This is a genomic window from Candidatus Vesicomyosocius sp. SY067_SCS001 (genome assembly GCF_014706615.1).
Classification (GTDB): Bacteria; Pseudomonadota; Gammaproteobacteria; order PS1; family Pseudothioglobaceae; genus Ruthia.
Window position 1 is genome coordinate 807,398 of record NZ_CP054877.1, and the last position, 57,671, is coordinate 865,068.

Annotated in this window: 55 protein-coding genes, 1 tRNA gene and 1 pseudogene (2 of these 57 running past the window's edge); 18 read left to right on the plus strand and 39 right to left on the minus strand. The window is 31.4% G+C overall.

Annotated elements, in window-relative coordinates; genetic code table 11:
• A protein-coding gene (locus HUW60_RS03860; RefSeq protein ID WP_190600223.1) for a 5-(carboxyamino)imidazole ribonucleotide synthase crosses the window boundary here: on the plus strand, positions 1-1,085 show its 3' portion. 4 nt of this gene lie to the left of the window's left edge; 1,085 of the gene's 1,089 nt are visible here — the last part of the coding sequence; the start codon falls outside the window, past its left edge; its stop codon occupies positions 1,083-1,085.
• 7 nt (positions 1,086-1,092) lie between these two features.
• Here HUW60_RS03860 and HUW60_RS03865 read toward each other — a convergent pair whose 3' ends face one another.
• From HUW60_RS03865 to lpxK, 5 genes are read right to left on the minus strand one after another with little or no spacing between them, the layout of a single operon-like run.
• Entirely contained in the window at positions 1,093-1,467 is a 375-nt protein-coding gene (locus HUW60_RS03865; RefSeq protein WP_190600224.1) for a glutaredoxin domain-containing protein, read from the minus strand.
• Positions 1,464-2,297, minus strand: a complete 834-nt coding sequence (gene folD, locus HUW60_RS03870; protein ID WP_190600225.1) for a bifunctional methylenetetrahydrofolate dehydrogenase/methenyltetrahydrofolate cyclohydrolase FolD — start codon at positions 2,295-2,297, stop codon at positions 1,464-1,466. Before folD ends, HUW60_RS03865 begins: the two co-directional genes overlap by 4 nt.
• Positions 2,298-2,299: 2 nt before the next feature.
• Entirely contained in the window at positions 2,300-3,034 is a 735-nt protein-coding gene (gene kdsB, locus HUW60_RS03875) for a 3-deoxy-manno-octulosonate cytidylyltransferase (RefSeq protein WP_190600226.1), read from the minus strand.
• Positions 3,034-3,213, minus strand: a complete 180-nt coding sequence (locus tag HUW60_RS03880) for a Trm112 family protein (protein ID WP_190600227.1) — start codon at positions 3,211-3,213, stop codon at positions 3,034-3,036. Before HUW60_RS03880 ends, kdsB begins: the two co-directional genes overlap by 1 nt.
• A complete protein-coding gene (lpxK, locus tag HUW60_RS03885; protein ID WP_190600228.1) occupies positions 3,210-4,157 on the minus strand; it encodes a tetraacyldisaccharide 4'-kinase in 948 nt (315 codons plus the stop codon). The genes HUW60_RS03880 and lpxK overlap by 4 nt, the downstream gene beginning before the upstream one ends.
• 426 nt (positions 4,158-4,583) lie before the next feature.
• On the opposite strand from lpxK, the gene HUW60_RS03890 reads away from it, so the two are divergent.
• Both HUW60_RS03890 and lolD read left to right on the plus strand, forming a co-directional pair.
• Positions 4,584-5,819 (plus strand): lipoprotein-releasing ABC transporter permease subunit, encoded by a 1,236-nt coding sequence (locus HUW60_RS03890; protein ID WP_190600229.1) that lies wholly within the window; start codon positions 4,584-4,586, stop codon positions 5,817-5,819.
• Positions 5,812-6,483, plus strand: a complete 672-nt coding sequence (gene lolD / locus HUW60_RS03895; RefSeq protein WP_190600230.1) for a lipoprotein-releasing ABC transporter ATP-binding protein LolD — start codon at positions 5,812-5,814, stop codon at positions 6,481-6,483. Before HUW60_RS03890 ends, lolD begins: the two co-directional genes overlap by 8 nt.
• Positions 6,484-7,164: 681 nt before the next feature.
• On the opposite strand, the gene panD is transcribed toward lolD, so the two are convergent.
• From panD to infA, 6 genes are all read right to left on the minus strand, one after another.
• Positions 7,165-7,548, minus strand: a complete 384-nt coding sequence (gene panD / locus HUW60_RS03900) for an aspartate 1-decarboxylase (protein ID WP_190600231.1) — start codon at positions 7,546-7,548, stop codon at positions 7,165-7,167.
• Positions 7,549-7,557: 9 nt separating this feature from the next.
• Positions 7,558-8,688, minus strand: coding sequence for a sodium ion-translocating decarboxylase subunit beta (locus HUW60_RS03905; RefSeq protein ID WP_190600232.1), 1,131 nt, complete (start codon positions 8,686-8,688; stop codon positions 7,558-7,560).
• Between the two features lie 14 nt (positions 8,689-8,702).
• On the minus strand, positions 8,703-10,532 hold the full coding sequence (gene oadA / locus HUW60_RS03910; protein WP_190600233.1) for a sodium-extruding oxaloacetate decarboxylase subunit alpha: 1,830 nt from the start codon (positions 10,530-10,532) through the stop codon (positions 8,703-8,705).
• Positions 10,533-10,537: 5 nt separating this feature from the next.
• A complete protein-coding gene (locus tag HUW60_RS03915) occupies positions 10,538-10,777 on the minus strand; it encodes an OadG family protein (protein WP_190600234.1) in 240 nt (79 codons plus the stop codon).
• A 20-nt stretch (positions 10,778-10,797) separates the two neighbouring features.
• Positions 10,798-10,882: transfer RNA gene (locus tag HUW60_RS03920), tRNA-Leu, on the minus strand.
• Positions 10,883-10,889: 7 nt separating this feature from the next.
• Positions 10,890-11,108, minus strand: a complete 219-nt coding sequence (gene infA / locus HUW60_RS03925; protein WP_011930150.1) for a translation initiation factor IF-1 — start codon at positions 11,106-11,108, stop codon at positions 10,890-10,892.
• A gap of 164 nt (positions 11,109-11,272) precedes the next feature.
• Here infA and metF point away from each other — a divergent pair, with 164 nt between their 5' ends.
• Positions 11,273-12,094: a methylenetetrahydrofolate reductase [NAD(P)H] gene (gene metF, locus HUW60_RS03930; RefSeq protein WP_190600235.1), complete on the plus strand. Its 822-nt coding sequence runs from the start codon at positions 11,273-11,275 to the stop codon at positions 12,092-12,094.
• 12 nt (positions 12,095-12,106) lie between these two features.
• On the opposite strand, the gene HUW60_RS03935 is transcribed toward metF, so the two are convergent.
• Genes HUW60_RS03935 through HUW60_RS03945 form a run of 3 tightly spaced genes read right to left on the minus strand, consistent with a single transcriptional unit; the run spans position 12,107 to position 13,932 of the window.
• Positions 12,107-12,550, minus strand: a complete 444-nt coding sequence (locus HUW60_RS03935) for a hypothetical protein (RefSeq protein WP_238924460.1) — start codon at positions 12,548-12,550, stop codon at positions 12,107-12,109.
• 38 nt (positions 12,551-12,588) lie between these two features.
• A complete protein-coding gene (locus HUW60_RS03940) occupies positions 12,589-13,326 on the minus strand; it encodes a uroporphyrinogen-III synthase (RefSeq protein ID WP_238924462.1) in 738 nt (245 codons plus the stop codon).
• 12 nt (positions 13,327-13,338) lie between these two features.
• Complete coding sequence (locus HUW60_RS03945; protein WP_190600238.1) at positions 13,339-13,932, minus strand: hypothetical protein; 594 nt, start codon at positions 13,930-13,932, stop codon at positions 13,339-13,341.
• A gap of 61 nt (positions 13,933-13,993) precedes the next feature.
• Here HUW60_RS03945 and HUW60_RS03950 point away from each other — a divergent pair, with 61 nt between their 5' ends.
• Positions 13,994-14,947 carry a calcium/sodium antiporter gene (locus HUW60_RS03950; RefSeq protein ID WP_190600239.1) on the plus strand — a complete coding sequence of 318 codons (954 nt, stop codon included), beginning with the start codon at positions 13,994-13,996 and terminating at the stop codon, positions 14,945-14,947.
• Entirely contained in the window at positions 14,944-15,399 is a 456-nt protein-coding gene (tsaE, locus tag HUW60_RS03955) for a tRNA (adenosine(37)-N6)-threonylcarbamoyltransferase complex ATPase subunit type 1 TsaE (RefSeq protein WP_190600240.1), read from the plus strand. Before HUW60_RS03950 ends, tsaE begins: the two co-directional genes overlap by 4 nt.
• Positions 15,400-15,789: 390 nt before the next feature.
• Here tsaE and HUW60_RS03960 read toward each other — a convergent pair whose 3' ends face one another.
• The 15 genes from HUW60_RS03960 to HUW60_RS04030 form a co-directional block, all read right to left on the minus strand.
• The gene (locus tag HUW60_RS03960) at positions 15,790-16,131 is read right to left on the minus strand and encodes a HesB/IscA family protein (RefSeq protein WP_190600241.1); all 342 of its coding nucleotides are present in this window, start codon (positions 16,129-16,131) and stop codon (positions 15,790-15,792) included.
• Entirely contained in the window at positions 16,128-17,504 is a 1,377-nt protein-coding gene (locus tag HUW60_RS03965; RefSeq protein WP_190600242.1) for a cobyrinic acid a,c-diamide synthase CobB, read from the minus strand. Before HUW60_RS03965 ends, HUW60_RS03960 begins: the two co-directional genes overlap by 4 nt.
• 27 nt (positions 17,505-17,531) lie before the next feature.
• Positions 17,532-18,734, minus strand: coding sequence for an NrfD/PsrC family molybdoenzyme membrane anchor subunit (gene nrfD, locus HUW60_RS03970; protein WP_190600243.1), 1,203 nt, complete (start codon positions 18,732-18,734; stop codon positions 17,532-17,534).
• A gap of 25 nt (positions 18,735-18,759) precedes the next feature.
• Positions 18,760-19,491, minus strand: coding sequence for a sulfate reduction electron transfer complex DsrMKJOP subunit DsrO (gene dsrO, locus HUW60_RS03975; protein ID WP_190600244.1), 732 nt, complete (start codon positions 19,489-19,491; stop codon positions 18,760-18,762).
• Complete coding sequence (locus HUW60_RS03980; RefSeq protein ID WP_190600245.1) at positions 19,488-19,871, minus strand: sulfur reduction protein DsrJ; 384 nt, start codon at positions 19,869-19,871, stop codon at positions 19,488-19,490. The genes dsrO and HUW60_RS03980 overlap by 4 nt, the downstream gene beginning before the upstream one ends.
• A 29-nt stretch (positions 19,872-19,900) precedes the next feature.
• A complete protein-coding gene (locus tag HUW60_RS03985; RefSeq protein ID WP_190600246.1) occupies positions 19,901-21,865 on the minus strand; it encodes an NAD(P)-binding protein in 1,965 nt (654 codons plus the stop codon).
• 55 nt (positions 21,866-21,920) lie between these two features.
• Positions 21,921-23,486 (minus strand): sulfate reduction electron transfer complex DsrMKJOP subunit DsrK, encoded by a 1,566-nt coding sequence (gene dsrK, locus HUW60_RS03990; protein ID WP_190600247.1) that lies wholly within the window; start codon positions 23,484-23,486, stop codon positions 21,921-21,923.
• A gap of 1 nt (position 23,487) precedes the next feature.
• Complete coding sequence (locus tag HUW60_RS03995; RefSeq protein WP_190600248.1) at positions 23,488-24,261, minus strand: respiratory nitrate reductase subunit gamma; 774 nt, start codon at positions 24,259-24,261, stop codon at positions 23,488-23,490.
• A gap of 77 nt (positions 24,262-24,338) precedes the next feature.
• Positions 24,339-24,662 carry a TusE/DsrC/DsvC family sulfur relay protein gene (locus HUW60_RS04000; protein ID WP_190600249.1) on the minus strand — a complete coding sequence of 108 codons (324 nt, stop codon included), beginning with the start codon at positions 24,660-24,662 and terminating at the stop codon, positions 24,339-24,341.
• A 29-nt stretch (positions 24,663-24,691) separates the two neighbouring features.
• Positions 24,692-24,988 (minus strand): sulfurtransferase complex subunit TusB, encoded by a 297-nt coding sequence (tusB, locus tag HUW60_RS04005; protein ID WP_190600250.1) that lies wholly within the window; start codon positions 24,986-24,988, stop codon positions 24,692-24,694.
• Positions 24,989-24,999: 11 nt separating this feature from the next.
• Positions 25,000-25,404 carry a sulfurtransferase complex subunit TusC gene (gene tusC, locus HUW60_RS04010; RefSeq protein WP_190600251.1) on the minus strand — a complete coding sequence of 135 codons (405 nt, stop codon included), beginning with the start codon at positions 25,402-25,404 and terminating at the stop codon, positions 25,000-25,002.
• Positions 25,405-25,407: 3 nt separating this feature from the next.
• On the minus strand, positions 25,408-25,809 hold the full coding sequence (tusD, locus tag HUW60_RS04015) for a sulfurtransferase complex subunit TusD (protein WP_190600252.1): 402 nt from the start codon (positions 25,807-25,809) through the stop codon (positions 25,408-25,410).
• Between the two features lie 12 nt (positions 25,810-25,821).
• Positions 25,822-26,895 (minus strand): dissimilatory-type sulfite reductase subunit beta, encoded by a 1,074-nt coding sequence (gene dsrB, locus HUW60_RS04020; RefSeq protein WP_190600253.1) that lies wholly within the window; start codon positions 26,893-26,895, stop codon positions 25,822-25,824.
• Positions 26,896-26,970: 75 nt separating this feature from the next.
• Complete coding sequence (gene dsrA, locus HUW60_RS04025) at positions 26,971-28,272, minus strand: dissimilatory-type sulfite reductase subunit alpha (protein WP_190600254.1); 1,302 nt, start codon at positions 28,270-28,272, stop codon at positions 26,971-26,973.
• A gap of 234 nt (positions 28,273-28,506) precedes the next feature.
• Positions 28,507-29,940, minus strand: coding sequence for a glutamate synthase subunit beta (locus HUW60_RS04030; RefSeq protein WP_190600255.1), 1,434 nt, complete (start codon positions 29,938-29,940; stop codon positions 28,507-28,509).
• A 173-nt stretch (positions 29,941-30,113) separates the two neighbouring features.
• On the opposite strand from HUW60_RS04030, the gene rplS reads away from it, so the two are divergent.
• Positions 30,114-30,467 (plus strand): 50S ribosomal protein L19, encoded by a 354-nt coding sequence (rplS, locus tag HUW60_RS04035; RefSeq protein WP_190600256.1) that lies wholly within the window; start codon positions 30,114-30,116, stop codon positions 30,465-30,467.
• Positions 30,468-31,343: 876 nt separating this feature from the next.
• Here rplS and greA read toward each other — a convergent pair.
• From greA to carA, 4 genes are read right to left on the minus strand one after another with little or no spacing between them, the layout of a single operon-like run.
• Positions 31,344-31,823 carry a transcription elongation factor GreA gene (gene greA / locus HUW60_RS04040; RefSeq protein ID WP_190600257.1) on the minus strand — a complete coding sequence of 160 codons (480 nt, stop codon included), beginning with the start codon at positions 31,821-31,823 and terminating at the stop codon, positions 31,344-31,346.
• A 2-nt stretch (positions 31,824-31,825) separates the two neighbouring features.
• Positions 31,826-35,032, minus strand: coding sequence for a carbamoyl-phosphate synthase large subunit (carB, locus tag HUW60_RS04045; RefSeq protein WP_190600258.1), 3,207 nt, complete (start codon positions 35,030-35,032; stop codon positions 31,826-31,828).
• 22 nt (positions 35,033-35,054) lie between these two features.
• The gene (locus tag HUW60_RS04050; protein WP_190600259.1) at positions 35,055-35,741 is read right to left on the minus strand and encodes an MlaA family lipoprotein; all 687 of its coding nucleotides are present in this window, start codon (positions 35,739-35,741) and stop codon (positions 35,055-35,057) included.
• On the minus strand, positions 35,738-36,859 hold the full coding sequence (gene carA / locus HUW60_RS04055; RefSeq protein ID WP_190600260.1) for a glutamine-hydrolyzing carbamoyl-phosphate synthase small subunit: 1,122 nt from the start codon (positions 36,857-36,859) through the stop codon (positions 35,738-35,740). The genes HUW60_RS04050 and carA overlap by 4 nt, the downstream gene beginning before the upstream one ends.
• 109 nt (positions 36,860-36,968) lie before the next feature.
• Between carA and HUW60_RS04060 the strand changes: the two genes are divergently transcribed.
• Together HUW60_RS04060 and thiS are read left to right on the plus strand one after the other, a co-directional pair.
• Positions 36,969-37,238: a heavy-metal-associated domain-containing protein gene (locus tag HUW60_RS04060; protein WP_190600261.1), complete on the plus strand. Its 270-nt coding sequence runs from the start codon at positions 36,969-36,971 to the stop codon at positions 37,236-37,238.
• Positions 37,235-37,435 carry a sulfur carrier protein ThiS gene (gene thiS, locus HUW60_RS04065; RefSeq protein ID WP_190600262.1) on the plus strand — a complete coding sequence of 67 codons (201 nt, stop codon included), beginning with the start codon at positions 37,235-37,237 and terminating at the stop codon, positions 37,433-37,435. Before HUW60_RS04060 ends, thiS begins: the two co-directional genes overlap by 4 nt.
• Before the next feature lie 473 nt (positions 37,436-37,908).
• On the opposite strand, the gene HUW60_RS04070 is transcribed toward thiS, so the two are convergent.
• Entirely contained in the window at positions 37,909-38,955 is a 1,047-nt protein-coding gene (locus HUW60_RS04070; protein WP_190600263.1) for a tRNA (5-methylaminomethyl-2-thiouridylate)-methyltransferase, read from the minus strand.
• A 341-nt stretch (positions 38,956-39,296) separates the two neighbouring features.
• Between HUW60_RS04070 and HUW60_RS04075 the strand changes: the two genes are divergently transcribed.
• The gene (locus HUW60_RS04075) at positions 39,297-39,587 is read left to right on the plus strand and encodes a TusE/DsrC/DsvC family sulfur relay protein (RefSeq protein ID WP_190600264.1); all 291 of its coding nucleotides are present in this window, start codon (positions 39,297-39,299) and stop codon (positions 39,585-39,587) included.
• Between the two features lie 27 nt (positions 39,588-39,614).
• Here HUW60_RS04075 and alaS read toward each other — a convergent pair whose 3' ends face one another.
• From alaS to HUW60_RS04090, 3 genes and pseudogenes are all read right to left on the minus strand, one after another.
• Positions 39,615-42,212, minus strand: coding sequence for an alanine--tRNA ligase (gene alaS / locus HUW60_RS04080; protein WP_190600265.1), 2,598 nt, complete (start codon positions 42,210-42,212; stop codon positions 39,615-39,617).
• A gap of 48 nt (positions 42,213-42,260) precedes the next feature.
• Positions 42,261-42,877, minus strand: a pseudogene (locus tag HUW60_RS04085) (L-threonylcarbamoyladenylate synthase).
• The gene (locus HUW60_RS04090; RefSeq protein ID WP_190600266.1) at positions 42,871-43,701 is read right to left on the minus strand and encodes a PHP domain-containing protein; all 831 of its coding nucleotides are present in this window, start codon (positions 43,699-43,701) and stop codon (positions 42,871-42,873) included. Before HUW60_RS04090 ends, HUW60_RS04085 begins: the two are co-directional and overlap by 7 nt.
• A 77-nt stretch (positions 43,702-43,778) precedes the next feature.
• Between HUW60_RS04090 and glmS the strand changes: the two genes are divergently transcribed.
• The 8 genes from glmS (at position 43,779) to HUW60_RS04130 (ending at position 55,447) form a co-directional block, all read left to right on the plus strand.
• Complete coding sequence (gene glmS / locus HUW60_RS04095; RefSeq protein ID WP_190600267.1) at positions 43,779-45,626, plus strand: glutamine--fructose-6-phosphate transaminase (isomerizing); 1,848 nt, start codon at positions 43,779-43,781, stop codon at positions 45,624-45,626.
• Between the two features lie 9 nt (positions 45,627-45,635).
• Positions 45,636-46,874 carry a glucose-6-phosphate isomerase gene (locus HUW60_RS04100; protein WP_190600268.1) on the plus strand — a complete coding sequence of 413 codons (1,239 nt, stop codon included), beginning with the start codon at positions 45,636-45,638 and terminating at the stop codon, positions 46,872-46,874.
• The gene (gene galU / locus HUW60_RS04105; RefSeq protein ID WP_190600269.1) at positions 46,871-47,704 is read left to right on the plus strand and encodes a UTP--glucose-1-phosphate uridylyltransferase GalU; all 834 of its coding nucleotides are present in this window, start codon (positions 46,871-46,873) and stop codon (positions 47,702-47,704) included. Before HUW60_RS04100 ends, galU begins: the two co-directional genes overlap by 4 nt.
• Before the next feature lie 1,159 nt (positions 47,705-48,863).
• Positions 48,864-49,592: a glycosyltransferase gene (locus HUW60_RS04110; protein WP_190600270.1), complete on the plus strand. Its 729-nt coding sequence runs from the start codon at positions 48,864-48,866 to the stop codon at positions 49,590-49,592.
• A gap of 619 nt (positions 49,593-50,211) precedes the next feature.
• Positions 50,212-50,952 (plus strand): hypothetical protein, encoded by a 741-nt coding sequence (locus HUW60_RS04115; RefSeq protein ID WP_190600271.1) that lies wholly within the window; start codon positions 50,212-50,214, stop codon positions 50,950-50,952.
• Positions 50,953-51,732 (plus strand): glycosyltransferase family 25 protein, encoded by a 780-nt coding sequence (locus tag HUW60_RS04120; RefSeq protein ID WP_190600272.1) that lies wholly within the window; start codon positions 50,953-50,955, stop codon positions 51,730-51,732.
• A gap of 12 nt (positions 51,733-51,744) precedes the next feature.
• Positions 51,745-52,779 (plus strand): glycosyltransferase, encoded by a 1,035-nt coding sequence (locus tag HUW60_RS04125; RefSeq protein ID WP_190600273.1) that lies wholly within the window; start codon positions 51,745-51,747, stop codon positions 52,777-52,779.
• Between the two features lie 1,006 nt (positions 52,780-53,785).
• Entirely contained in the window at positions 53,786-55,447 is a 1,662-nt protein-coding gene (locus tag HUW60_RS04130; protein WP_190600274.1) for a glutamine--tRNA ligase/YqeY domain fusion protein, read from the plus strand.
• Between the two features lie 523 nt (positions 55,448-55,970).
• Here the strand turns inward: HUW60_RS04130 and surE are convergent.
• Positions 55,971-56,720 carry a 5'/3'-nucleotidase SurE gene (gene surE, locus HUW60_RS04135; protein ID WP_190600275.1) on the minus strand — a complete coding sequence of 250 codons (750 nt, stop codon included), beginning with the start codon at positions 56,718-56,720 and terminating at the stop codon, positions 55,971-55,973.
• Positions 56,721-56,741: 21 nt separating this feature from the next.
• Positions 56,742-57,671, minus strand: partial view of an ATP-dependent Clp protease ATP-binding subunit ClpA gene (gene clpA, locus HUW60_RS04140; RefSeq protein WP_190600879.1) — the final stretch only. The gene runs 1,293 nt beyond the window's last position; the window shows 930 of its 2,223 coding nt (coding positions 1,294-2,223); its start codon lies off the right edge, out of view — the gene reads right to left on this strand; the stop codon is at positions 56,742-56,744.

The window sequence follows — 57,671 nt, forward strand, 5'->3', positions numbered from 1 at the left end:
AAGTTGGTATATTAGGCGCAGGCCAATTGGGTAGAATGCTAGCTATTTCTGGCTATCCATTAAATCACCAATTTGGTTTTTCCGGTAAAACTCATGATGAACCATCCTCTTTATTAGGGCATATGTTTGCACACGAAGATAATATAAATAATATTAACTCTTTAATAGAGTTTTCTGATGTTATTACTTATGAAAGTGAAAATACTAAAGTTGAAATTGTTAAAAAAATTAATAAAAAAGTCCCTGTTCACCCTAATGAAAAATCCTTATTTATTACACAACATCGTGGTCGAGAAAAAGCTTTATTCGATCAGCTAAATATTCCTTGTGCACCCTATCAAATAGTAAATTCTGAATCAGATTTAAAAGCAGCGGTTAAAACTATTGGTTTACCAGCAATTTTAAAAACTGTAACCGATGGTTATGATGGTAAGGGTCAATTCCTCCTCCATAAAGCTAAACAAATTACTAAAGCCTGGGAAAGCATGAATGATGTAGAATCAATTCTAGAAGGGGTTATTAATTTTAAACGTGAGCTTTCTTTAATTGCTGTACGTGGCATTGATAATAGCCATAAATACTACCCAATGGTTGAAAATAAACATCATGAAGGCATTTTAAGATTAACCATTGCACCTGCTCAGAATATTAACGAAAAAATTCAAAAAACAGCACAGCATTACATGCAAACTTTACTCGATGAAATGGATTACATTGGTGTGCTTACTATTGAGTTATTTGAAACTAAAAATGGGTTAATAGTTAATGAAATGGCACCAAGAGTACACAATTCTGGACATTGGAGTATTGAAGGTACTAACACTTCGCAATTTGAAAATCACATCCGTGCAATCACTGGCATGCCACTTGGTGACACAACACCAACACATCCATTTTGTGCAATGATTAATATTATTAGCAAACTTGGAGATATTAATACTGTACTAAAAATGCCAAATACACATTTACATCTATATGATAAACCTGAACGCAAAAATCGAAAACTAGGTCATGCCAATATCACCGCTAATTCTCAAGCTAAGCTAAATGAGAGTATTACAAAATTAAAAAACTTTTTACCTTAATAAAATATTATCCAAAATTCTTATTTAAGTAGATACTAATCTCATTAGATTCAAACATCCACTGAACTTCATTGCCATTAGTAATTTTTAAACAGGGTACTTGAACTTTACCAGTTTCTCGCTGTATTTCATCTCTAAATTTACTGCCAATAGTTTGAGCATTACGCGTAATAATATGTAAATTTAATCGCTTAATTATTCGGCGAGTTTTGATACAAAATGGACAACCAAAAAACTGATACAACTCAATATTAATTGTTTCTTCATCTACTTTGTGTTGTTGTTCGCTAGTACGTTTAACCTTACTAACTGGAACCATCCAACTAATAAAAGCGATAATAGCACCTAAACCATTTCTAAATCCTTTTAATAAAAATCTCATATTCTTGCCTCATATGCGGTTAATGTATTTTTTAATAATGTAGCAATAGTCATTGGTCCAACACCACCTGGCACTGGAGCAATCCAACTAGCAACTTTCCTAACAGATTCAAAATCAACATCTCCAACCAAGCAACCATTGTCCAATCGATTAATACCTACATCAATCACAATAGCACCAGGTTTAATCCAATCACTCTGAATCATCTTAGGAATACCAACTGCAACAACAACGATATCTGCTTGCATTAATTTGCAAGATAGATTTTTAGTTTTGCTATTACAGATAGTAACCGTTGCTTTAGCATTTAATAACTCACACGCCATCGGACGACCAACAATATTAGATGCACCCACTACTACACAATTTTTACCCACCAAATCTACTCCAATAGATTCAAACATCAACATCACTCCTTTTGGCGTACATGGATGTAAGAAAGGTTTATTCTGCATTAATTTACCAATATTTTCACTATGAAACCCATCTACATCCTTTTTAGGAGAAATAGCTTCAATTACTAAATTAACATCTAAATGCTTTGGTAGTGGCAATTGCACTAAAATACCATCAATTTTATCATCATGATTTAAACGATCAATTTCAAATAATAATTCTTCTTGGGAAATATTATCAAATCTATTAATTATTTCTAAATAAAAACCAACTTCTTTACAAGCATTCTCTTTATTACGAATATAAACCTCTGAAGCATCATCATCACCAACTAAAATAACTGCCAACCCTGGCTTTCTATCAAGCATATCAACCTTTAATTTAATACTTGCTTGTAAATTTTGTGCAATTTTTTTACCATTAATAACATTCATATTCAACCTAACTCTTTTCTTACCTCATCCAAATCACGTTGTATATCAACACCGTGTCCAACACTAGCACAAGCCGGTGCTACATGAATATCAAACCCTTCGTTAAGCGCTGTTAACTGTTCTAATTTTTCAACTTTCTCATATGAAGAACTATTCATGGTTAGATATTGTTTAATAACCCCTGCTCTATAAGCATATATACCAATATGCTTATAACAAAATTTTAAATCAAAATCCTTTTCCTCTCTAAAAAAAGGAATAGCAGCACGTGAAAAATATAAAGCCTTTCCAATTTTATTAAAAACTACTTTAACACAATTAGGATCAAAATATTGCACCTTGTCCTTAATTTGTTCACACAAAGTTGCTATTTGCATAGGGTTGGTTGCTAAGTTATTAACTACTTGATCAATCACACTTGGATCTAACATTGGCTCATCACCCTGAACATTAACAATAATTTCATCATCATTAATATCTAACTTTTCCAACACTTGTGCAATCCTTAATGTACCAGAAGTGAAATGTCCGTCAGTCATACAAGTTATTGCACCAAAATCATTAGCAACTACCTCAATACGTTTATCATCGGTTGCAATAATGACACGATTTGCGCCACTATTAACTGCATTTTCATAAGTTAATTGAATCAAAGGCTTTCCATGAACATCTCTAAGTAATTTAGCTGGTAATCTACTTGATGCATACCTAGCAGGGATTATAACAGAAAAATTCATTATTTTTTATCACTGCATTTGTCTAATTCACGCGCTTCTTCAGCTAGTAAGATTGGAATACCGTCTTCAATTGGATAAGCCAAGCCACTCACTTCACAAATAAGCTCATTTCCCACTTGTTTCAGTGGAGCCTTACTTTTAGGGCATACTAATAATTTTAACAAGGCTTCATCAATCATAATTTAGCTTCTAGCTCTTTAAAAAAATTATCGCTCAAATTAGCTTCAACTTGAAGATACCACATTTGATTATTTGCGAATTGAATACATTTTACACAATCTTTAGCAGTCATAAGAATTGGATAATTATCTTCAAATACTAAATCACTTTGTTGATACACATAATGGTCAGCAAATATGTGTGGTTTTAAATTAATACCAAGTCTAATTAATGTATCAAAAAAACGTTGAGGATAACCAATACCAGCAACACCATGACAATATTCACCATTGAAATAATCCAATGGTTTTTCCTCTCCTGTTTTAACATTAACAAAAATTTTTATTATTAGTTTAATGTTAAATTCACCTGCACGAAAACCAGTATTATTTATCACAAAATCAACACTTTTAAGTCTGTCAATTGATTCTCTTAAAGGCCCTGATGGTAAGAAAAATTCATTACCAAAACGTCGAGTACCATCAATAACAGCAATTTCTATATCTCTATCCATTTTGTAATGTTGCAAACCATCATCACTGATGATTAAATTAACTTGACATTCATTGATTAAATCCTCAACCGCCTGTGCTCTGTTCCTATTAATCATCACCGGTAAATCTGTTTGCAAAGCGATAAGCAACGGTTCATCACCTGATAAATAAACATTAGTATTTTTACTCACTAACAAACTACCTTTATGGTGCATACCACCGTATCCACGTAATACCACGCCAACTTGCTTGCCTTTTTGTTTAAAATACTGTGCCAATAAAATCACAATTGGTGTTTTACCAGTACCTCCAACTGTAATATTTCCAACTACAATTACAGGACATTTAAATTTTTTAACCTTAAAAAAGTTAACTCGATAAAGCCATTTTCTAAGTACTGATACTAAATAAAACATACCTGATATTGGCAGTAATAAATAATTAATAATACCTCGAGTATTTAAATCCATTAGTATCTAGTACTTATTTTCAATTTGATATTGTTTCTCATTAAATTTCAATATCACTAAGATAACTAATAATGATTAAAATCAAGGTAATCGTAATAAATAAATTCAACTTATTATTTACCATTAAAAATTTCATGTTACTAACTAAGAAACGAGTAGTAACTATAATGGTAACAACTATTATTATATAAACTTTAGAATAAATGTCCATCATGGCACCTAGTTCTAAATAAATAAAAGCAAAATATTTTTAAGTAATACAAATACTCATGTGTAGTAGAATAAACAATTATTACCCAACCATAAATAATCCTACGATATATATCGCTCTGTTGATCAGTTTGATGTTTTGTTGTTAGATTAACCATATATACATTTTTATTTAACTATTTATAATAGTGCTAATTATGACAAAATATTACCCTAATGAGTATCGAATTTATAATTTCTAATCAATACTTACGCTCCAATCAAAAAAAGGGTTTTATTTCCTTTATTCCTGGAATTTCTATGGTGGGTTTAATTCTATCTGTCGTCACTTTGATTACAGTGTTATCTGTCATGAATGGATTTCACAAAGAACTTAGAGACAGAGTACTAAATACCATTTCTCATTCATATATTACTCAATACAACAACTTAGTTGATAATTGGCAAAATTTACAAACTAAAATTAACAAGCATCCTAATGTTATTAGTACCTCACCTTATATTGAAAAATATGCTTTACTAAGTACACATAATGGTACTCAAGGAATTAATGTACGAGGTATTAGACCTAACTTGGAAATAAAAACTTCTATTCTGTTAGATAAAATTAAGTTTGGTAATGCCAACTTGCTTAAATCAGACATTTTAGTTGGTACAGGATTGGCAACACAGCTAGGTTTAACTATTGGGGATAAAATTACACTACTTACACCTAAATTATCTTCTAATATTATAGGCATTCAGCCAAGGTTTAAACGCTTTACTATTAGCGGGATCTTTGATGCTGGTATTAGCGAATATGATAATAACTTAGCATTTATTAGCTTAGAACAAGCACAAAAGTTGTATATTATGGGAGATAAGGTCTCTGGTATTCGACTTAAGGTTGATGATTTATTCAATGCTAAGAAAATCACTAATGAAATTATTACTAATTTGCTAGACAGTCGATATTATGGCATTGACTGGACTGAACAAAAAGCCAACTTTATTAAAGCATTGAATCTTGAAAAACAGATGATTAGTATTATAATGTCGCTTATTATTGCAGTTGCTGCTTTTAATATTGTTTCTATGATAGTAATGGTGGTAACTGATAGAAAAGCCGATATTGCTATTTTAAGAACACTTGGCATGACACCTAATCGTATTGTAAAAATATTCCTTTATCAAGGATTAACAATTGGTCTAATTGGTATTACCATTGGTAGTATCTTAGGCGTATTACTCTCTCTTAATATTGAAATGATTGTTAGTGGTATTGAGTCTATTTTAGGATTCCAGTTCTTTCCAAAAGATGTATTCTATATCAGTCGATTTCCTTCTGAAATACATATAATAGATATAGTTAAAGTTATCTTAGGCGGTTTTATTTTAATAACAATTGCCTCTATTTATCCAGCCAAACTAGCAGGAAAAATAGATATTGCCGAGGTATTAAATCATGAATAAAATTATTGAATGTAACAATATTAGCTATACTTACCTTAATGGCAAACAAAAAATACCAATACTTAATAACCTCAACTTAAACGTTAAACAAGGTGAGTCAGTTGCAATTTTAGGACAATCAGGTTGTGGTAAATCTACTTTACTTAATCTATTAGGTGGTATTGATAAACCTACTCAAGGAAAAATACTTATCAATGGAATTAATCTAAATAAATTAAACGAGAACGATATCACGTTATTACGCGGTAAATATTTAGGATTTGTATACCAATTTCATCATCTGCTAAATGATTTTAGTATGCTTGATAATGTTGCCATGCCTGAACGAATACAAGGAGTTAATCAACAATCTGCTCAAGCCCATGCTAAAAAATTACTCTCAAAGATAGGGCTTGAACACCGCCTTAATCACTTACCAAGTGAACTCTCTGGTGGTGAACGCCAACGAGTTGCTATTGCAAGAGCCTTAATTACAAATCCCAGCTGTATTTTAGCAGATGAGCCTACTGGAAATTTAGATGCTAAAAATACTAATGAAGTACTCAACCTAATGTTGGAACTCAATCATAATCAGAACTGTGCACTCATTATAGTAACTCACGATGAAAAAATCGCTATAAAAATGGATAAATCTCTTATTTTAAATCACGGGATATTAACCTAAATATCAAACTATTTATGTTTTTGGCTGTCTATCAGAGTTACAGATGAATAAATTTATTTATTTCTTACCTTGCCTATAAATTGATGAGTATTTTTCAATAATTATTGTATTAATAATAAACCATACAGAAAACACTAGAAATACTATAAGTTAAAAACAATAAATACAATATTGAAAAGAATAATTACACTGAATCCTTAACAAAAACAAAATCTATAAGTAAATAAACATACTTATAATACACATCAATATAAATAATAAGAACATAGATTTAATTATCTTTTCAAATAACAAGATAAATCTTAATCAGGGATTGGCGTTCAATCTGTATTAACTCCTTGCTAAAGCATTATCTTTTACTATAAATAGTTAAAAATACAGCTACTATCGAAAATAAAATTAGTTCAATAATAAAAATTATACGAAAAAGCCAGATCCTATCTAACAATCTTTAAACCAATTATAAAACCAAAACTACTCAGATAGATTTTAGATATTAATACATGTATTCATTGCTATTTTCATATAAATATAAGAGGCTTTTAGCCAATATAAATAAAGAGGAAATAGTTCTAAACAGTTTTATGAAGTCTAAAAAAATGAATAAAACCGCTTTACAATTAAAAATTGTATTTTTTTAAAACAAAGAATGACAAGATATTGCAAAATTATCAACCAAAATTAATATATACTTAAAGTTTTACTCCCCGTACTTATCTTAGTTAGAATATTTTGATTATTAACATAACATAGCCTAGGTGAATAAGCTTTAAGCTCTTCTTCAGAGTACACAGCATACGCAGCAATAATTAACATATCACCTACATTCACTTTACGAGCAGCAGCACCATTAACTGAAATAATACCAGAATTATCCTTACCAAGAATTGTATAAGTTGTAAAACGGTTACCATTATTAATATTATATATTTGAATTTGTTCAAATGCACTAATACCTGCTGCATCTAACAACACACCATCAATCTCACAAGAACCTTCATAGTCCAGTTCAACTGCAGTTGTTGTTACCTTGTGCAATTTAGCACTCAAAAAAATTCTTTTCATAAAAATAAACTAACCTAAAAACTGAATCATAATACCTGCTGCAATTGCTGAACCAATCACACCAGCAACATTAGGACCCATTGCATGCATTAATAAAAAATTATGTGGATTAGCTTCTAAACCTACTTTGTTAGAAACACGAGCTGCCATAGGTACTGCAGAAACACCAGCAGAACCAATTAAAGGGTTAATTTTATTTTTACTAAACACATTCATACACTTTGCCATTAACACCCCACAAGCTGTACCAATGGCAAAAGCTACCATACCTAAAAGCAAAATACCTAAAGTATCTAATTGTAAAAACTTTTCTGCCATTAATTTTGAACCTACCGCCAAACCTAAAAAAATAGTCACAATATTAATTAAGGCATTTTGCATTGTATCACTCAAACGATTAACCACGTCAGATTCTTTCATTAGATTGCCAAAGGCAAACATACCCAGTAGTGGTGCTGCATCAGGCAACAATAAAGCCACTAACATTAACAACATAATAGGAAAAATAATCTTTTCAGATTTTGATACTTTACGCAATTGAACCATTTCAATTTGACGTTCCTTCTTAGTTGTTAAAGCACGCATAATTGGCGGTTGAATAAGTGGCACTAAAGCCATATAAGAATAAGAAGCAACTGCAATTGCACCTAATAAATCAGGTGCAAGTTTTGAAGCAACATAAATACTAGTTGGCCCATCAGCACCGCCAATAATGCCAATAGCAGCAGCATCAGTTAAGCTAAAGTCAAAAATTCCTAACACTGTTAAACCAATAGCGCCTAACAAGGTAACAAAAATACCAAATTGTGCTGCTGCACCAAGTAGCAATGTTTTAGGGTTAGCCAATAGCGGACCAAAGTCAGTTAATGCGCCCACACCCATAAAAATAATAAGTGGAAATGCACCAGACTCAATACCAACTACATAGAATATATGCAAAATACCACTACCCTCAGCAATACCTGCGCCTGGAATATTAGCTAAAATTGAACCAAAACCAATAGGTAATAACAACAATGGTTCAAAATTTTTAATGATTGCTAAATATAAAAGCAAAATACCAACCAATAGCATCAAACCTTGTCCCCAAAACATTTGATGAAGGCCTGTGTTAATCCAAAGTGTGTTTAATTGTTCCATATTAAAATCTAAAATTATGCGAGTATTAATAGAGTTTGACCTACGTCGACTGTATCACCTTCCTTAATCTCAATATCAGTCACAACACCACTTCTAGCGGCCTTAATTTCAGTTTCCATTTTCATGGCTTCAAGAATAACCAAAACATCTCCTTGTGCAATTTTTTGATTCACTTCAACTATTATTTTCCAAATAGTCCCTGATAATGGCGCACCAATAACCTCGCCTTTTGTTGTTGGTGCTATACTAAGTATTTCTTTTTCTACTGGGGTTGATATTTTTGTTTGATCATAAGAGGCTTTCATTGACGTAATATCACCCCCCGCTGAAACATCAACAGTATAAGAATTGCCTTTAAACGAAATGGTGTAAGTTTCTTCCTTTTTATTAGATTTTTGACAACTATCAACTACCTGTGACATTGGCTCAAAAAAATCAGGATTATCTCGATTTTGTAAGAATAAAATACCTACTTGTGGGAATAATGCATAAGTCAATAAATCATCAATCTTTTCTTTAGCCAAAACAATTCCTTTCTTGGCAACAATTCTATCAAATTCTTTTTCAAGAATCTGCATCTCTGGTGCAATATTATCAGCAGGCCTGCAAGTAATTGGCTCACCACCATCCAAAACCTTAACTTGTAAAGCTTGATCAACAGGTGCAGGTGTTGCGCCATATTCACCTTTAAGCACCCCAGCAGATTCTTTAGTAATTGTTTTATAGCGTTCACCAGTAAGTACATTAAGAACAGATTGTGTTCCTACAATTTGTGAGGTTGGTGTTACCAATGGTATATATCCTAGGTCCTTACGTACACATGCAATTTCAACTAATACTTCATCCATCTTATCAAGTGCACCTTGCTCACGTAATTGACTTTCCATATTGGTTAACATACCACCTGGCACTTGAGATAATAAAATTCTTGAATCCACTCCTTTAAGCAAACCTTCAAACTGTGTATATTTACAACGCACTGATCTAAAATAAGCATCAATTTCTTCTAGTTTTTTTAAATCTAGGCCTGTCTTTCTTGGACTATTTTCTAAAATAGAAACCACAGAATTAGTCGCACTATGACCATAAGTCATACTCATAGAACCAATAGCCGTATCAACACGATCAATACCAGCTTCAACAGCCTTAACAATGGTGGCAGTAGATAATCCAGTTGTTGCATGAGCATGTAGTTGAATAGGAATATCAACAACCATTTTTAATGCCTTAATCAAATCATAAGCCACATATGGTTGCAATAAACCTGCCATATCTTTAATACAAAGAGAGTGTGTGCCCATATCTTCAATCTCTCTAGCCATATCTAGCCATGTTTGAATGTTATGTACAGGACTAATTGTATAGGATAACGTACCTTGCGCATGTTGACCAATCTTAACCGTTTGGTCAGTTGCTGTTTTAAGGTTACGAATATCATTCATTGCATCAAAAATACGGAAAATACTCACGCCATTTTTTGCGCTTTGATCTACAAATTTACGAACCACATCGTCACTATAATGACGATAACCTAATAAATTTTGTCCTCTAAGCAACATCTGTTGAGGTGTGTTAGGCATTACTTTTTTAATCTCACGAATTCTATCCCAAGGATCTTCTCCTAAATAACGAATACACGAATCAAAAGTTGCCCCACCCCAAGACTCTATTGACCAATAGCCTATTTTATCTAATTTATCTGCAATTGGCAACATATCATCAATACGCATACGTGTTGCAAATAAAGACTGATGCGCATCTCTAAAAACAAGCTCTGTAATTTCCACTTTTTTACCTTGTGAACTATCAGACCTTTTAGTTAATTTTTTAAAAAAATCTAGCATGATCCTTATGTTCCCCTATGCATTTTTATTGCTTGTTCGATGATAAATTTAGTCTCTTCATCCATATCATCCTTAAACTCAGAGTTATGATAATCTTGCTTATCATGAATTTTACTTTGAAATTTTTGGATAATCATAGACATTAACTTAGTAATACCAACTAACAAAGTTAAAAATAAAAATACAAACCCCATACCAAACAAAGTTAAATTAAGCGCTTGAGTTATAAAATCTATTTGTTTCATATTATGATTTTTTATTAATTTGGTACCGATGGACGGAATCGAACCGTCACCCCCGAAGGAACTGGATTTTGAATCCAGCGCGTCTACCAATTCCACCACATCGGCAATATTTTTATTTATGTCTAAAAGTAATTCTTCCTTTAGTTAAGTCATAAGGCGTCATCTCAACGGTTACTTTATCACCTGGAAGGATTCGAATATAATGCTTGCGAATTTTGCCAGAAATATGTGCCAGAATACAATGACCATTTTCTAACTCAACCATAAAAGTTGTATTAGGTAACTTTTCTTTAACAAAACCTTCTAACTCGATGTAATCACTTTTTGACATAAAATCGCTATAAATTTCCAACTAAAACCAAGTTATTTTACCCGATTGTGAGAGGATAGTTAAAAAAATCATAAGCTAGATATCTAACTTTTATAGAAATTGAAAATGCTTTAATCTTAACCAAATCAGTTATAATAATAATATTTTTTATTATAAACATATTAATGAAAATCAGTTTTGAGTTTTTTCCACCCAAAACAGAACAGGGAAAAGAAAAACTAATCCAAGTTAGACAAAGTTTAAGTGTAGTATCGCCTAAATACTTTTCAGCCACTTCTGGTGCTGGTGGTACAACACAAGATACAACCTTAGAAACAGTATTAGATATTCAAAAAAATAATAATATTCCAGCCACACCACATTTATCTTGTATTGGCTTAAAAAAATCTAATATTATTGAATTATTAGACAAATACAAAGATATAAATATCAATCATATTATTGCACTAAGGGGAGATATTCCATCTAATATAAGAAATATAGGTGATTTTCATTATGCTAATGAATTAGTTGAATTTATTCGATCTAAATATAATGACAACTTTAACATTGAAGTAGCAGCCTACCCTGAAATGCATCCACAAGCAAAAAATATAGAAAGTGATTTAACACACTTTGTTAACAAAGTTAAAGCAGGTGCAAATGGAGCAATTACACAATACTTCTATAATGCTGATGCCTATTTTAGATTCCAAGATGACGTGCAAAAACTAGGGATAAACATTCCAATCACACCAGGAATTATGCCTATTACCAATTATACTAAATTGCTTAATTTTTCTAGTATGTGTGGCGCACAAATTCCAAAATGGATTTTAGAACGACTTAAATTTTATGAAAATGATCTAGAATCACTTAATGATTTTGGATTTGATGTTGTTGCTAATTTATGCCAAACACTCAAGAACCAAGGTGTAAATAGCTTCCATTTTTATTCAATGAATCTCGTTGAACCATCTCTTAAATTAGCAAAAAACATAATATAAATTAATATATTCTCAATTTAAATTAGATTGTGTCTTAATCCAATATTGAAGTTTATGCAAAGACACTTTATCTTGAGTATGACAACATTTCTCAAATATATTTAAACGACTATACAATTCTTCAAGCACCATTGCATAGTGTTCATTTCTTAGCTTTTCTTTATATAGTTTAGATTTAAGTGCAGTAACAATATTGATTAATTTTTCTTCATTTTCTTGTTTAGTAAAATCATCTACGCCAGCTTTAAACATAGCATCAGACTTTATTTGTTGCATTTTTTGCATGTATTTATCTTGTTCTGAATGTAAACTTATCTTAGGGTAAGCTAACCTAATACTATCCGTTGTTACATAGCCCTCGTGAGTTTGTAACTTACCCAAATTAATTTGTGTTTGAATATGAGCACGACTTACGCCAAGTTTACGTGCTGCTTGTGAAACGCTTAATTTAATCACACTTTCTCTCCAAAAAACCATTAAAGATAGCTGATAAATTAACTACATTTTACTGGTTTGTCAAGTGTATTAAGATTCATTAATACTGAAATAATACCATTATTACTGGTATTTGGAGTAACTAATACTTTATCAAACTCAATTGAATTGACATAAATTTTGATCCTTTCACTCAAAACGACCAATAAATAGTTTTTCAATTTATCAACATGATTAATTTGATTAACTATTTTTATTAGAGATTTCATATTATCTATACTGGTAATACTAATAACACCTTCTCTACTTAACAAGAATTTATCAAGAGATTGACAATGTAAGTGACTAATATCACAGCAAACACGTTCATATACCTCAACATATTCAACTTGATTTCCTTGCTTAATCAAACCTTGCTTTAAGGTCTCTCTACCACCCCTACCCCTAAAAATTAAAATTGTTTTACCATTCAACTGGGTTACACTATCAAGTTCTAACAGAGCTTCGCTAGAAGCCTTATTTTTAGGAAAATCATTAATAATAATATTATTTTCACTCAACTTTTTAGCAGTAGCACTACCCACTGCTAAAACCTGCTGATAACTAATCTTCTTCAGAATCTTTAATCCATATTCAACAGCATTAGCACTAATAAAAATAATCACATCATAATGATTTTTTTCTGATCTAATATCGATAGGGTGAAGCTTTAAAGTTGGGAAAAAAAGTGGATTATTACCGCTTTTAACCACCATATTTTGTAGTTCTTCTACTTGTAAAGCTGGTCTAGTCAACATTACATTCACTGACTAAAACCCTAATATTTCAGCAATAATTCGTATTTTATTCAATGTTTCACTTTCTGCATACTTACAAATAAGTACAATTTTAGTATTAACTAACGATACATCTTGTAAAAAATTTCTAATTTGTTTTTCATCCAAAATATTAGAAGTATAAAGAATAGGAAATTGAGTAAAATAAAAATATTTATTTGTTATTAGCTTGGTATTTAAATCAAACTTAAGTTTTTTATCAGACTGAAAACATAATTTATAATCACTTAATATTTTCATTACTTCATTACTTGGTTGTTCATCCAGTTCACAAAATAAATTAAATTGAGATCGATATTGATGGATTGGTTGCAGTAGCAATATAAGCAAAGGTATCTCTAATAACTGTGTCTGTTCAATATATACAACTAATTCGAACACCTCATCTGACTCTTTCAATTCTATAAATATCTGTTCAAGATCCTCCTTAGTATCAATTTTTAAAGATAATGCTTTGAATAAGGTTGAATAATAATCAAACCGCCATTCATTAGGTAAATCATCAGGATAAAAATCGTCAAGCAAATCTAAGTCACTACGACCAATTAATAATTCTGTTTTATTCATTTGGTTTTATATGTCTTTATAATAAAATAAAAGTTTTATACAAAGATCTATTTATTAAAAAATGCCAGATATTCTACTACCAATTATTGCCTTGTTATCAGGATTTACACTTTTAATTTGGAGTGCGGATAAATTTACTGAAAATGGGGTAAAAATTGCTAATATTTTTAAAATATCACCCTTTATTATTGGGATAATCATATTAGGATTTGGCACTAGTATACCTGAAATATTAATATCAGCACTTGCCGCTATAAAAGGTAATACAGGACTTAGTATTGGCAATGCAGTTGGTTCTAATATTTTTAATATTTCCCTAATATTAGGTATTAGCGCAATTATTTCCCCAATTAACATACAATGGGATATCTTAAAAAAAGAATGGTTATTTTTAATGATTACTACACTTTGTGCAGGATTTTTGTTATATGATTATCGCCTTGATTTTAAAGATGGTTTGATTTTATCATCTTTATTAGTTTTATTTTTTGCTTATATCTTTAAACAAGCAAAAAATAAAACACATCATAATTTTGATGAATTTAAACATAATATCAATAAGAATCAAATTAAAAAAACTCAGATAATTCTAATTATAAGCTTAACGATTTTGGTCTCTAGCGCAGAACTTATAGCCTGGGGTGGTGTAGAAGTAGCTAAAATATTTGGTATTTCAGATCTTATTATTGGGCTTAGCATTATAGCTCTAGGAACTAGCTTACCAGAACTAGCGGTATCAATCTCAAGCGTTTTGAAAAAACAATATACAATGGTGGTTGGCAATATAATCGGCTCTAACATATTTAACACTATTGCTGTATTAGCTATACCAGGATTAATCCATCCATCAGATGTACCAATTGAAGTTATAAATAGAGACTATCCACTCATGTTATTATTGACTATTTTATTGTTTGTTATTTCTTACAAGTTTAGCAAAAAACATATTATTAATCGTTTTGGAGGGTTTTTTCTTGTTGGTATATTTAGTCTTTATATGTATCAATTATTATGAAATTAACTCTTAACAATGAGTCTGATACTTATCATATTGCACATCAATTAGCTCAGTGTACTCAGTTAGTTGATAGTTGCATTGTTATTTATTTAGAAGGTGATTTAGGAGTTGGAAAGACTACATTTGCTAGAGGTTTTATCCAGTTCTATGGATTTGATCAAGTTAAAAGCCCTACCTATTCTCTTGTAGAAAGCTATATCAATGATAAAATCAATATTCACCACTTTGATTGTTATCGATTAGGCGATGCACAAGAGTTAGAATATATTGGTATTCGAGAATATTTAGCACCTGGGCATATTCAGTTGATTGAATGGGCAGAATTAGGCAAAGGTATAATTGCGCCAACAGATATGATAATTAAAATAACTGATGATTTAGATAAGCATGAACTACAAATAACAACTCATACACAAGTTGGTAATCAACTACTTGCATGCATCAACTGATAGAAACTTTTTCCAATAAAATTTATTTATCTTTGTTACAAACAATAGAAACACATTGTTTATTAAACCAGTACCTGAATAAACTAAAACTACAATTGATATTAAAGATGACTAAAATTTTATAGAATTACCCTAAAAAAATCATGATATCCATAAACAGAAATTAGAATTTTAAGATAAACTGAATAAAAACAACCCTTTACATAAAAACAAAAAAAAAGATTCTATTATTTTAATTATGCCATAAACTTCCTCTATGTTAGCTATAACTACATTTATTATTCATCTTTAAGATGAATAATAACTTAAAATTCAAAAGAACAAGATTAATATTGCTAACGCAATTTATTATTATAGGTATTTTAAATTATTACAAATAAATCTTATAAGCTACTTGTTATTTAACTTATCAGGTGCACATTCCTTTTCTGGTGGTTCATAATTTGGATCGTTTGGGTTCATAAATACAAAATGATAATCGCTATTTTTATCTATCTGGTCAAAATCCACCACCATACCTTCAAGTAATACTTTTTGATCATAAGCAAAAATATACTCAATACCATTAGATTTAAGGTGGATATCGCTGTCATTACGATCATCAAAACCCATAAAATATTGAAAACCATCATCAGTTTTATCGACAAAAAAGCGAATCAAAAGTCCTTTATTTTCTGGATTATGAGTTGATAAAATGATTTCATCCGACGCCTTTTTTGTAATTATAATCATAGCTCCTGTTCTTTAACCTTATTTATAAAATCCACAAATTGTATAACCCATTCATTACTCGCTACATTATGCAAATGTGTGTATGAAGCCAAAAGATTATACTTCATAATACCATCAAACTTATTACTCACACCTACACCACGCAAAACATTAAAAGCATAGCGTGTATTGGAATTAATATTTTTAAGCTTTGAGTAGTGAAATTCATGTGCATAAATATGCTTAGATACTCCAGACCAACAATGCTCATCGGTTGGTTCTAACTCAACATAACCTCTACCAATAGGCTTAGACATCATATAACTATCTGCATCAATTATACCAATCATTGAATAAGTTTCTTTATTATTAGTAATGCTATTGGTTAAATACATTAAACCACCACACTCTACATACGTTGGTAAATTGTGTTCTATTTTAGTTTTAATATCTTCTAATAAGGATTGATTAGCATTTAACGCCTCAAGTTGCATTTCTGGAAAACCACCACCGATAAACAACCCATCACATATTGGCAAATTATTATCTTTAAGTGTATCAAAGTATTTTATACTAACGCCTAATGACTCAAATTTATCCAAATCATCCTGATAATAAAAATTAAACACAGCATCTTTAGCAATAGCAATAATGATTTTTTCCTTAATTGTATTGACATTTGTATATGTGTTAATAATTTTATTATTGGACTTAACGCAATTAAAGTCCAATAATATATTAAGATCAACTTGATCAGTAATAATATTAGCAACTTTTTTGATAAAAATTTGCGATTGTGATGTTTCGTTAGCAGGCATTAATCCTAAATGACGCTCATCAATTATTAATGCTTTAGAACGACGTATACAGCCTAACACATGAATATCAGTGTAATAATTAATAGCCTGTATCAATTTTGATTCATGACGCTCACTAGCTACTTTATTTAAGATAACACCAGCAATATTTATCTCTTTATCAAATACTTGATAACCACTAAGCAGTGGTGCAACACCACGGGTAATACCTGTACTGTCAATCACTAATATCACAGGAGTCATTAATAATTTAGCAAGATCGGCGTTAGCATCACCACCAGTAACACTCATACCATCAAACAAACCTTTATTTCCTTCAATAATATCAATATCACTATTTGAACTTTGGTTTTGATACAACTGGATTATTTCATCATCAGTCATGTTATAAAAATCTAAATTATAACAAGGGTTTCCACTGGCTTTAGAAAGCCAAATAGGGTCAATATAATCAGGCCCTTTTTTAAAAGTCTGGACATTTAAAGATTGTTGTTTAAATGCAGCACATAATCCTAAACTAATAACAGTTTTTCCTGATGATTTATGAGCAGCAGATAAATAAAACGATAAAGACATTAATATCTACTTAATTTTAATATAAAACTATCCTTTATGATATGAATCAGTCAAATCATCTTCCAAACTCTCCGGTAAGAATGCTAAAAATTTAACTAAAAATGTAACTATAATGATTGCTAAAGCAATACCACCAATACCAAGAAAAATTTCTGGTAATGAAACTAAATATTGAGCAATATCACCATAACCCTCTAAAATCTCCTTGCCTGGAAATAACTCCATTGGATAAGCCTGACCCCCAATGATAATAACGTATAATTGGACAAACCCACCAATAATAATTAACACAGAAGACAAACCTAACATTGAACGATCTCCTTTAGTAAAAGGATGATAAATCAATACCATGGGAACAATACCACCCAAAATAATTTGACCATACCAAAATAATTTTGTATAAATACCACCATCAAAAAGAATAAAGTTCTCAATACCAGCATTTTCTGCTAAGTACAAATTACCCAAATGATATACCGCTACAAAATACATAACTGCTGCAACAAATACACCTAAAAGATTTCTTAAACGATTTACTATAATATTTCCTAAAGGCCTGTTAGTCCACTTATAGCTCGCCATTAAAATCAGTATGAAAGATGCCAACCCAAATGAAAAAGACATAATGATAAACATAGGAGCCATAATAACAGCATCATAAGCTTGTCTAGCAACTAAAAATCCAAAAATAGAGCCTGTTCCTGTAGTTAAAATTAAACGCCAACTAAAAGCAACTAAACCCACTTTATGACTAAACTTATCCATACGACGCTCAAACATCATCCATAAATAAATAGCAACTACTACAAAGAAGCCATTATATAAAATAATATTCCAAGCAAAAATTGATTTAAAATTATATTCAGTCATTGCAACAATTAAACGATCTATACGACCTAAATCAAGAACTAATACCATTAACCCTCCGGCTAATAATGATAACGCAACTAAACCAGATAAACGTGATAATGATTTATATAGCTTTTTATTAAACACAGAAGAAATTGAAGCCACGTTTAATGCACCACTTGCTGCTATTATCAAGAATAAAGCAAAAACATGTGGTATACCCCATACAATACGATTATTCATACCAGTCACAAAATGACCGTAGTGCTCTACATAGTATACACTGCCTAGTGCAGCCAAAATTAAAATCCAAAGTCCTGTAATTAAAGTATAAAAGCCTAGGCTTTTTCCTTCAATTTGCTCAAAACGAATATTACTCATAAAATTCCAAAATTAAATTTATTATTTAAATACCACTATAGCGCACGCCAGTATTTAGATTAAGATCTGACCTGATTTGTGAAGATTGAATTATTTTCAGGGTTTGGTTTATTTGGCTTGATTCATCATACAAATTACCAAAAATGACAGCTTCGCTATTAACACTTTCAACACAAGCAGGTGTTTCGCCTTTGTCAATCTTGTGTACACACATCGTACAAGCTTCAACTGTGCCTTTACCACGAGGCATATGTTCTTTCTGATTGTTTAATGTTTCATGTACAAATGAACGTGCATCATATGGACAAGCCATCATACAATAACGACAACCAATACATAAATGCTTATCTACCAACACAATCCCATCTTCACGTTTCATAGAAGCGTTGGTTGGACAAACATCAACACAAGGCGGTTCTTCACAATGCTGACACATAAGTGCAAGATTACTTACTTTATTAGTTGCTTTATCTTTAACCTTTAGTTTTTTAATCCAGCCTGGTTTTTGACTAGCTGTTGAGTGTGTTTCAGTACCCCAACCTTGTTCTTGTTGACAAGCATTAACCATGCCATCAATATCAGTCTCAGTTAACTTATTGGTATCAATCAACAAGCCCCAACGCTTTTTATTGGTAACAGGTATTTCATTAACACTAGCAAATGTGGTAAGTGTAATACCACTAGCAACTATAGCAACCCCTGTCGTTGTTGCATTCATGATTTTAATAAAATCTCGACGATTTAATGTTTTATTCATAATAAACTTTCCCTTGGAACCGTACGATGACAACTGAAACAATCAAAACTAACACCGACTTTCTTATGACAATCTGAACAAAATTGACCTTTCTTATCAACTGAGTAATATTGATTGTTTATCTTATTTTTATTAACATGGCACGAAACACAACCTTTTAAAGAATATTCATTTGTTCGTATACCTTTACGCAAGGTTTTATTACGTTTATGACGTAATAATTCAGGATGCATTTTTCGAATAATTGAAGGACTTTCATGAAATACTTTACCGGATACTTTAATAGAACTAGCTTGTTCACCAAGATTAGCATATTCGTCAATATACGCAAATACACTACTTACCAACAAACTTAAAAAAACAACCAAAAAACGATTCATAATTTTTATCCAGCTTAGATTAAATCGAATTACTCACCAAGACCCATTTGTATATAACCAGTCGGACAAACATCAGCACAAATATGACAACCAATACACTTATTGTAATCAGTATCAACATACCTACCTAACGTTGCTTTATCTTTCTTAACTTTAAATACCGCATCTTGAGGACAATACATCACACAGTTATCACATTCAAAACATAATCCACAAGACATACAACGGGATGCTTCTTTTTGCGCTTCCTTTTCAGTATAGCCAATTAAACGCTCATTAAAATTACCTAATACATTATCAACATCCACTAATTTGTGATTACGTTGATTCTGTTGTTCATGGTCAAAATGACCTAAGAATAATTCTGTATGTGGAATTATGGAAGCAAATGCCCGATCTTCATAATTATGCACGGCAAAATTAGCGCTATCTGTTGCAGTTGCAACGTCAGAACCTGACTTATAAGATTTAGGAGCAAGGTCCCATTCTTTTAATTTCTCCATTAAATCAAAATAACTAACGTCGACCTTAGGCCGAGTATGCTGCTCGGAACCTGAAAGATAATCACCGATACTTTCGGCAACAACTGATGCTTGACCAATAGCAGTTGTCAATAAGTGCGGACGAATCACATCACCACAAACAAAGAAACCTGGCTTATTAGGCACTTGATAATTCTTATCTGCGTCAATAAATCCATGCTTATTAAAGAAAGAAATATCTATACCTTCAGAATCAACACCTTGACCAATTGCAGAAACAATTAGTTCACACTCAATGTCAAACTCAGAACCTTTAATTGGGGTACTACCATCCTCTTCTAAACGAATCATGCGTAATGCAGTTGCACGACCATCTTTTCCTGTAATTACTTCAACAGGTTGTAATTGACCTTGAATTTCAACACCTTCACGAGTTGCATCATCAATTTCTTCTTGTGCTGCCGGCATATTTACAACAGTAGAACGTGTTGTTAATAATACATCTGCACCTAAGCGCTTAGAGGTATCAACCACATCATGTGTTGTATCACTAAAAATAATATGTTCAGGACGATCTTTCTCAGCAGCATTATTAATATTACCCAAACGACGTGCGACTGATACAACATCAATAGATGTATCACCCCCACCAATACAAATTACTTTACCTGTAATATGCCTTAAACGACCTTGATTATACGCTTCAAGAAAAGCAATACCAGAAACACAATTTGTTGCTTTACCTCCTGGTACAGGCAATGTACGACCACTCATAGCACCTATCGCAAATAAAACTGCATCAAACTTTTTCTCTAATTCATCAATAGTAATATCAATACCAACTTTGGTATTCATTCTAGTTTCAACACCTGTATTGATAATACGGTCAATCTCATAAGATAACACATCACGGGGCACACGATAATCAGGAATTCCGTACATCATCATTCCACCTAGTTGATTGTATTTTTCAAATATAGTTACGCTATGACCTTGACGACGTAATTTAAGTGCTGTTGTTAAGCCACCACAACCACCACCAATAATAGCCACTTTTTTACCCGTGTCTTTAGCATTAATTGTAAATGTATAACCCTCAACTTTTGCATTATCACCAATAAACTGTTCAACCGCATTAATACCAACTGTATTCTCAACTTCATTACGATTACAACCATCCTCACAAGGTGCTGGACAAACACGACCCATTATTGATGGAAATGGATTTGAATCTGTAGATCTTTGAAATGCATACTCTTGCCAAGATAGTTCACCAGAAGGCTTCTCCATACCACGAACAATATCTAACCATCCACGAACATTATGTCCTGAAGGGCACGAACCTTGACAAGGTGGTGTTTGGGTAACATAAGTAGGACACTTATGAGAAGTATCTTCTTTAAAAATCTTTTGACTCCATGGTACTGTTTTTTGCTCATCACCATCATTCGTATACAATCTAAATGTATGGTTATCGCTTTTAGTTGGCATACCATACGGATTCTTCTGCATATTAAATCTCCTTATATTCGTTTAAAATTATTCTATTTCTGCCATAATAAAATCATCAGTCAACTTCTGATTTATCCTCCTGAACTTCTATTTTTCGCTTATCCATAATAATCGCCTCACTCACTAATTGATGAACACTCACAATCATATATGGATCAAAATCAAATTTAGGAAGCACCTTAGAAAACTGCGACTTACAGATAGCACAAATAGCAGCTAATGTATTCACGCCATTGTCTTTTTCAACTGTTTTCAGTGCTTGCATTCTTGGCATTGCACCTTTTACACGAATTTCCATTAAATCGTCTGTTAGCAAACCTCCTCCACCACCACAACAAAAAGTTGACTCTTTAATAGTGCTACGCTCCATATCAACATAATTATTACATACAGATTTAATAACTTCACGTGGCAAAATAAATTGACCACCTAAAATACCGCCCATATTGGTTGCGCGTGCAACATTACACGAATCATGGAAAGTAACTGTACGATCATCATTAGCAGACTTATCAAATACTAACTTACCTCTTTGAATTAAATCATGAGTATATTCAATAATATGTTGTGGTTGAGGATAACGATGATCTAATTGATCTTGTAATTTTTGACTAAATTCATCAGCAGCACCCACACCTACACCCGATAAAGTATTCCAAAAACTATAAGCAACACGCCAAGCATGTCCACACTCACCTACCATAACCCGGGACACTTCTAAATCAAGAGCTGCTTTACGTATTCGTAAAGCAGCTTTACGCATAACATCATAAGAACCAATAAACATACCGAAGTTAGCCCCTTCAGAAGCATATGAACTTAACGTCCAACTCACTCCATCCTGATGGAATACCTTACCATAACCAATTAACCCATCAATATGAGGTTCAGCAAAAAAATCTGCTGATGGAGTAATTAATAAAATTTCAGCGCCTTTTTGGTCCAATGGATATTTAACAGCAATTCCTCCTGTCTCTTCTTCAATTTCTTCCTCAAGATCAAGCAATGTATCACGCAAAGCTGGTTCAGGCAAACCTAAGTTATTACCAATTGTTAAAGCCTTACCTAAGATTTGATTACAGTATTTTTGACCTATACCAACCACATCAAGAACCTCACGAGCTGCCATTGAAATTTCAGCTGTATCAATACCGTATGGACAGAATACTGAACAACGACGACACTGTGAACATTGATGAAAATAGTTATACCAATCATCCAACATATCATTGTCTAATTCCTTAGCACCTACCAACTTAGGGAAATATTTACCTGCAAAAGTAAAATAGCGACGATACACGCTTCTAAACAAATCTTGACGTGCAACCGGCATATTTTTCGGATCTGAAGAACCTAAAAAGTAATGACACTTATCAGTGCAAGCACCACATTTAACACATGAATCTAAAAATACTTGCACGGAGCGATATTTAGACTTAATCTCACCTATTTTATCAATAGCAACTTTCTGCCAATTGTCTACTTTTTCACCAGGAAATCCTAATGGATTTTGAAATTCTTGTGCAGATTTAAATGGTCCTTCACCATCCATAACACCTTCTTTTAACTTAGGAGTTTCAAGATAAGTAGGTAATGCCGGAATGTCAAATTCTTTTACCATACTATTCATCCTTACCTAAAATTTGTTTTAATCGTATTGCATGTTCTTTTTCTTGTTTAAGTGCCCAAGGTGCAATATGGCGCTTTGAACGAGCATTATCCACCTGATTGAGTGTTGGACTAAAAAAAATACCTGGCATATGTAATAATTTAGAAATTGGAAAAATTGCCATCAACACAAACACCAAAAAAATATGTATTAAAAAATATACTTCTGTTGGTAAATTTTTCCAATTAAAACTCACTAGCCCTGAGGCAAATTCCTTTACCATAATAATGTCTGTATGATTACTGGTAAATGTCATAATCATTCCACTTATGCCAATAATAAGTAACATAATTAACATTAAATAATCACTCGGAGCTGAAATATAACGGATACGATCAACAAAAATACGACGTAGCATCAATCCAATAAGACCAATCACCATCACAAAAGCAGCGTATTTAAAAGATTGAGTTAATAAAAAAATATCAGGTAAATCATAAGGCCAAAAATAACGTATATGACGAATTAAAATCAATAATAAACCAATATGAAATAACCAGCCAAACAACCAAATCCATTTATTTGATCTGAATAAACTTTCAAATAAAACTATTTCACGAATTATACGCATAACTACACCTTTTTGTGTTAACGGAGTTGGTGCAATAGGAATTTTAAGAGGAGCTGGAGTTATCCCAAATTGATATATTTTTTTCACCATCCCAATAAAAAATACAATTAATGAAATATAAAATAAAGCGGTAAAAAAAATGCTTATTACAGACATGTTGCTCTCAAATTCAATGAATAAAATATCAAAAAAACATTCACAAAAGCAAATGTTTTTATTACGTTTGTATTGACTTAAATACAACCAGTTGGTTTTGGCAATCCAGCAAAACGACAACCTTGTTTACCAGGGCCATATGGAAATAAAGAATATAAATACTTAGAGTTACCTTTATCTTTACCCATTCTTTTAGCAATCGCTTTAGTTAATACACGTACTGCAGGTGCAATTTGATACTCTTCAAAATATTCACGTAAAAAATTAATCACATCCCAATGTTCATTACTTAATAAAACATCATCATCTTTTGCCATTTGTTCAGCAATTTCCTTACTCCAATCACCTAGATCTACCAAGAAACCTTCTTCATCTACTTCTGCGCCTAAAATATCAGCCATTTTTTTTACTCCTATATAAAAATTATAAATTAAACCCAAGAAACCGAAGTTCCATGTTCAACAACCAAATCAACAAAACCTGTATAATCAATTAATTTAATATTATCAATAAGTTTTGAAGAAATTCCTCTCGCCTTAACATCACCTTGAAGCGCATAAACTCTACCTTGATTGGCAAGATTGGCAATCATTGATGAATTAATATTTTTTGTCGCAGAAATAACACCATCTTCAATTAATAAAATGACACTTGTATCATCAATTATATTAATACAGGATTTGAGTGAATTTCGCTCAAAAGATGATTTATTAACAGTATGTAACATATTCAATTCCCTTAAAAACTAAAACATACGTCTTGTTTAGACATAATTTTTGAAATCTCTGCATTAGAAACCACTTTAATACTTGATTTTTCTACCCAATTATCATCCTCATCTTCATACACTAAAGGCATTAAATCATCTACACTTAGACCTCTTTCTTCTAAAGACTCCGCTGATACATAAAGTTTATTAATTTCATAATCTCCTAAAGCATGAAAAGTTTTAGAGAAATTCTTCATACCAATACCATTAGTATTTTGACCTTCAATAATTTGATACACACCATCATCAATAAAAGCCAAAGAGACATCTTGATCAAACGCTGCAGCAACCAATACAACTTCCAACGACTCAATTGCATATACTGTACCAAATGAAGAACGACGATTTAAATACATAAATTTTTTAATTGCCATAAATTAGTCTCCAAATACTACTAAACGATCGGACTGAATGCCTGCTTCAATCAACTGACCTAAACCAGAAATACGAAATGCTGGATGAATATTATTACCATCAATACCATTTTTGCTCGCTTCGGATTCATCTAACATTCCACGACGAAGCGCTGCTGCTACACATACAACAAGTTCAGGTTCGCTATTAGCGTTCTTAATTCCTAACTCAGCCCACTGGTTAACAACATTACGATCGTCTTGTGGAGGTATTGTAAAACGTGATGCATTATTCACACCATCATGATAGAAAAATACACGAAAAATTTCATGCCCTTTTTCAATTGCTGCTTTAGCAAATTGATATGCTGTATCAGATGCTTGATGCTGATATGGTCCTTCGTTAATTTGAATAGAAATCTTCATAATAAAAGCTATTTAAAAACGAATATATGCAGAAGAATTTAACTCATGACGCGCACCCTTCCAATCATTGATATGAAATTTAGTAAACGGCAAACCTGTCTTCTCAAAAAATGCTGGCCAACCAATACGGTCAACCCATTCACCCATTCTTTCCCAATCACGAGCATCTTCTTTATAAATAGATAAAATATTTTTAACCACTGCAGTAACTTCTGGCCATCTTGGTGGATTATTAGGCAAATTAGAAGCAACTAATTTATGAAACGAAGGTTTAGATCTAGCATTTGAGTTCTTACCACCAATCCATAATGCAATCTTAGAATATTCAGGATCATTAATTTGCATCGGCGGGCATGGCGGAAAGCATGCACCACAACAGATACATTTCTTCTCATCAACTTCCAATGTTGGCTTGCCATTAACCATTGCAGGACGAATCGCAGCAACTGGACAACGTGCTACAACAGTGGGACGCTCACACACGTTAGCCACTAAATCATGGTTAATTTTAGGTGGTTTAGTATGTTGAACATTAAGAGCAATATCACCTTGACCACCACAATTAATCTGACAACAAGAAGTAGTCATATGTACACGATTAGGCATTTCTTCTCTAGTGAATTCCTCATGCATTTCATCCATGAGTGACTTTACAATACCAGAAGCATCTGTACCTGGAATATCACAATGCAACCAACCTTGAGTATGTGAAATCATGGTTACTGATGGACCTGTACCACCTACAGGAAAACCTGATTCAGTTAGTGCTTCAATTAATGACTCAACTTTAGCTTCATCAGCCACCATATATTCAACATTAGAACGCATAGTAAACCGTACATGTCCATCAGCAAATTCATCAGCAATATCAGCTAATTTTCTAATAGTATACACATCCATTTGACGTGAAGTGCCACAACGAACTGTCCAAATTTCTTCATGATTTTTTGAAGTGTGATGTAATACACCTGGACGAGGACGATCATGATAAACCCATTGTCCGTAGTTACGACGCATGGTTGGATGCATGTATTGAATAGGATCAGGACAACCTGATTCAATAGGCATTCTTGGTGCTTTAGCCATTTTATTTCTCCCAATATATTATAAAATTAGGTAAAATCTACATTCACCTAAAAGTTTGTTATTTAAACTATATGATTATGCACTTACCTCTGCTTTATTTTCAAACCACTTAATAGCTTCTTCGTCCCATGTATCCATACGAACATAAGATGAAGTACGTGTAGAATTAACCATATTAGGATCTACGTTAAGGCCAATTCCTTCAAGAAAATTAACCACACCAATACGCTCAATCATTTCACCAGTTCTTTCATGTTCTAATGCATTTTCAGCAAAGAAATCAATCACTTCACCTGCCAAATTTTCAATTTCTTCAAGATTATCTGCTGTATCCATTTTCATAAATGGCACAACTACTGAACCAAATAAATCACCAATTTTAAGCGTACGCTTACCGCCCATAATAATCATAACACCTTTATCATCACCAGTTGCTAGAATAGGCTCTACATCACCTTTAGCAATATATTTATGAGTTAAGGGGCTAGTAACATTTAAACAATGCATACATTTAACACAATTCTTGTTATCAATTGTAACCGAATCGTCCTCATTAAGAGTCATAGCACTAGTAGGACAACGAGAAATAATATTATCAACAACATAACTACGACCTTTATCTGCCACCATAGACTGCCATAAATATTGGTTAACTTTAATATCATCTCTCCAGGTACCAATAACTGCAAAGTCAGCACGTTGAACTGTATTCATACAATCATTTGAACAGCCTGACACTTTAAATTTCATCTTATATGGTAGTGCTGGACGATGCATATCATCTAAAAAAGCATTAACTAATGTACGCAAAACCGCTTGCTCATTAACATTTGACATCTCACAACGTGAAGCACCGACACAAGACATTCCTGTACGTACTGCAGGACCAGCACCACCTAAATCAAAACCATAATCATTAAATGTATTAAAAATAGTCTGTGTTGTTTCTTCAGTAGCACCTTGTAACATGATGTCGCCTGATTGACCGTGTAATGCAATTAAACCAGAACCTCCATTATCTACAAACATATCACACATATCTCTTAATAAAGTTGATGTGTAGTGCATCCCTGCTGGTGGTTGAACACGCAAGGTATGAAACTCACCTGCCGCAGGAAACTTATACTCTCCTTTATCATCTTTTAACTCATTAAAACGTGGAATGATACCACCACCATAACCAATAACACCAACTGTACCACCTTTCCAATAGCCTTTTTTGGTTACATATGAAGTTTCTAGTGTGCCTAATACGTCACGCGCCATCTCAGCACCAGCATGACTATCGCTTGCTAATCTTTTAAGTCCTGTAACGAATGAAGGCCATGGACCATTTTCCAACTCATCAAGGTTTGGTGTGTTATATAACTCTGCCATTTTATCTCTCCAGTATATTAAATAAATCCCTTGGATGTTCTCACAAGAAGATGTTGAACAAAATAAATTATACTTAAAATAGGGATAATACTAGAGCTGATTAGTGGTACTAACTACTACCCTTAGGAGGTAGATTAGTTTAATCTTTACAGATTACTAGCTATAAATAAAAACTAATAGAATTAGTTAATGACATTGAAAATTATACTAAGGAATAATAATTAAAAAAGTATCTCATGATAAATATTCATTAACTTTAACAGCAACACCACGACCTTCATTAATAGCCCATACAACTAACGACTGTCCACGACGACAATCTCCAGCAGTAAAAATACCTTTTTGTGATGTTTTATATTGACCATATTTAGCTTTATAATTACCATGTTCATCAAGCTTAATATTAGCATCATCACTTAAATAATGTTCAGGAGAAACAAATCCCATTGATAATAAAACTAATTGCGTACTCCAAGTTCTCTCACTACCATTAATTTCCATAAATTCTCCGTTTTGAAAATCCACATTAACCGTATTTAAACCAATTACAAAGTCCTGATCATCTTTAATAAATGATTTAGTCATTAAACAGTATTGTCTTGGATCTTTACCAAATATTTCTGTTACTTCAGTGTGTCCATAATCTACACGATAAATAAGTGGCCATAGCGGCCAAGGATTGTTTGACATACGTTTAGTTGGGGGTTTACTCATTAATTCAAAGTTAACAATAGATCTTGCACCTTGACGTAACGCTGTACTAATACAATCAGTACCTGTATCTCCACCACCAATCACAATCACATCCTTATCTTTAGCAGATAAATCTGACTCTTCTGCATATCCGTTGTCCAATAAGCTTTTGGTATTTTTAGTTAGATATTCCATTGCCAAGTGCACTCCCTGTGCTTGGCGATTATTCACTAACAAATCACGTGCTTTACTCACACCTGTAGTAAGTATAAGTGCATCAAAATCCTGTTGCAATTGTATTGTGGTAATATCCTTACCAACATTGACATTTATTATAAATTCAATTCCTGAATTTTGCATTAATTTAACACGGCGATTAACCACATCTTTACTAAGTTTCATATTCGGAATGCCATACATTAACAAACCACCAATACGATCATCACGCTCAAATATAGTAACACTATGACCTATTTTATTTAATTCATCTGCTGCTGCCAAACCTGCAGGACCAGAACCAATAATAGCAATTTTCTTACCTGTTCTGTACTCAACTATATATGGTTTAATACGATCTTCATCAAAACCTCTATCAATAATAGCTTGCTCAATATTCTTAATCGTGACTGCAGAATTATTAATGCCTAATACGCAAGAACCTTCACAAGGTGCAGGACAAACACGACCTGTAAATTCTGGAAAATTATTAGTTTTCAATAAACGTGTTAACGCTTCTTGCCATTTATTATGATAAATTAAATCATTAAATTCTGGAATGAGATTATCAACTGGACAACCGTTCTCTGACTGGCAAAAAGGCACACCACAATCCATACATCTTGCAGCTTGTTCTTGAAAATGAACTACATCACTATAACCTGTAAAAATTTCACCATAATCTTTAATACGTAAATCAACAGAACGATAATCATCAGTTTTTCGATTAAATTCTTTAAAACCAGTTATCTTTCCCATAAATAAATAAACACTTATAATTTAATGTCAAACATTATGCCATATTTATTAAAAAATTACATCATTCAAAAGAATAATAAAATTTTATATATCATATTCTTATCTTGTTCACTAAAAAAATAACGGTATAATTATTTCCTTTTTATAAAAGTTTTTTAAAGGAATACTATAAAATGAATTTAATTGACCAAATTGAAAAAGAACAATTAAGATCAGACCTACCTTTATTCGTATCAGGTGATACTATTATTGTACAAGTAAAAGTACGTGAGGGTGAACGTGAAAGGTTGCAAGCATTTGAAGGCGTGGTTATTGCTAAAAAAAACCGGGGTATTGGCTCAGCATTTACAGTTAGGAAAATTTCTCATGGTGAGGGTGTTGAAAGAGTTTTTCAAACCCACTCAAAAATGATTGACTCAATTGAAGTAAAGCGTCGTGGAAAAGTTCACCAAGCCAAACTTTACTATCTTCGTGGTCTTACTGGTAAAAAAGCTAGGATAAAAGAAAAGCTCCAAATTAGAAAATAAGCAAATTTATTTTTATAAAAAATAATCAATAATTTTAATTATTTCTGTTTTAATAACTATATTTACAAGTTCGCACTTCTTATCAAAAAACTGAAATTTTCCCTAAATAACTCTTAATCTATCCGAGTTATCATAGGGAAATGGATGAGGTTTTCCCGTATTTATGTTTGATAATAAGACTTATAAAGTACTAATTAAACATATGTATGAAGTCATTTAATACTAAAAAATTTTAGCAATATTAAGAGAATAATTTGAACTGTTGGGATTATATTCAAAATAAAATACGATAAAGATTATTAGTTACCAATCAGTAATCTAAAGAGACTATAATAAGATGATGATGTCTTATACATAATACGTATAACAATTAAAACAGCATAAATACATTTTTAGTAATCAAAAACTTATTGATACTAATTTTATAAATAAACACCAATAACATCTAAAGGTGATACGAAAATTATTCAAAAGTTATCCAAATATAATCTCATATCATTACCAAATGATGATAAATATTTGTTATGTATATAACAGTAATTAAAAACTTTAATGAGTTACTTACTGATCCAAATATTCAAAACTAAATTTATTAACGTTATCATAATAATATCACTAAATCATATTTTAACCAAGATAGAATTACAAACTAAGACTTATTCGGATGAATCTACATAACATTTGGTATTACGATTAGCATTAATCTTATTTAATCTAGTTACAAGGAATAGAATTAGAAATAAATAGGTGAGTATCAAGTTTTTAACCCACATTCCAAAAATTATTATAAATACTTTTGAAAGGTATTGTTATATTTAGGATGTGGAAATAAATATAACCTACTGTGAATATAGAACTTAATTTCTATTCAGACGTTTAAATATAATATTCAACACTTAATATTTTATAAATAATATCACCCTTCGGTGCTTTTACTATTACCTTGTCACCTTCTTTATTACCCATTAACGCACTGGCAATTGGTGAATGACATGAAATCTTACCTAGGGAAATATCAGCTTCATCCTCACCCACAATTTGATACGTAATTTCACTATTATCTGTAAAATTCATTAGAGTAATAGTAGTACCAAAAACACAACGACCATCTTGACTAAGTTTAGTTACATCAATAATCTGCATACGAGAAAGCTTTAATTCAATTTCTTTAATTCGACCCTCAACAAAGCTTTGTTCTTCTTTAGCAGCATGATATTCTGCATTTTCTTTAAGATCTCCATGAGCACGTGATACCCTAATATCTTCGATAATACGAGGACGACTAACATCTTTAAGTTTAAGCAGTGCTGCTTCTAGTGCTTTTGCACCAAAAGCAGTAACTGGTATACTATTCATTATTAATATAGTGATTGAAGTTTAGTTATAGTAAATTTATCAATAACCTTTAAACCATCTAACATAGCAAATGCAGCTTCTACTGTGGTAGTAAACGGTATTTTATGTGTCAATGCTTGGCAACGAATTTCTGCAGCATCTTCCACACCTTGAGTATCTTCAGTTGAGTTAATAATTAAATCAACACCATCATTTTTAATCATGTCAATAATATGAGGTGATCCTTCTGATACTTTGTTAATTACTTCGCACTTAAGTCCAGCTTCATTTAGCATGTCTCTATTACTACGTGTTGAGACCAAGCTAAAACCTTGTGTTAATAATTTTTTACCCAAATTAATCAACTCATTACGGTCAAGTTTACGTAAACTTACAAACACCTTACCATTTTCTGGTACACGACTACCTGCTGCTAATTGAGCCTTGTCAAAAGCTGAAGCAAAATCTTTGCCAATACCCATTACTTCACCTGTTGAACGCATTTCTGGGCCTAAAATTGGATCTACACCTAAAAACTTATTAAATGGAAATACAGCCTCTTTAACGCTAAAATGTTTAGGGATAATCTCTTTGGTAAAATTCTGAGCTTTAAGTGACACACCTGACATCACACGTGCAGCAATATTAGCAAGTGGTACGCCAATCGCTTTAGAAACAAAAGGCACAGTACGTGAGGCACGTGGATTAACCTCAATAATATAAATTTCACCATTTTGATAAGCTAATTGGGTATTCATCAAACCAACCACGTTTAATTTTTTAGCCATGACAATAACTTGAGCACGCATTTCATCTAACACCTCATTGGTTAATGAATAAGGGGGTAATGAACAAGCAGAGTCACCTGAATGAATACCAGCTTGTTCAATATGTTGCATAATACCACCAATCACCACATTTTCACCATCACAAATCGCATCAATATCAACTTCAATAGCATGATCTAAAAATGAATCTAATAAAATAGGGGAATCATTTGAAACTTTCACTGCTGTATACATGTAGTGCTCAAGACTATCTTTATCATAAATAATCTTCATTGCTCGACCACCAAGCACATAAGATGGTCTAACCACTAATGGAAAACCAATTGCATTGGCAATATCTTGTGCTTGTTCTAATGAACGTGCCGTACCATTTAATGGTTGCTTAAGTTTCAAATCTTGTAACATTTTAGAAAAACGTTCTCTATCTTCAGCCAAATCAATAGCATCTGGAGTTGTACCAATAATATTTGCACCACTTTTTTCTAATGCTTTAGCCAATTTAAGTGGTGTCTGACCGCCATAATGTACAATAATACCATATGGATTTTCAATATTGACAATAGCTAAAACATCCTCTAAAGTTAATGGTTCAAAATATAAACGATCTGAAATATCATAATCGGTTGAAACTGTTTCAGGATTACAATTAACCATAATCGTCTCAAATCCATCTTCACGTAATGCTAATGATGCATGCACACAACAATAGTCGAACTCAATACCTTGTCCAATACGGTTAGGTCCGCCACCTAAGATCATAATCTTTTTCTTATCAGTCGGGTTAGCTTCACACTCAAACTGATAAGTTGAGTATAAATAAGCAGTCTGAGTGTCAAATTCTGCCGCACAACTATCTACTCTCTTAAACACAGATTTAACGTTTAGCGCATGACGACGTTCACGCACTGATGATTCGTTACAACAAAATAATTGTGCTAAACGTGCATCAGAAAAACCTTTACGTTTTAAAGAGAACATCTTATCAGCATCAACATCAGTTACATTTATATTGTTAATTTGTAATTCAGTTGCAACAATATCTTGTATTTGTGCTAAAAACCAAGAGTCAACTTTAGATAAATCAGACACTTCTTTCAAACTCATACCAAATCTAAAAGCATCAGCCAAATAGAAAATACGCTCACTTCTAGCTGAAATACATTCAGAACGTATCTTGTTACGTGCATCATCAGCATTCAAATCAACAATAGGGTCTAATCCAACCTTGTCAGTTTCTAATCCTCTTAATGCTTTTTGCAAAGACTCTTGAAATGTTGAACCTATTGCCATTACTTCACCCACAGACTTCATTTGCGTGGTTAAACGATCATTTGCTCCAGGAAATTTTTCAAAAGCAAATCTTGGTATCTTAGTTACCACATAATCAATACTTGGCTCAAAAGAAGCAGGTGTTTTACCATTTGTAATATCATTATTAAGCTCATCTAAGGTATAGCCTACAGCTAACTTTGCAGCCACTTTAGCAATAGGAAAGCCTGTTGCTTTTGATGCCAATGCCGATGAACGAGAAACACGTGGATTCATCTCAATAATAGTTAAACGACCATTTTCTGGATTAAGCGCAAATTGTACATTTGAACCACCTGTATCAACACCAATTTCACGAAGTACTGCTAATGAAGCATTACGCATTACTTGGTATTCCTTATCAGTTAGAGTTTGTGCAGGTGCTACAGTAATCGAATCACCTGTATGGATACCTATAGGATCAAAATTTTCAATTGAACAAATAATAATACAATTATCTTTTCTGTCACGCACTACTTCTAACTCAAACTCTTTCCATCCAAGAATAGATTCTTCAACTAATAATTCGTTTATTGGTGATAAATCCAAGCCACATTCACAAATTTTAACAAATTCATCTTTGTTATAAGCAATACCACCACCTGAACCACCCATCGTAAATGAAGGACGAATAACTGTTGGAAACCCTACTATTTCTTGTATGATAAATGCTTCTTCCATATTATGAGCAACCGCTGCTTTAGGCATATCAAGACCAATTTTTAACATTGATTCACGGAATAAATCACGATCCTCAGCCTTGTTAATTGCCTCTTTTTTAGCACCAATCATCTCTACACCATGCTTATCAAGCACACCATGACGCTCTAAATCTAGTGCACAATTAAGAGCGGTTTGTCCACCCATAGTTGGCAACAAAGCATCTGGTTTTTCTACTTCAATAATCTTTTCAACTATACGCCACTCAATCGGTTCAATATAGGTACTATCTGCCATTTTTGGGTCAGTCATAATAGTAGCTGGATTAGAATTAACTAAAATAACACGATACCCTTCTTCACGCAATGCACTACAAGCTTGCGCACCAGAATAATCAAACTCGCAAGCCTGACCAATAACAATAGGGCCAGCACCTATAATTAAAATACTACTAAAATCTTGTCTTTTTGGCATTATTATTTTACTTTAAATTAAGTCAAAAATCGTCATATTCAATAGGAGGATTACCATCAAAGATGTCAAATTGTCTTTTTTGTAAAAAAGAAGAACGTGTTGCAATATAAATATCATCTGAATTTTTCAGTAAATCTATTATTGGTAATAATTTGACTCTAGTATCAATGGCTCTAGTAAGTAGTAAAGTTGTTCCTTCAGCGGTATTTAACCATTTATTTATATTTACATTTTCGGTAACATTAATATAAGTACCTACTGAATCACGTATACTTGATGGGCCTAGAATTGGCAAAACTATATAAGGGCCACTTGGTATGCCCCATACTGCCATTGTTTGACCAAAATCTTCATCGGTCTTTTCTATCCAAATATCACTGGCAACATCAAATAAACCAACTAATCCTATAGTGCTGTTCACTAAAATTCTACTAAATGTGTTTACACTGTCAAACAACTTAAACTGCAAAAGCTCATTACCTAACGTAGACATATCATCTAAATTAGAAAAAAAATCACTAACTCTATTTTGTGTCGTTTTAGGTATAAATTCTTTATAAACCCTAGCCATAGGCTCAAAAATATTTTCATCTAAGGTTTGATTAAACTCAAAAATTACCCTATTGAATCCTTCAAATGGATCAATATTTTCAGCCATGATAATTGAACTAAATATTAACAACAAAAAACTCATGAATAAATTTTTCATTCATTCATTTCCCTAATAAATGTATCAAAAAAACTACTCATGTCATGTGGTCCTGGCGAGGCTTCAGGGTGTCCTTGGAAACCAAATGCTTTTTTATTAGCAACATGAACACCTTGAATAGAATTGTCAAACAACGAACGATGTGTTACTTCTAAATCATTGGGTATATTTTCATCTGATACTACAAACCCATGATTTTGAGAAGTTATTATCACTTGTTTAGTATGTAAATTTTGAACAGGGTGATTAGCACCATGATGACCAAACTTCATCTTTTGCGTTGTTGCGCCAACTGCTAAGGATAATAATTGATAGCCTAAACAAATACCAAATAATGGTACATCTTTTCCCAATAAAATCTGAATATTCTTAATAGCATAATCACATGGCTTAGGATCACCTGGTCCATTAGATAAAAACACTCCATCAGGGTTTCTTTCTAATACTTTAGTCGCTGATGTTTGTGCATTAACAACAGTCAATGCACACCCCTTATCTACCAACATTTTTAAAATAGTTTTCTTTACTCCAAAATCATAAACTACCACTTTAAATTTGGTATTTAACTCATTAAATTTAGCATTTCCTAACGAATAAGAACCTTGATCAAATTCATACGATTGAGTAGTTGAAACTACTTTTGCTAAATCTATATTTTTCATACCAACAAATAATTTAGCCTTAGAAATAGCTATTTCTTGGTCAATATCATTACCTGTAATAATACAACCTTTGAGTGATCCTTGTTTACGCAAATGACGCGTTAACGCACGTGTATCAATATCGCTAATAGCAACAATATTATTACGCTTTAAATAAGCGCCTAAAGATATATCTGCGCGCCAATTACTCGCTATTAAAGATAAGTCTCGAATAATCAAACCAGATACATGAATTCTATCAGACTCTTCATCAACTAAATTAATACCTGTATTACCAATATGTGGATAGGTCAGTACGATTATCTGTTGTACATATGATGGATCCGTTAAAATTTCTTGATAGCCTGTCATTGAAGTATTAAACACTACTTCACCTAAAGTTATACCATTAACACCAATAGACTTTCCATAAAAAATTTTCCCATCTTCTAATGCTAATAAAGCAACTTGTAACACTCAATACTCCAGAATGAAAAACTTCAAAAATTTTACCATACCACTCTAACATTCATATACATAAATCAAAGTGATATAATATAACTTATAAAAATATATAAAAAATATAATGGAAGTAATTGTTAACAACATTAAATGTAGTGGATGTATAAATATCATCACTAAAAAATTAATAGCAACCTTTAACACTAAAGAAGTGAATATTAATATTGAACAAGGTATTGTAAAAATTGACGTAGATGATACTAAAAAATCTGAGGTCGCTCAAGTTTTGCTAAATCTTGGCTATCCTGAAATAAATTCAATACATGGCTTTAATTCTACCAAAGCTAAAGCTAAGTCTTTTATTTCTTGTACCATCGGCAGAATAAATATATGACATTCACCATAAATGGCAAACTATTAAAAATGGCTGACGACTTAAAAGCATATGATTTGATTATTCAACTAGGTTATGAAAATCAACGTATTGCATTAGAAATCAATGAAACCATTATCCCCAAATCTAAACATGCTACATTTGCCCTAAATGAAGGAGATATAATCGAGATTATTAAAGCAGTTGGTGGTGGTTAAAACTTAATGTATAAAACCATCTATAATTCATTATCAAACTAACTATATATACTCAATTATACTAATATATTTTCTATACTTCATTTTCTAACCTAATTCAACCAATACACTAATCGATATTTTCCGATGATTTATTAACATAAAATGTTTTTATATCATACCAATTATATGATATATAATCAATGTATATCCATATATACTTAAACTCATTTTAATAAGTTAATAATTTCAACTGCATAAAACACTTTTTTAAAACTGGCGCTTATCTTTAATAATTGTAATTAGTTGATTGTTGTAATAACTGATAACTTTTGTTCTTATCTAAAAAAACCATAGGCGTAGAAATAAATACATCATAGATAATCATATTATTGCTATTTTTTCTTGTCTTTAACTTGTACATGGGAACCAAAATAACTAAATATCTAATAATTAAAGAAGCAAATATTATAGACTACTCCTCAACTAATATTTTATACCATCCAGTCTTTTTGAATTTCATCAGCTGAGAACGGCTTAATGCTAAGTGTTTGCATAATGTCAACATCTAGTTTAATTTCTACATCTACGCTATCGTGACCTCTACCTTGAGAATAGCGTGCTAAAATTTTAGCAGCGATTTGCAAATCTGCTTGATTAGGGTTTCCATCAATCAATGCTAATGGTCCATTGCAACTAGTAGGATACAAATTAGCATATTGATTACGATAGCCTTCTAAAAATTTAACTTCTCCTTCTTCACGAGCAATAATCATTTTAAAACGTGGGTTTGGGCGAATATGTCTGCCAACTTTAAGCATCATTAAATCATCAAGTTGATAATCACGATTACCATGAGATTTCCACATATCCACTAGTTTATCTGAATATTGTTTGTCAGTTAAAAAACAACAACCACCCGCCGGTGTAGCATAACCATCAAACCCATATTCTTTTGCCAAAGACATTTGTGGTTTACGCGTACGCCCTGAAAAATCCAATAATTTTTTTCTGTCTACCCAATTCTCAATCTCCGCTTTAGTAACTGGCAAATGTTTTGCACACAATGGACGTAATAATAAATCATTAGCACCAGATTCTAATTGAACAATAGGCATGGTTTCTTTACGCTGTGACATAGGACGTTGACCCACGACTTCACCTGTAATAATAAAGTCAAATTCATATTCAACCATCCATTCTTTAGCTTTTTTAACCATAAATCCCTTACAATCTAGACATGGATTCATATTTTTACCATAACCATATTTAGGGTTTAATAGCACATCACGATATTCTTCAATAACATCAATAATATGTAATTTAATACCTAACTTCTCTGCTACCCATAATGCATTATTACGTTTTACACTGTTTTTCTTTTGTTTACGAATGGCATGCGTATGCCCTTCCATACAAAAACCAGTAAAAAAATTAATGCCTTCTACATGAATACCTTGGTCTAATATTATCTTAGTACTTAACAACGAGTCTAATCCACCTGAAATTAATGATACAGCTTTAATTTGTTTATTTGTCATACTTATCTTAATAGTATACTAAAAATAGTGTTAGTCGCCTTTTTCTATTTAACGTTAAATATTAAAGCCATAATAATTACACGTATCTAAATTATCTCTGACTTAGTCTTAAACAATACTAAATAGTACAAAATTCTTGCACCTAATTTAACTTATCCTACTACATAATAATTAAAATTATGTAGTAAATGGCAAATAAATTATACCATACAGAATATTGACAATGACTCATCATATATCCTCATTTATAACCTTGATAAATATTTTTAAAAAACCAAGTAAAAAATTAAGGTATTAGGTATAATGGGTATATTTGTAATGGACAATACAAGGCAACCAAAATGGAACTAAAAAGAACAGGTAATGGCTACTTAGTTGATCCAACTATTTGGACAGAAGATATTATGCATAAAATGGCCAAAGAAGACGAAATAGAATTAACTGGAAGTATGGTTAATCAAATTCTTACAGCTAGAAAGTATTTTGAGGAAAATTCATCAGTGCCGCCTATTAGAACCTTTGCCAAAGTCGTCGGCATTGATAAAAAAATCCTATTTAAAGAATGGTTAACTGGTCCGATGAAACCTATCACTAAATACGGTGGTATGCCACAACCAACAGGTTGTGTTTAATCCAAAAAAATCTTTAACTTAAATAAATCAAATTAATGACTTAACTGAGGCAAGTGCCTTGATTAAACACTCAGGCTTAGTACCTCCACCTTGTGCCATATCTGAACGACCGTCGCCTTTTCCACCGATTTGTTTTGCTACATGATTAAGAATTTTTCTAGCTTGATACTGCTTAGTTAAGTCTTTTGTAACACCTGTGACTAAAGATACTTTATCATTAATTACTACTGCTAATACAATAACGGCTGAACTTAGTTTATCTTTGAGTTTATCAACAATATTACGCAAATCTTTACTAGTTACTCCTTCTACAACAGTAGAAAGTAATTTAATACCTTTAACTTCTTGTGCCTGTACAATCAAATCATCTCCATGATTATTAGCTATTTTTTTTTGAAAAGTAGCAATTTGCTTTTCTAATTCTTTTTGCTGTTTAATCAATTGCATCACTTTTCCTACCACTTGTGTATTACTTGACCTAGTAATTTGTGCAATTTTATTCAAACTATTTTGAATTTGATTGTCAAATTGATACGCATCATATCCTGTTAATGCTTCAATACGCCTTACGCCAGCAGATACACTGCTTTCTGATATAATCCTAAAAAGTCCAATATCACCAAGTTGGTTTACATGGGTACCACCACACAACTCCACTGAAAATTCATTCTTACCCATAGTTAAAACGCGCACAGTATCGCCATATTTTTTTCCAAATAGTACCATCGCACCTTTCTTTTTTGCACCTTCAATACTGGTAATATCAGTATATACTTTTGTATTTCCTAAGATCTTACGATTAACTATGCTTTCAATTCTTTCCAAGTCTGATTTAACAATTACCTTATCATATGAGAAATCGAAACGCAGTTTTTCACTACTAACCAAAGAACCTTTTTGCATTACCATATTACCCAAAACAATATGAAGTGCAGCGTGTAATAAATGTGTTGCTGAATGGTTTCTAGCAATACATTTACGAGATTTTTTATCAACATTAGCTTGTACCGCATCACTCACTTTTAACACGCCCTTATTTAAAACTCCATGATGCTCAACTGCACCTGATTTTTGCTTATTAGTATGGTCCACTCTAAATTCAACCTGCATATTAGATAGTACGCCTTTATCTCCAATCTGACCACCTGATTTAGCATAAAAACTTGACTGAGCTAAAACAACAATTCCATGGTCACCTACTTCAATTTTTTCAACCAATTCATTATTATTAATAATTGCCTGAATTAAAGAAACATTTTTTAATTGTTTATATCCTAAAAATTCAGTTCTCTCAGCAATATCAACACCTTTTCCCGATATTTTAAAATCGCTGGCTTGTCTAGCACGATCTCTTTGTTTGGTCATTTCAACCTCAAAACCTGACATATCAATAGTTAAGTTACGCTCACGAGCAATATCTGATGTTAAATCCACTGGAAAACCATAAGTATCATAAAGTTTAAAGACTATTTTTCCATTAATTTCACTACCTTTAAAATTAGTAATTACTTCTTCTAAAATACTCATTCCCTGGTCTAAAGTTTTCGAAAAACGCTGTTCTTCACGCTTTAACACTTTTTCAACCTTGGATAATGCTTGTTCTAATTCTGGATAAACATCCTTAAATTCTAACGCTAATATAGAAGCCAAACTATAGAAAAATACTTTACCAATACCCATCTTATGTCCATGACGAATACCACGACGAATAATACGACGAAGTACATAACCTCTACCCTCATTTGAAGGAATTACACCATCAACAATCATAAAAGCAGAAGAACGAATATGATCAGTAATCACACGAACTGAAGCATTATTATCTTTAATATTATTGAATTTAGGGGTTAAATTCACAACAGCCTTGACAAGATTTTGAAAACCATCTGTATCATAATTATTATTTTTATGCTGCAATACAGCCACTAAACGCTCCAGACCCATACCTGTATCTACACAAGGTACGGCTAATGGTTTTAAATAACCATCTTCTTGTTTATCAAATTGTGTAAATACTAAATTCCAAATTTCAATATACCTATCGCCATCTTCATTAGCATGTCCTGGTGGACCACCAGCAATATGCTCACCATGATCATAAAAAATCTCACTTGATGGACCACACGGTCCTGTATCACCCATTTGCCAAAAATTATCTTTAGCGCCACAACGAGAGATACGATTCTTGGGAAAGCCAATTTCATTAACCCAAATATCTTCTGCTTCATTATCCTGATCAAATACACTCACCCAAAGATTTTTCTTAGGCAAATTTAACTCTTTTGTCAAAAATTCCCAGGCATAATGAATAGCTTCACGTTTAAAATAATCACCAAAACTAAAATTACCCAGCATTTCGAAAAAAGTATGGTGTCGTGCTGTGTAACCAACATTTTCAAGATCATTATGCTTACCACCAGCGCGCGCGCAACGCTGAACCGATACAGCGCGAGTATATGGACGCTTCTCTATGCCACTAAACACATCTTTAAACGGCACCATACCTGCATTAACGAATAATAAAGTTTTGTCATTATGAGGAATAAGCGATGCACTAGACTCAATTATATGACCTTTTGATTCAAAATAATCTAAAAATTTTTGTCTAATTTGTGCAGTTTTCATTTTGCTAAAAATGCTTAATAAAAACTACATATTATACGCCGTAAGTGCCTATACAATAAGGGAAATGTCTCCTGCGCCTTGGCGAATAATATTAATACTAGACAAAGATAAATCAATCACAGTGGTAGGTTCTAGCGGACAATAGCCACCATCAATAATCACATCTACACGCTTTTCTAATACATCATACATATCATCAATATCAAAGAATTCACAATTTTTAATGATTAATGATGCGTTTATTATTGGCTCGTTTAATACATCTAATAAAGCTTGAACCACGCCATGATTAGATACTCTAAGACCAATGGTTTTTTTCTTAGCATGTAACAATCGGTTAGGCACATAACGTGTGCCTTGTAAAATAAATGTGTACGCACCTGGAAGGATTCTCTTAAGTAATCTAAAAGAAATATTATTTAGCTTAGTATATTCACCAATATGTGCTAAATCACGCATCATTAAGGTAAAGTAGTGCTGTTTTGAAAGATTACAAATACAACGAATACGTTCTAATCCATTTTTGTTACCCAATGTTGTTCCCAGTGCATAACCAGAATCTGTAGGATAAACAATAACAACACCACAATGTAACTCAGCAGCAACTTTTGTTCAAGTAAACGTGTTTGAGGGTTTTTTGGGTGAATTTCTAATAATTTTACCATGTCCAATTTTTCCATATTGCTTGCTCATAATTAGGTAAATCTTGTAAACAACCAATTTGTACTCTTTGGTTTGGCCAGCCGTGATAATCAGAACCACTTGACTCTAATAAACCTAACTCACTTGACCAGTGACTAACAAGTATAATTTCATCGAGACTACTCATGGCCGTTACCACCTCAATCCCAGTACAACCATTAATAGCTAAATCACTCGCCATGCGTTTAATTTGAGTATGTGTTATTCTATAACGTAAAGGATGTGCTAACACGGCTACGCCACCTGCGCTACGTATCCATCCAATTACCTCATCAAATTGTGCCCACTTAACGCTTACACCACCTGGATTATTACCCGTTAAAAAATTCCTAAATACTGATCTCATATTTTTACAAATACCCTCTTGAATTAGCATTTGAGCAAAATGTGTACGAGTAATTATCCCTGTTTTAGTAAGATCTTTTGTTTTTTTCATAGCATCAATAATGCCAACTCCTTCCAAACTACGTGCTATTTTTTCACTACGAACCTCTCGAAGCTGTTGATGCTTTTTAAGCCCAATCTGTAATATTTTATTATTTGGATTAATATTCAACCCAAGAATATGTATCGTCATGTTATTCCATATAGCTGATATTTCAGTACCAAACACAAATTTTAAATTTAATTTATTCGCCTCAAAACTAGCCTCATCAAGTCCATCAATCGTATCATGGTCTGTTAATGCAAACATGTCACAGTTTTGTTTATTAGCTAAACGAACTACTTCAGTAGGTGATAAAATCCCATCTGAATAATACGAATGATTGTGCAAGTCGATAACCATAAGTTGTTTATTATAATCTATCTGTTTTACAAGCGTAATTAGCTATAATCTCAATATAATTACTTAATACAAACACTATGTGCGGAATCGTTGGAGGCATCTGTAAATACAATATCACCCCAATTTTACTTAATGGATTAAAGCGCTTAGAGTATCGTGGATATGATTCAGCAGGTATTGTAGTCTTGTCAAATAGTAACAAATTGAGTCGTGTACGCGCAGTAGGAAAAGTGATTAACCTTGAAACTAACATTCAAAAACAAAATTCAAAAATACAAGGTAATGTTGGTATTGCACATACTCGTTGGGCAACTCATGGCGAACCATCAACGCAAAATGCGCACCCCCATATTTGTTTTAATACTGTTAGTGTGGTACATAATGGCATTATCGAAAACTTTCTTAAACTCAAGAAAGAACAAAAAGCACAAGGGTATGCTTTTACTTCAGATACTGATACTGAGGTAATTGTTCACGGTATCCATCAAGCCTTGAAAACATCAAAAAATTTACTTCAAGCCACTCAAAAGTCTATTAAAACTTTTGAAGGAGCTTATGGTTTAGGGGTAATATCACCATCATATCCAGGACATATAGTTGTTGCTAGGAGTGGTTCTCCACTCATCATAGGTATTAGCGATGAAGGTAATTTCATTACTTCAGATCAAGTAGCTTTACTAGGTATTACTAAAAAATTTATTTTTTTAGAAGAAGGAGATATCGCCGATATTACGCTTAATTCAATTACTATTTATAACCAAGACGATGAACAAGTTAATAGAGCTATCAAAATTTCAAATCTTAACAGTAAACAAATTGACCTAGGTGATTATAAACATTACATGCAAAAAGAGATTTTTGAACAACCTCAAGCAATTCGTGACACACTAGAATCACGAATTACCAAAGATACTGTGTTACTTTCTGCCTTTGGTCATCATGCTGAAACTATTTTCACAAATATAAAACACATTCAAATTATTGCTTGTGGTACTAGTTATAACGCAGGATTAGTAGCCAAATACTGGCTCGAAGACATTGCAAAAATTCCAACCAATATTGAAGTGGCTAGTGAGTATCGCTATCGTAATCCAATTGTACTTAACAACACCTTATTAGTTACAATTTCTCAAAGTGGAGAAACTACTGATACATTAGAGGCACTAAAATCTGTTAAACAGCATAACAATAATATTCACACATTAACCATTTGCAATTGCGCAGAATCTTTCTTAACACGAGAATCTGAACTTACCTTATTAACCCATGCTGGGCCTGAGATTAGTGTAGCATCTACCAAAGCTTTCACTACACAATTGGTATCTTTAGCATTATTATCAGTCGCCATTGGAAAATGCCATAAACAAGTGGATAAAAAACAGGAAACTGCTATTGTGGATGGTTTAAATCGTTTACCAGGTTTGATAAAAAAAACACTTGAACAAGAAGGTCAAATTATTGAACTTGCACAATCTTTTAAAAATAAATTTAATGCCATTTTTTTAGGAAGAGGAACAATGCATGCTATTGCTATGGAAGGCGCTCTCAAACTTAAAGAAATTAGCTATATTCATTCAGAAGCTTTTCCAGCAGGTGAGCTTAAACATGGGCCTATCGCTCTCATTGATCAAGACACACCAGTTATTGCAATTGCACCTAATGATCAGTTATTAGACAAACTAAAATCAAACCTACAAGAGGTTAAATCTCGTGGTTCACAAATGATTGTTTTTGAAGATGAAATGTCCAATGTAACTCCAATGCAAAATATGACTGTCATGTCAATCACACATAATCTTGGTAGAATTACAGCACCCATTATTTTTACCATTCCCTTGCAATTACTAAGTTATCACGTTGCATTAATCAAAGGTACTAATGTTGACAAACCTCGCAACTTAGCTAAATCAGTAACTGTAGAATAAGGAAATATTATGATTAACATACTAGGCTTTGATGCTGATTTTGATCCATCTCTTTTAAATCGAATTGTTAATGAGAAAAAAAAGATTGGTTATTACAACTTACCTAATCAAGATACCACTTATATTAATCATTACTTAAAACAATTAAACGAGAGACAAAATTTAAATAGTATTAGTGATGTTGTTGTTATTGGTATTGGTGGATCAAGTTTAGGCGCTAAAGCAGTTTACCATTTTATCAGACCCATTAGACAATTAAAGCGGAATTTACATTTTATGGACAGTACAGACCCTATTACTATTGCCAATATTTGTAATAGTCTAAACATCGGTTCAACACATTTTATTGTTATCTCTAAATCAGGATCGACTATTGAAACAATTGCGATCTATAAACATATTCTTGCAATAACAAAAACCATTCAACTTTCACACTTTCCATTTACATTTATCACAGGTAAGAGCTCACTACTAGCAAAACATGCTCGAAAAGTTAACGGTTTAGTTATTAATATCCAACAAAATATTGGCGGTAGATTTTCACTATTAAGTAGTGCAGGTATCATCCCATTAGCATTAACAGGTACAAAAATTGATTGCCTGCTAAAAGGTGCTGCAAAAATTAAAGATAGTTTTTTTAATCAAGGCTATATGCAAAATTTATTGCTAAAAAAGGCAACCTTTTATGCTAACAATGCTTCAAACTACAATATTAATGCTCTGTTCTCTTATACTGATTCTCTTAAATATTTTAATGATTGGTATGCACAATTATGGGGAGAAAGTTTAGGTAAAAAACAAAAAAATTCAGTCTTTCATGTTGGATTAACGCCTATTGGACTAACTGGACCTAAAGACCAACACTCATTTTTACAATTATTATACGAAGGAATACGAGATAAAAGTGTCACATTTATTAAACTTAAAACCTTTGAAAATAACCAAAAAATACCTAATATTACCTTGGAAAAATTAGAAACATTTAACCTAATTAATCAAGTTAAATTTTCGACTTTAATTAATATGCAAGCTGACGCTATTATAGAATCTTTAAAAAAACACACAAGAATCCCTCTTGATGAAATTACCTTGCAAAAACAAGATGAATTTAGTATCGGTCAACTTATTTATTACTATGAGTTACTTACATCACTTGTTGGAAACTTGCTCAATATTAATACTTATAATCAACCAGGTGTAGAATTTGGAAAAAATATTCTCATTAAAAAATTACAACAACAATTATGATTAAAAAATGTCTTTTCCCTGCAGCAGGATTAGGTACTAGATTTTTACCAGCCACAAAAGCAGTGCCCAAAGAAATGCTGCCTATTTTAACTAAACCGTTATTACAATACGCTGTAGAAGAGGCACTTAGCGCGAATATAACCAATATGGCCATAGTAACTAATAAAAATAAGCGAGCTATCGAAGACCATTTCGATCAAGCTTTGGAATTAGAGTTGCAAATTAATGGAACGCAGAAAGAGGAACTTCTAAAAGAAATCAATACCATTTGCAACTATGCTACATTCACTTATGTCAGACAAAAGCAAATGTTAGGATTAGGATATGCAATTCTTACTGGTAAACCACTAATTGGTAATGAGCCTTTTGCTGTTCATCTAGTCGATGACTTATGCATATCAGAAAAAGGCAATAGCCTACTATATCAAATGATTAAAATATACAACAAATATCAATGTTCGATAGTAGCTATCGAAGAAGTACCTATGAATCAAATTCATAAATATGGTGTAATTGTTGGTGACTTGATTAATAATACTAATGATACGTATCGAATTACTAATATGATTGAAAAACCAACACCAAAGAATGCACCAACTAACATGGCTATTATAGGTCGTTATATCTTAACACCAGATATTTTTAATATCCTTAAAGAAACTAAACCAGACAAGGATGGTGAAATTCAAATTACCGATGCACTACTTACCCAATCAAAACAAGGTCACGTTATTGCCTATAAATTTAAAGGAAAACGTTTTGACTGTGGCGGCATTCAGGGCTACGTTAAAGCAACAAACTATTTTGCTAAACAACAAGGAATCATGTAAAAATTTGACGTATTCTTAGAATAGACAATGCTTATATTCTATATATTTCACCTTAATCCACTCAACAATAAATTATTAATATTCCACTATAACTTAAAGCCTGACAAAGGTTATATAAATAAATAAGCCCAATTTATTTTAATCATAGTTAGTGATAACAAGCTCTATTATTATCTAATAATCGCTTTAACTTATTTTAAGGAAAAATATCTTATTAAACTTTTATTTATTAAATGACTAACATCCAACTCATTAATAATTATTCAAGAAAGCTTACCTCCTAAGTAAAAGCTTAATAATAACGAACTTTTTCGTTCAATTCTAAAAGATACTAATAATATCCGTAATATATTCTATTGTTTCAAACTAAACTTGTATATTAAAGTTATAGATTTTATCAGTCTACATTTATTATTGTACGTATGATAAATTGACCGAATTAAATAAATATTATTTTACAATTCAATAACCTCAATAATTTTATTACTTTTTAGTCTTATTCAAACTAATAACAATAGAGAATTCAAGTATATTCATAATAATTAGTTTTATACGCCAAATATAATAACTATATAGGTTAAACACTGACATGAGTATCAATTTGATTTTCAATCAAAAAATTTTCCTAAAATGATATTATCATTTCAATCTTTAATGCCAACATTATAAATATATTAACCATGACCCATATCATAATAAGAACATTATCATTACTCTTCATCAATTGGCATATATTTATCTAAACAAATAAAATCAGGGTCCATGGTTATACTATCAACCACTTTACTAACTGATTTAATATTCTTAAATGAATAAATAAATAATTCATCAACAAATATGTTTACTTAAAATATAAAATATATCACGATTCTAAAAATAGTTATTTTAATGCTAAATATGATTATCTAATTTAGCTTTAAAAGCTTTCCACAAATTTTACAACTTGATACACACTATTATCCTAAAGAGCGCAATGCTAAGTATTACCACTTGATGCTTTTTACAGCTAAAAGCATAGTATTATAAATAATAATACACAATTAGTTACAACTATCATAGTAATAATTAATAGCTCTTAGCAATATACCATATATAAGTCTTTATTGATATAAAATATTATGCTAATAATTTAGCATTATAAAAAAATAATTAGATAAAAATGAATAAAGTTAATATTATATGCATAAAATGGGGTGATAAGTTCCCCGTTAAATACGTTAATAGACTCTTTGGTATGGTATCTCGTCATCTTTCTATACCATTTCGGTTTGTATGTTTCACTGAAAATAATACAGGTATACGAAGCGAAGTAGAAATACAGGATTTACCAGAATTAGATTTACCACTTGGATTACTAGAAAGAGGTTGGAGAAAATTAACTATATTTAAAAACAACTTTGGCAACTTATCTGGTTCTACTTTATTTCTAGATTTAGACATAGTAGTGGTGGGAAATTTAGATGAATTTTTCACTTTTCCTGGTGATTTCCTAATTGCCCATGATAAGAAAAAACCAAAAAAAATAGAAGGTAATTCATCAATATTTAGATTTGAAATTGGAAAATACTCAAAAATTTTAAGTTATTTTGAAAAAAATTTTGAACTAGTAAAAAGTGAAGTTCGTCATGAACAAGCATACTTATCACGAGAACTACACAAACAAGATAAGTTAAAATATTGGCCAGATGAGTGGGTGCCAAGCTTTAAATATCGTTGTTGCCCTTCTTGGATAAAATCTTGGTTTCAAGCACCATTTATACCTAAAAATGCTAAAGTTATTTTATTCCATGGATTGCCTAATCCACCTGAGGCAATTATTGGATGCAGTAAAAAATGGTATCGACACATCCAGCCATCACCTTGGATTGAGAAATACTGGAGAGTTTAATAAATACTAAAGAAGTCCTATTTATATTATCACATTAAATAAAAACCTCTAATATATTGACTTATACGAATAAACAATTATCTAAATTAGAAACCACATTTATACAAATGAAGATAATAGATAATCATTAAATTCAACCTAAAAAGTTACAGTCTTACCAACAACAATTAAAATACTCACGAATTTATTATATATTTCTCTATATAAAAAAATTGACTGTATTCTTAATTTGTATAACACTTGGAAAATAGTATCAAACCATAATGTACAATATATGTATTGTATTAGAAAATAATATTAAAATATATAGCAATATATAGAAATATAATTAAAACTATATGTATAAATTTAGAAAAAATATTGTGATTGAAATGTTTGAAAGATAGATATGATAAAAAAAAAGGAAAGGTATTAATAATGTCATATTTATTCATTATCAAATATCGGTACTAGACAATATCGAATCAATCTATGAAAAATTCTCTACTCAAACCTTTTCTAAATAGAAAACAAATATTTTTGCTTCATAATATACAAACTTGGGAGCTGAATCAAGACTATATCTCTTACCAAAATTTTGGAGTAGGTGGTTCTCAACAATCTCACTCAAAAAATAATAATGGGGCGTAGAGATAAAAACAAATTCGAGAAATGGTTTTCATTAACTCGTCATCAAAGACGACGTGGTGCAAAATATTTATCCAAACATATTAATGTTGACTTCAAACACCAAAAAAAACAATTTATTGTCGATAATGGAATAATATATACTTATGGTAGTCCTAAGAATATTGAAGAACATTTTAATGCTTTAAAAAATGAATTCTCTGGACAAAGTAAACTTTGTCACACTCATGCAAAACTTATTGTCCTAATTAGAAGGGAATTTGAAACAAAAAAACATTTTACTATTTTTGAAAATCTTTGGCATGAAGAAACAAAATTCTTACTCAAAAACTTAAACACACGTTGGCTACTTTCTGCAATTAATACTTTTACAGACTGCTCTAATAATGATGCAATTATAGGTTTATCTGTAGCATGCTCATGTTTATTAATCACTATCGAAATACAAGAAAGTGAACGTTTCATTATTAATTCGCAAAATAATAAAGACGATAAAGAAAAAACTGATAGACTAAATAATGAGGAAAGAATAATGCTTTTTGATGGTATTTCAACGTTTAAATTTGGCACTTCTGACACAATTAGAAATATGCGATGGCGAATTGATAAAGCAGCAAAAATAAATGTTGCAGGCAAGATACTATTAGAGGTATTTAAACGATTGCAAAAATTTGATACTATTTATAAACGTGCAAAAAATAGACACACTCGTGATAAAACTGGATGGTGGTAAATGGATATCTTTGTTATTAATCTATCAAGTGCTATTAAACGCCGTCAATTTCAAGAACAACAATTATCTAAATTAAAACTAGATTATCAAATAATCAATGCCACCACTATAGACGATATTAATAATAAGACCTATCAACAGCACTATTATGACTGGCAGAGACCAATGCAAAAAACTGAAGTAGCTTGTTATTTTTCACATCAAACACTATGGTCAAAAATTGTTAAAAAAAATAGAATGGCTTTAATTTTAGAAGATGATATTTTACTGTCAAAATATACCCCTGACATACTAGCAAAATTAGAAAAGTACACCAATTTCGATATGGTTAATTTAGAAGTTTTTAATAGAAAAAAATATTTAGCAAAAAAATCTCAGCCAATCGGTAATCATCAATTATTTTACTTATATCAAGATAAAGCAGGAGCTGCAGCCTATATATTATACCCAAATGGTGCAAAAAAATTATTACAGCAGAAGCAAAAAAATGGCATTGCCCTAGCAGATGCACATTTACATAACTGTCTAGACTTGCAATCTTATCAAATAGAACCAGCTTGTGCAGTACAACTAATGTTTTGCAAAAAATACAATATTAAACAATACAATACAGCAATTAGTCAATCATTCATAAGGTATGAAAATAATAATAAAAACCACGTCTTTATTTTTAAAATAAAGAGAATAACTGTACAAGTAAAATTAGGGCTACGTCAATTAAGCTTCATCTTTAAAGCAAAAAAACGTTATATTAAATTAAATAATAAAGATTTTAAATAAGACTTACTTTTAATGAAGAAAAATGTAGCTATTGTTATACCAACTTTACAAGGAAATGGAGCGGAAAGGATGGTATTGACTTTAGCAGAAGGCTTTATTCAGCAGGGATATACTGTCAATATTGTATTAACACTCAAAAGGTCAATTGAACTTAAATCAAACAGCCAATTAAAAATACATTATTTTAAAAAATATTATCGCTGGATACCAAAAATTATTAGAGGTATATTTTTAGCGCCAATCTTAGATAAGTTTATCGTTAATAGGTGTGACAACCCAAATCTTGTTCTATCTAATTTACTTCCATCTGACAGAATGCTATGTTATAGTAAGCTTAATACTTATTTAATTATTCATAACATGATAAGCAAACAAAATAATAATTTTGCTGAAGTGAGAAATATATATACTAAAAAACCAGTTATTTGCGTTTCCCAAGGTGTCAAAACTGACTTTGACCGATTCTTTAATAGTCGATTTCCATCATATTGTGTATATAACCCTATTGATGTTGATTTTATCAATCAGGAATCTATTGAATTTAAACCAAAATATCATGATTATTTAGTTCATGTAGGTAAATTTAAAAAGCAAAAAAGACATGATATTTTAATTAAAGCTTATCACCAAAGTGGTATAGAAAATCCACTTATCCTGATAGGAAAAGGTCATTTAAAAGAAAAATACAAGAAATTAGTTAATAACTTAGATTTAAATGAAAAAGTAATTTTTGCTGGATTTCAACCTAATCCTTATCCATTTATCAAATATGCTAGGTTAATGGTGTTATCATCAGATTTTGAGGGATTTGGCATGGTTATAACAGAAGCATTAGCATTAAAAACACCGGTAATAAGTACAGACTGTCCATCAGGACCATCAGAAATATTACCTAGAGATAATCTTGTACCAGTCAACGATATTGAAAAATTAGCTCAATTAATACAACAAGCCAACAATAACCCATTAATATTTTCACACCCATTAAACGAAAAATTCCACCTTGATTCTACTACTAAAAAATATATTGATATAATTAATGGTTAATAGATTTTTTTACAATAAGACAGAAGATTTAAAAATACACATCTAAAAGATGCAAAAAACACAAAATTAATATTATCACTCTACACACCTAAAATTAAAACCTCCTGTTTTTAATAAACTTAATTCCGTATAACATATATTTCAAATAACATATCATTATTATTAACGTTTCCAAGACTTTGTAATAATATAAATAAGATACCAAAAACACGACTAATAAAACTCTATACTATCAAATATACATTTATTCTAAATAATAGCTTCTACTGAAATAAAACTATTATTTTATAACCATTGGGAAAGATATGGACAAAAAAATATAAAAAGTTTTTAATAAAATATTAAAGTTAATATAACTTAATATTATATATTCTGTTACCTATCCATAATGATTATCAAAACTTATTCATTGGTCTATTCTTTACTACCAATAGTTCTTCCTTATAAATTTAACAGAAAATCTATTGGTCAAATTATAACAAGTCAATAAAAGTGATACACAAATTGGTATCAACACTAAGATAAGAATTTTATTCTGTTATTGTTAACTAGATATTTAACACTCTCAAGATAAACAATACACTTAATATAATGATATAAGACTCATCAAGGTTAATATAAAGTTGTATCTATTCCTATAAATGATTAAGATTATAAAAATATCCCTATAAATAATCCAATCTATTTTACTATATCTTAATATAAAATTATGCTAAAAAGATAGGATAATTAAAACTCTTTACGAGAAACTATGATAGGCAAAATAACAAAACTAAAATCAATCATACAGAGTTGTTAGAATAATTTAAATTACTTAAATAAATTATCTTTACCTAAAAAACAAAATAAATACCTATTACAAGTCAATAATAATAAAATCCTTTAATATCTTAAAGGTTAGATATTTTAATTCTAAATAAAAGTAGTATATTAACAATATTCGCATAAATAATTGATAATCTAATAAGATAAATTTTGTATTTATATTGATAAAAATTTAATACTTATGAATAAAAATAACACTTACACAAACTTTATTAGAAACCAAATTGATATTGATTTAGAACAAAAATTGCATACTTCTATTCAAACACGTTTTCCACCTGAACCTAATGGTTATTTACATATTGGACATGCTAAATCAATTTTCCTGAATTTTGGTTTAGCAAAAGATTATAAAGGACGGTGTAACTTGCGATTCGATGATACCAATCCAACCAAAGAAGATATTAAATTTATAAATGCTATCAAAGAAGATATTAAATGGCTGGGATTTTCATGGGATGGTAATATTAAGTATAGTTCTCATTATTTTAAACAGTTTTATGAATATGCTACTGAGCTTATTAATAAAGATTTAGCTTATGTTTGCTTTTTAGATTTAGATGAAATTCGTATTTATAGAGGTACCTTAAAAAAGGTTGGAAAAGATAGTCCCTATAGAAATACATCAATTGCAAAAAATCTAGAATTACTTGCACAAATGAAAGCAGGTAAATTTTTAGAAGGTGAATGTGTATTACGAGGCAAAATTGATATGAAAAGCTCATTTATGTGTATGCGTGATCCAACCCTATACCGTATTCGCTTTGACAAACATCACCAAACTAAAAATCAATGGCATATTTACCCTATGTATGATTTTGCACATTGCATTAGTGATGCAATTGAAGGAGTGACTCACTCTTTATGTACATTAGAATTCCAAGATAATCGTCGCTTATATGATTGGATACTAGAAAACTTAGATGATTTTAATAAGCCTAATCGCCCACATCAATATGAATTTTCACGGCTAAATTTAGAATACATGGTTATGTCAAAACGTAAATTACAACTTTTAGTAGAAAATAAACTAGTATCTGGCTGGGATGATCCACGCATGCCAACTATTTCAGGCCTTCGTCGTCGTGGTTATACTAAAGTTGCAATTCGTGAGTTCATAAATAGAGTTGGTATTTCTAAAATTAATAATATTACAGATATAAAAATTTTAGAAATTGCTGTACGTAATAACCTTAATATTGTAGCACCTCGTACCATGGGTGTCATTGATCCAATACGTGTTATTATTGAAAATTATCCTGAAGGAAAACTTGAAATCCTACAAGCACCTACTCACCCTCAAAATAAGACAATGGGAAAACGTAATATATTCTTTTCTCGTGAGTTATACATTGATAGAGCAGACTTTAAAGAAACAATTCCCAATAAAAAGTTTAGACGACTAGCAATCAATAAAGAAGTACGTCTACGATCTGCTTATGTCATAAATGCTACTACTTTTGATACTGATTTTAACGGCAACATTACCACTGTATACGCAACATACGATCCTGATACGTTAGGAAAAAACCCTAAAGATGGTCGTAAAATTAAAGGAGTAATTCATTTTGTTGAAGCCACTAAGGCACTTAAAGCAGAATTTAGACTATATGATCGATTATTCATACTTAAAAACCTTGGAAAAAATAATAACTTTGAACAATTACTTAACACACAGTCACTAATCATCACTTATGGCATGGTAGAACCTAATATGGCTAATAGTAAGCCTGAAATCGCTTATCAATTTGAACGCGAAGGATATTTTTGTAGAGATAATCAATCAAACAATAAACTAATATTTAATAAAACAATTAGTCTACATGATACTTGTAAAGATTAATACCTTATACTAAAAACAAAACAATTTAATTAAAGGTTTACAATAAATAATTTTGATAAATATCTTACTACCTTTTAAGAGTTTTAGGATTGAACTAATATAACTATAAATATCTAACTAAATTTTCTATACACCACATAAACTTACATAAATATACACTGATAATGTATAAAAATTTAATAAAAATAACAACTAATTTGTTACTCTTTGTCAAAAAATATCTATAATTTATAGCAATAAAGATAAGTATTTATCAATATAATATCTGCTAATACTACTTATCCAAGCTTTTAAAATAAATTAGTTCTTACCATTTAGTACAGTTAAAAATAAATCAAATAAAATTCCAACTATAGACGATTTACGGTATTTTATTTTAAAATTTGGTAATAGATTAAACAACATTCAAGATAATCATAGACACTAAAATTAAAAACTGAATATGAAACTTTTACAAACCTACAAAATAAAACATTTCCACTAATATTGGTAATAACAAGAACAAATAATAAAATTAATCAAATCAAGTTGTAATTATTTGATTTAGCCATGTTGATACAGTATTAATCTCGTTATATTTAGTTAAATCAGTTTGTAAAGGTGTGATTGACACGTAACAATTAGTAATGGCATGAAAATCTGTCCCTACGCCATTATCAGCTTCTTTACCATTCTTACCGATCCAATAAAGTGATGAGTCATTTTTATCGATAATACTTTGCTCTGACATATGACGCTTTCCTAAACGCGTTGTTTTAAATCCTTTAATATCACTAAAAATAACATCTGGAACATTAATATTCAGTACAGTATCGTATGATAAATGAGTATGAGATATCTGATTAATTAATTGTCTGATTACAATACCTGCTGTCTTAAAATGCCGACCCTTCCAACTTGCTAATGATATCGATACTGATGGTAAACCTAAAAATCGTCCTTCTATCGCACCAGCAACAGTACCTGAATAAATCACATCATCACCCAGATTAGCACCGAAGTTAATACCTGTCACTACTAAATCAATTTCTTCATTTAGGAAGCCACACAGAGCTAAATGTACACAATCACTTGGTGTTGCATCAATACAATAAACATTATTTGATATTTTAATTGGCCTCAAAGGCTTATCAAGTGTAAGAGAACTACTACTAGCTGATTTATTTTCACTAGGTGCAACGATAATAACTTCATGTTCTTGTGCTAAAGATTGATAAAGTTCTATAATACCTTGAGCTTGATAACCATCATCATTACTAACTAAAATCTTCATCTTTAATTAGTAATATATGTATCACGACTGTATCGCAAGGATAATTCTATCTTTTTTAACGTCAACCTTTACCAATCCTCCATTAGTTAATTTACCAAACAATAATTCATCTGCTAATGGCTTACGAATTTCTTGTTCAACCAAACGTGCCATAGGCCGTGCACCCATCTTAGCATCATAACCATGTTTTGCAAACCATGCTCTAGCAATATCAGACACAGTTAAAGAAACCTGTTTATTTTCTAATGCTTTCTTTAGTTCAAATAAAAACTTATTCACTACATAAACAATAGTTTGTTCGTTAAGAGTATTAAAATAAATAACTTCTGATAAACGGTTTCTAAATTCTGGTGTGAATAATTTTTTCAATTCAGTTTCATAATCTAATGAGCGGTCTTGTTCACTAAAACCTATTGATGTACGCTGAATACTTTGTACACCAGCATTTGATGTCATCACCAAAATTACATTTCTAAAATCAACCTCTCGACCGCTAGCGTCGGTCATCTTACTATTATCCATAACTTGTAGTAGTAGATTAAAAATATCTGCATGAGCTTTTTCAATCTCATCAAGTAATAACACCGCATACGGGTTAGCATTAACCACTTCAGTTAATAGACCACCTTTATCATAACCTACATAACCTGGTGGTGATCCAATGAATTTAGAAACTGAGTGACGTTCTCCATATTCGCTCATATCAAAACGTAACAACTTAATTCCCATAATTCGAGCTAATTGCTTGCAAATTTCTGTTTTACCAACACCAGTTGGTCCTGCAAAAAGAAAAGATCCGATTGGTTTATCAACTTGTGCCAAACCCGAACGTGACAACTTAATAGCCGTAGACAAACTACCCAATGCACGATCTTGTCCAAACACACCCAATTTAAGCTCTGATTCTAGATTTTTTAATAAATGTTTATCATCATTGGTAACTTTATTAGA

Excerpts from the sequence above, each read along its gene's own strand:
- HUW60_RS04070 (WP_190600263.1), bottom strand. The coding sequence starts at position 38,955 with ATGACAAATAAACAAATTAAAGCTGTATCATTAATTTCAGGTGGATTA.
- HUW60_RS03865 (WP_190600224.1), bottom strand. The coding sequence starts at position 1,467 with ATGAGATTTTTATTAAAAGGATTTAGAAATGGTTTAGGTGCTATTATC.
- HUW60_RS04130 (WP_190600274.1), top strand. The coding sequence starts at position 53,786 with ATGAATAAAAATAACACTTACACAAACTTTATTAGAAACCAAATTGAT.
- HUW60_RS04125 (WP_190600273.1), top strand. The coding sequence starts at position 51,745 with ATGAAGAAAAATGTAGCTATTGTTATACCAACTTTACAAGGAAATGGA.
- thiS (WP_190600262.1), top strand. The coding sequence starts at position 37,235 with ATGACATTCACCATAAATGGCAAACTATTAAAAATGGCTGACGACTTA.
- HUW60_RS03945 (WP_190600238.1), bottom strand. The coding sequence starts at position 13,932 with ATGAATAAAACAGAATTATTAATTGGTCGTAGTGACTTAGATTTGCTT.
- nrfD (WP_190600243.1), bottom strand. The coding sequence starts at position 18,734 with ATGAGTAATATTCGTTTTGAGCAAATTGAAGGAAAAAGCCTAGGCTTT.
- HUW60_RS03890 (WP_190600229.1), top strand. The coding sequence starts at position 4,584 with ATGAGTATCGAATTTATAATTTCTAATCAATACTTACGCTCCAATCAA.
- greA (WP_190600257.1), bottom strand. The coding sequence starts at position 31,823 with ATGAATAGTATACCAGTTACTGCTTTTGGTGCAAAAGCACTAGAAGCA.
- dsrK (WP_190600247.1), bottom strand. The coding sequence starts at position 23,486 with ATGGTAAAAGAATTTGACATTCCGGCATTACCTACTTATCTTGAAACT.
- HUW60_RS03915 (WP_190600234.1), bottom strand. The coding sequence starts at position 10,777 with ATGAAACAAATAGATTTTATAACTCAAGCGCTTAATTTAACTTTGTTT.
- HUW60_RS04075 (WP_190600264.1), top strand. The coding sequence starts at position 39,297 with ATGGAACTAAAAAGAACAGGTAATGGCTACTTAGTTGATCCAACTATT.
- oadA (WP_190600233.1), bottom strand. The coding sequence starts at position 10,532 with ATGCTAGATTTTTTTAAAAAATTAACTAAAAGGTCTGATAGTTCACAA.
- HUW60_RS03905 (WP_190600232.1), bottom strand. The coding sequence starts at position 8,688 with ATGGAACAATTAAACACACTTTGGATTAACACAGGCCTTCATCAAATG.
- folD (WP_190600225.1), bottom strand. The coding sequence starts at position 2,297 with ATGAATGTTATTAATGGTAAAAAAATTGCACAAAATTTACAAGCAAGT.
- HUW60_RS04115 (WP_190600271.1), top strand. The coding sequence starts at position 50,212 with ATGGGGCGTAGAGATAAAAACAAATTCGAGAAATGGTTTTCATTAACT.
- panD (WP_190600231.1), bottom strand. The coding sequence starts at position 7,548 with ATGAAAAGAATTTTTTTGAGTGCTAAATTGCACAAGGTAACAACAACT.
- HUW60_RS03965 (WP_190600242.1), bottom strand. The coding sequence starts at position 17,504 with ATGTCTTTATCGTTTTATTTATCTGCTGCTCATAAATCATCAGGAAAA.
- HUW60_RS04060 (WP_190600261.1), top strand. The coding sequence starts at position 36,969 with ATGGAAGTAATTGTTAACAACATTAAATGTAGTGGATGTATAAATATC.
- carB (WP_190600258.1), bottom strand. The coding sequence starts at position 35,032 with ATGCCAAAAAGACAAGATTTTAGTAGTATTTTAATTATAGGTGCTGGC.
- HUW60_RS03985 (WP_190600246.1), bottom strand. The coding sequence starts at position 21,865 with ATGCAGAAGAATCCGTATGGTATGCCAACTAAAAGCGATAACCATACA.
- surE (WP_190600275.1), bottom strand. The coding sequence starts at position 56,720 with ATGAAGATTTTAGTTAGTAATGATGATGGTTATCAAGCTCAAGGTATT.
- infA (WP_011930150.1), bottom strand. The coding sequence starts at position 11,108 with ATGTCAAAAAGTGATTACATCGAGTTAGAAGGTTTTGTTAAAGAAAAG.
- metF (WP_190600235.1), top strand. The coding sequence starts at position 11,273 with ATGAAAATCAGTTTTGAGTTTTTTCCACCCAAAACAGAACAGGGAAAA.
- tusD (WP_190600252.1), bottom strand. The coding sequence starts at position 25,809 with ATGAAGATTTCTATTCAAATTAACGAAGGACCATATCAGCATCAAGCA.
- HUW60_RS04110 (WP_190600270.1), top strand. The coding sequence starts at position 48,864 with ATGAATAAAGTTAATATTATATGCATAAAATGGGGTGATAAGTTCCCC.
- dsrA (WP_190600254.1), bottom strand. The coding sequence starts at position 28,272 with ATGGCAGAGTTATATAACACACCAAACCTTGATGAGTTGGAAAATGGT.
- alaS (WP_190600265.1), bottom strand. The coding sequence starts at position 42,212 with ATGAAAACTGCACAAATTAGACAAAAATTTTTAGATTATTTTGAATCA.
- dsrB (WP_190600253.1), bottom strand. The coding sequence starts at position 26,895 with ATGGCTAAAGCACCAAGAATGCCTATTGAATCAGGTTGTCCTGATCCT.
- rplS (WP_190600256.1), top strand. The coding sequence starts at position 30,114 with ATGAATTTAATTGACCAAATTGAAAAAGAACAATTAAGATCAGACCTA.
- glmS (WP_190600267.1), top strand. The coding sequence starts at position 43,779 with ATGTGCGGAATCGTTGGAGGCATCTGTAAATACAATATCACCCCAATT.
- HUW60_RS03995 (WP_190600248.1), bottom strand. The coding sequence starts at position 24,261 with ATGTCTGTAATAAGCATTTTTTTTACCGCTTTATTTTATATTTCATTA.
- kdsB (WP_190600226.1), bottom strand. The coding sequence starts at position 3,034 with ATGAATTTTTCTGTTATAATCCCTGCTAGGTATGCATCAAGTAGATTA.
- HUW60_RS04100 (WP_190600268.1), top strand. The coding sequence starts at position 45,636 with ATGATTAACATACTAGGCTTTGATGCTGATTTTGATCCATCTCTTTTA.
- lpxK (WP_190600228.1), bottom strand. The coding sequence starts at position 4,157 with ATGGATTTAAATACTCGAGGTATTATTAATTATTTATTACTGCCAATA.
- tusC (WP_190600251.1), bottom strand. The coding sequence starts at position 25,404 with ATGGCAATTAAAAAATTTATGTATTTAAATCGTCGTTCTTCATTTGGT.
- tusB (WP_190600250.1), bottom strand. The coding sequence starts at position 24,988 with ATGTTACATACTGTTAATAAATCATCTTTTGAGCGAAATTCACTCAAA.
- HUW60_RS03880 (WP_190600227.1), bottom strand. The coding sequence starts at position 3,213 with ATGATTGATGAAGCCTTGTTAAAATTATTAGTATGCCCTAAAAGTAAG.
- HUW60_RS04090 (WP_190600266.1), bottom strand. The coding sequence starts at position 43,701 with ATGGTTATCGACTTGCACAATCATTCGTATTATTCAGATGGGATTTTA.
- HUW60_RS03980 (WP_190600245.1), bottom strand. The coding sequence starts at position 19,871 with ATGAATCGTTTTTTGGTTGTTTTTTTAAGTTTGTTGGTAAGTAGTGTA.
- galU (WP_190600269.1), top strand. The coding sequence starts at position 46,871 with ATGATTAAAAAATGTCTTTTCCCTGCAGCAGGATTAGGTACTAGATTT.
- HUW60_RS03960 (WP_190600241.1), bottom strand. The coding sequence starts at position 16,131 with ATGATTATAATTACAAAAAAGGCGTCGGATGAAATCATTTTATCAACT.
- HUW60_RS04120 (WP_190600272.1), top strand. The coding sequence starts at position 50,953 with ATGGATATCTTTGTTATTAATCTATCAAGTGCTATTAAACGCCGTCAA.
- HUW60_RS04050 (WP_190600259.1), bottom strand. The coding sequence starts at position 35,741 with ATGAAAAATTTATTCATGAGTTTTTTGTTGTTAATATTTAGTTCAATT.
- HUW60_RS04000 (WP_190600249.1), bottom strand. The coding sequence starts at position 24,662 with ATGGCTGATATTTTAGGCGCAGAAGTAGATGAAGAAGGTTTCTTGGTA.
- tsaE (WP_190600240.1), top strand. The coding sequence starts at position 14,944 with ATGAAATTAACTCTTAACAATGAGTCTGATACTTATCATATTGCACAT.
- HUW60_RS03950 (WP_190600239.1), top strand. The coding sequence starts at position 13,994 with ATGCCAGATATTCTACTACCAATTATTGCCTTGTTATCAGGATTTACA.
- HUW60_RS04030 (WP_190600255.1), bottom strand. The coding sequence starts at position 29,940 with ATGGGAAAGATAACTGGTTTTAAAGAATTTAATCGAAAAACTGATGAT.
- HUW60_RS03940 (WP_238924462.1), bottom strand. The coding sequence starts at position 13,326 with ATGTTGACTAGACCAGCTTTACAAGTAGAAGAACTACAAAATATGGTG.
- lolD (WP_190600230.1), top strand. The coding sequence starts at position 5,812 with ATGAATAAAATTATTGAATGTAACAATATTAGCTATACTTACCTTAAT.
- dsrO (WP_190600244.1), bottom strand. The coding sequence starts at position 19,491 with ATGAATAAAACATTAAATCGTCGAGATTTTATTAAAATCATGAATGCA.